Annotated in this window: 49 protein-coding genes and 1 rRNA gene (1 of these 50 running past the window's edge); 40 read left to right on the forward strand and 10 right to left on the reverse strand. The window is 63.0% G+C overall.

All coding sequences use genetic code 11. From position 1 onward, the window contains the following. The first annotated feature begins 27 nt into the window (after positions 1–27). A 5S ribosomal RNA gene (gene rrf, locus CBW66_RS15545) occupies positions 28–140 on the forward strand. Positions 141–402: 262 nt separating this feature from the next. On the opposite strand, the gene CBW66_RS15550 is transcribed toward rrf, so the two are convergent. Then, entirely contained in the window at positions 403–975 is a 573-nt protein-coding gene (locus CBW66_RS15550; RefSeq protein WP_230492334.1) for an acyloxyacyl hydrolase, read from the reverse strand. A 106-nt stretch (positions 976–1,081) separates the two neighbouring features. On the opposite strand from CBW66_RS15550, the gene CBW66_RS15555 reads away from it, so the two are divergent. Continuing rightward, a complete protein-coding gene (locus CBW66_RS15555; protein WP_276206267.1) occupies positions 1,082–1,966 on the forward strand; it encodes an NAD(P)-dependent oxidoreductase in 885 nt (294 codons plus the stop codon). 1 nt (position 1,967) lies between these two features. On the opposite strand, the gene CBW66_RS15560 is transcribed toward CBW66_RS15555, so the two are convergent. After that, the gene (locus CBW66_RS15560; RefSeq protein ID WP_086138637.1) at positions 1,968–3,161 is read right to left on the reverse strand and encodes a M20 aminoacylase family protein; all 1,194 of its coding nucleotides are present in this window, start codon (positions 3,159–3,161) and stop codon (positions 1,968–1,970) included. 206 nt (positions 3,162–3,367) lie between these two features. Here CBW66_RS15560 and CBW66_RS15565 point away from each other — a divergent pair, with 206 nt between their 5' ends. The 4 genes from CBW66_RS15565 to CBW66_RS15580 all read left to right on the forward strand — a co-directional run bounded on the left by CBW66_RS15565 (position 3,368) and on the right by CBW66_RS15580 (position 10,190). Beyond that, positions 3,368–5,443, forward strand: a complete 2,076-nt coding sequence (locus CBW66_RS15565; protein WP_086138638.1) for a molybdopterin-dependent oxidoreductase — start codon at positions 3,368–3,370, stop codon at positions 5,441–5,443. A gap of 1 nt (position 5,444) precedes the next feature. Next, complete coding sequence (locus CBW66_RS15570) at positions 5,445–6,494, forward strand: aminopeptidase (protein ID WP_086138639.1); 1,050 nt, start codon at positions 5,445–5,447, stop codon at positions 6,492–6,494. A gap of 276 nt (positions 6,495–6,770) precedes the next feature. Next, the gene (locus tag CBW66_RS15575; RefSeq protein WP_086138640.1) at positions 6,771–8,453 is read left to right on the forward strand and encodes a long-chain fatty acid--CoA ligase; all 1,683 of its coding nucleotides are present in this window, start codon (positions 6,771–6,773) and stop codon (positions 8,451–8,453) included. Between the two features lie 54 nt (positions 8,454–8,507). Further along, positions 8,508–10,190, forward strand: coding sequence for a long-chain-fatty-acid--CoA ligase (locus CBW66_RS15580; RefSeq protein ID WP_086138641.1), 1,683 nt, complete (start codon positions 8,508–8,510; stop codon positions 10,188–10,190). Here CBW66_RS15580 and CBW66_RS15585 read toward each other — a convergent pair. Then, positions 10,187–11,359, reverse strand: coding sequence for an acyltransferase family protein (locus CBW66_RS15585; protein WP_086138724.1), 1,173 nt, complete (start codon positions 11,357–11,359; stop codon positions 10,187–10,189). The genes CBW66_RS15580 and CBW66_RS15585 overlap by 4 nt on opposite strands. A gap of 157 nt (positions 11,360–11,516) precedes the next feature. On the opposite strand from CBW66_RS15585, the gene CBW66_RS15590 reads away from it, so the two are divergent. Next, positions 11,517–12,383, forward strand: coding sequence for a LytTR family DNA-binding domain-containing protein (locus tag CBW66_RS15590; protein WP_086138642.1), 867 nt, complete (start codon positions 11,517–11,519; stop codon positions 12,381–12,383). Here the strand turns inward: CBW66_RS15590 and CBW66_RS15595 are convergent. Both CBW66_RS15595 and CBW66_RS15600 read right to left on the reverse strand, forming a co-directional pair. Beyond that, complete coding sequence (locus tag CBW66_RS15595; RefSeq protein ID WP_086138643.1) at positions 12,380–13,972, reverse strand: alkaline phosphatase; 1,593 nt, start codon at positions 13,970–13,972, stop codon at positions 12,380–12,382. The two genes, CBW66_RS15590 and CBW66_RS15595, sit on opposite strands and share 4 nt — an antisense overlap. Before the next feature lie 21 nt (positions 13,973–13,993). Continuing rightward, positions 13,994–14,434 (reverse strand): acyl-CoA thioesterase, encoded by a 441-nt coding sequence (locus tag CBW66_RS15600; protein WP_086138644.1) that lies wholly within the window; start codon positions 14,432–14,434, stop codon positions 13,994–13,996. Positions 14,435–14,495: 61 nt separating this feature from the next. On the opposite strand from CBW66_RS15600, the gene CBW66_RS15605 reads away from it, so the two are divergent. From CBW66_RS15605 to CBW66_RS29700, 11 genes are all read left to right on the forward strand, one after another. Then, complete coding sequence (locus CBW66_RS15605) at positions 14,496–16,346, forward strand: ABC transporter ATP-binding protein/permease (protein ID WP_086138725.1); 1,851 nt, start codon at positions 14,496–14,498, stop codon at positions 16,344–16,346. Positions 16,347–16,541: 195 nt separating this feature from the next. Then, positions 16,542–17,498, forward strand: coding sequence for an amino acid ABC transporter substrate-binding protein (locus tag CBW66_RS15610; protein WP_086138645.1), 957 nt, complete (start codon positions 16,542–16,544; stop codon positions 17,496–17,498). A gap of 98 nt (positions 17,499–17,596) precedes the next feature. Next, complete coding sequence (locus CBW66_RS15615; protein WP_086138726.1) at positions 17,597–18,346, forward strand: amino acid ABC transporter permease; 750 nt, start codon at positions 17,597–17,599, stop codon at positions 18,344–18,346. Position 18,347: 1 nt separating this feature from the next. Further along, positions 18,348–19,040, forward strand: a complete 693-nt coding sequence (locus CBW66_RS15620) for an amino acid ABC transporter permease (protein ID WP_086138646.1) — start codon at positions 18,348–18,350, stop codon at positions 19,038–19,040. A gap of 19 nt (positions 19,041–19,059) precedes the next feature. Further along, a complete protein-coding gene (locus CBW66_RS15625; RefSeq protein ID WP_076571831.1) occupies positions 19,060–19,785 on the forward strand; it encodes an amino acid ABC transporter ATP-binding protein in 726 nt (241 codons plus the stop codon). Positions 19,786–19,822: 37 nt separating this feature from the next. Then, positions 19,823–21,271 carry an amidohydrolase family protein gene (locus CBW66_RS15630; RefSeq protein ID WP_230492333.1) on the forward strand — a complete coding sequence of 483 codons (1,449 nt, stop codon included), beginning with the start codon at positions 19,823–19,825 and terminating at the stop codon, positions 21,269–21,271. Positions 21,272–21,420: 149 nt separating this feature from the next. Further along, on the forward strand, positions 21,421–22,473 hold the full coding sequence (gene pyrC / locus CBW66_RS15635) for a dihydroorotase (RefSeq protein ID WP_086138648.1): 1,053 nt from the start codon (positions 21,421–21,423) through the stop codon (positions 22,471–22,473). Positions 22,474–22,479: 6 nt separating this feature from the next. Beyond that, complete coding sequence (locus tag CBW66_RS15640; RefSeq protein ID WP_086138649.1) at positions 22,480–23,298, forward strand: DUF3025 domain-containing protein; 819 nt, start codon at positions 22,480–22,482, stop codon at positions 23,296–23,298. Further along, positions 23,299–24,303 carry a Gfo/Idh/MocA family protein gene (locus CBW66_RS15645; RefSeq protein ID WP_086138650.1) on the forward strand — a complete coding sequence of 335 codons (1,005 nt, stop codon included), beginning with the start codon at positions 23,299–23,301 and terminating at the stop codon, positions 24,301–24,303. Continuing rightward, positions 24,300–25,514: an MFS transporter gene (locus CBW66_RS15650; protein ID WP_086138651.1), complete on the forward strand. Its 1,215-nt coding sequence runs from the start codon at positions 24,300–24,302 to the stop codon at positions 25,512–25,514. The genes CBW66_RS15645 and CBW66_RS15650 overlap by 4 nt, the downstream gene beginning before the upstream one ends. Beyond that, complete coding sequence (locus tag CBW66_RS29700) at positions 25,514–25,639, forward strand: hypothetical protein (RefSeq protein WP_268992786.1); 126 nt, start codon at positions 25,514–25,516, stop codon at positions 25,637–25,639. The genes CBW66_RS15650 and CBW66_RS29700 overlap by 1 nt, the downstream gene beginning before the upstream one ends. 184 nt (positions 25,640–25,823) lie before the next feature. Here CBW66_RS29700 and recG read toward each other — a convergent pair whose 3' ends face one another. Beyond that, the gene (recG, locus tag CBW66_RS15655) at positions 25,824–27,926 is read right to left on the reverse strand and encodes an ATP-dependent DNA helicase RecG (protein ID WP_086138652.1); all 2,103 of its coding nucleotides are present in this window, start codon (positions 27,924–27,926) and stop codon (positions 25,824–25,826) included. A gap of 172 nt (positions 27,927–28,098) precedes the next feature. Between recG and queA the strand changes: the two genes are divergently transcribed. The 9 genes from queA to CBW66_RS29005 all read left to right on the forward strand — a co-directional run bounded on the left by queA (position 28,099) and on the right by CBW66_RS29005 (position 36,505). Continuing rightward, complete coding sequence (queA, locus tag CBW66_RS15660; RefSeq protein ID WP_086138653.1) at positions 28,099–29,154, forward strand: tRNA preQ1(34) S-adenosylmethionine ribosyltransferase-isomerase QueA; 1,056 nt, start codon at positions 28,099–28,101, stop codon at positions 29,152–29,154. 1 nt (position 29,155) lies between these two features. Beyond that, on the forward strand, positions 29,156–30,295 hold the full coding sequence (tgt, locus tag CBW66_RS15665) for a tRNA guanosine(34) transglycosylase Tgt (RefSeq protein ID WP_086138654.1): 1,140 nt from the start codon (positions 29,156–29,158) through the stop codon (positions 30,293–30,295). Positions 30,296–30,491: 196 nt separating this feature from the next. Then, on the forward strand, positions 30,492–30,824 hold the full coding sequence (gene yajC, locus CBW66_RS15670) for a preprotein translocase subunit YajC (protein ID WP_086138655.1): 333 nt from the start codon (positions 30,492–30,494) through the stop codon (positions 30,822–30,824). 97 nt (positions 30,825–30,921) lie between these two features. Continuing rightward, a complete protein-coding gene (gene secD, locus CBW66_RS15675) occupies positions 30,922–32,787 on the forward strand; it encodes a protein translocase subunit SecD (protein WP_086138656.1) in 1,866 nt (621 codons plus the stop codon). A 90-nt stretch (positions 32,788–32,877) separates the two neighbouring features. Further along, positions 32,878–33,900 (forward strand): protein translocase subunit SecF, encoded by a 1,023-nt coding sequence (gene secF / locus CBW66_RS15680; RefSeq protein WP_086138657.1) that lies wholly within the window; start codon positions 32,878–32,880, stop codon positions 33,898–33,900. A 23-nt stretch (positions 33,901–33,923) separates the two neighbouring features. Then, positions 33,924–34,736: a hypothetical protein gene (locus CBW66_RS15685; protein WP_086138658.1), complete on the forward strand. Its 813-nt coding sequence runs from the start codon at positions 33,924–33,926 to the stop codon at positions 34,734–34,736. Continuing rightward, positions 34,733–35,443, forward strand: coding sequence for a YafY family protein (locus tag CBW66_RS15690; protein WP_170932883.1), 711 nt, complete (start codon positions 34,733–34,735; stop codon positions 35,441–35,443). The genes CBW66_RS15685 and CBW66_RS15690 overlap by 4 nt, the downstream gene beginning before the upstream one ends. Positions 35,444–35,517: 74 nt before the next feature. After that, positions 35,518–36,144 carry a glutathione S-transferase family protein gene (locus tag CBW66_RS15695; protein WP_086138659.1) on the forward strand — a complete coding sequence of 209 codons (627 nt, stop codon included), beginning with the start codon at positions 35,518–35,520 and terminating at the stop codon, positions 36,142–36,144. Positions 36,145–36,340: 196 nt separating this feature from the next. Beyond that, entirely contained in the window at positions 36,341–36,505 is a 165-nt protein-coding gene (locus CBW66_RS29005; protein ID WP_170932884.1) for a hypothetical protein, read from the forward strand. On the opposite strand, the gene CBW66_RS15700 is transcribed toward CBW66_RS29005, so the two are convergent. From CBW66_RS15700 to CBW66_RS15710, 3 genes are all read right to left on the reverse strand, one after another. After that, positions 36,502–37,350: an HDOD domain-containing protein gene (locus CBW66_RS15700; RefSeq protein WP_086138660.1), complete on the reverse strand. Its 849-nt coding sequence runs from the start codon at positions 37,348–37,350 to the stop codon at positions 36,502–36,504. The genes CBW66_RS29005 and CBW66_RS15700 overlap by 4 nt on opposite strands. A 197-nt stretch (positions 37,351–37,547) precedes the next feature. Next, entirely contained in the window at positions 37,548–37,832 is a 285-nt protein-coding gene (locus CBW66_RS15705; RefSeq protein WP_070220679.1) for a hypothetical protein, read from the reverse strand. 45 nt (positions 37,833–37,877) lie between these two features. Then, positions 37,878–38,312, reverse strand: coding sequence for a MarR family winged helix-turn-helix transcriptional regulator (locus tag CBW66_RS15710; protein ID WP_170932885.1), 435 nt, complete (start codon positions 38,310–38,312; stop codon positions 37,878–37,880). A 130-nt stretch (positions 38,313–38,442) separates the two neighbouring features. Between CBW66_RS15710 and CBW66_RS15715 the strand changes: the two genes are divergently transcribed. The 10 genes from CBW66_RS15715 to CBW66_RS15760 all read left to right on the forward strand — a co-directional run bounded on the left by CBW66_RS15715 (position 38,443) and on the right by CBW66_RS15760 (position 53,417). Then, complete coding sequence (locus tag CBW66_RS15715; protein WP_086138661.1) at positions 38,443–39,387, forward strand: GlxA family transcriptional regulator; 945 nt, start codon at positions 38,443–38,445, stop codon at positions 39,385–39,387. Positions 39,388–39,527: 140 nt separating this feature from the next. After that, positions 39,528–40,769 (forward strand): acetylornithine/succinylornithine family transaminase, encoded by a 1,242-nt coding sequence (astC, locus tag CBW66_RS15720; protein WP_086153646.1) that lies wholly within the window; start codon positions 39,528–39,530, stop codon positions 40,767–40,769. 94 nt (positions 40,770–40,863) lie between these two features. Beyond that, a complete protein-coding gene (locus tag CBW66_RS15725) occupies positions 40,864–41,895 on the forward strand; it encodes an arginine N-succinyltransferase (RefSeq protein WP_086138663.1) in 1,032 nt (343 codons plus the stop codon). 13 nt (positions 41,896–41,908) lie between these two features. Continuing rightward, positions 41,909–42,961 carry an arginine N-succinyltransferase gene (gene astA, locus CBW66_RS15730; RefSeq protein ID WP_086138664.1) on the forward strand — a complete coding sequence of 351 codons (1,053 nt, stop codon included), beginning with the start codon at positions 41,909–41,911 and terminating at the stop codon, positions 42,959–42,961. Beyond that, complete coding sequence (gene astD, locus CBW66_RS15735) at positions 42,954–44,459, forward strand: succinylglutamate-semialdehyde dehydrogenase (protein ID WP_086138665.1); 1,506 nt, start codon at positions 42,954–42,956, stop codon at positions 44,457–44,459. The genes astA and astD overlap by 8 nt, the downstream gene beginning before the upstream one ends. Positions 44,460–44,468: 9 nt before the next feature. After that, complete coding sequence (astB, locus tag CBW66_RS15740; protein WP_086138666.1) at positions 44,469–45,809, forward strand: N-succinylarginine dihydrolase; 1,341 nt, start codon at positions 44,469–44,471, stop codon at positions 45,807–45,809. A 150-nt stretch (positions 45,810–45,959) separates the two neighbouring features. After that, entirely contained in the window at positions 45,960–50,675 is a 4,716-nt protein-coding gene (locus CBW66_RS15745) for an NAD-glutamate dehydrogenase domain-containing protein (protein WP_086138667.1), read from the forward strand. Next, the gene (locus CBW66_RS15750) at positions 50,675–51,694 is read left to right on the forward strand and encodes a succinylglutamate desuccinylase (RefSeq protein ID WP_086138668.1); all 1,020 of its coding nucleotides are present in this window, start codon (positions 50,675–50,677) and stop codon (positions 51,692–51,694) included. Before CBW66_RS15745 ends, CBW66_RS15750 begins: the two co-directional genes overlap by 1 nt. Positions 51,695–51,839: 145 nt before the next feature. Next, positions 51,840–52,808, forward strand: coding sequence for a DUF2167 domain-containing protein (locus CBW66_RS15755; RefSeq protein ID WP_086138729.1), 969 nt, complete (start codon positions 51,840–51,842; stop codon positions 52,806–52,808). A 99-nt stretch (positions 52,809–52,907) separates the two neighbouring features. Beyond that, the gene (locus CBW66_RS15760) at positions 52,908–53,417 is read left to right on the forward strand and encodes a DUF1993 family protein (RefSeq protein ID WP_086138669.1); all 510 of its coding nucleotides are present in this window, start codon (positions 52,908–52,910) and stop codon (positions 53,415–53,417) included. A gap of 18 nt (positions 53,418–53,435) precedes the next feature. On the opposite strand, the gene CBW66_RS15765 is transcribed toward CBW66_RS15760, so the two are convergent. Continuing rightward, positions 53,436–53,987, reverse strand: coding sequence for a glycine zipper 2TM domain-containing protein (locus tag CBW66_RS15765; protein WP_086138670.1), 552 nt, complete (start codon positions 53,985–53,987; stop codon positions 53,436–53,438). A gap of 163 nt (positions 53,988–54,150) precedes the next feature. Here CBW66_RS15765 and CBW66_RS15770 point away from each other — a divergent pair, with 163 nt between their 5' ends. The 3 genes from CBW66_RS15770 to CBW66_RS15780 all read left to right on the forward strand — a co-directional run. Further along, the gene (locus CBW66_RS15770; protein WP_086138671.1) at positions 54,151–55,263 is read left to right on the forward strand and encodes an NADH:flavin oxidoreductase/NADH oxidase; all 1,113 of its coding nucleotides are present in this window, start codon (positions 54,151–54,153) and stop codon (positions 55,261–55,263) included. A gap of 153 nt (positions 55,264–55,416) precedes the next feature. Continuing rightward, on the forward strand, positions 55,417–57,000 hold the full coding sequence (locus tag CBW66_RS15775) for an ABC-F family ATP-binding cassette domain-containing protein (RefSeq protein WP_086138672.1): 1,584 nt from the start codon (positions 55,417–55,419) through the stop codon (positions 56,998–57,000). A 254-nt stretch (positions 57,001–57,254) separates the two neighbouring features. Next, a protein-coding gene (locus CBW66_RS15780) for a RidA family protein (protein ID WP_086138673.1) crosses the window boundary here: on the forward strand, positions 57,255–57,671 show its 5' portion. Its footprint extends 42 nt past the window's final position; 417 of the gene's 459 nt are visible here — the first part of the coding sequence; the start codon lies at positions 57,255–57,257; its stop codon lies beyond the right edge, outside the window.

Genomic DNA, 57,671 nt, shown 5'->3' on the forward strand with positions numbered 1-57,671 from the left:
TGAGGACAAACGCCAGTACAAGTTATGCCTGATGACCATAGCAAGTTGGTCCCACCCCTTCCCATCCCGAACAGGACCGTGAAACAACTTTGCGCCGATGATAGTGCTGCAACCAGTGTGAAAGTAGGTTATCGTCAGGCTTGTTATTCGCAGTAAGAGAAAAACCCGATCAGCAATGGTCGGGTTTTTTTTCGTCTGGGGGTTTTGTGGTGCTTGTTTGGCGCCGCTGGTGGTGTCGGATTACGCGCGCAGCGCTAAGCCGACCTACGCCGACCCCCGCGAGCGACAGCGCAAGCCCCTGCGTTTGCGGCATGGAGGGTCTGACCCCGGCTATTGCAATGCGAATCAAGCGACGAAAAAAAAGGCAGCGCTGCGCGCTGCCTTTGTCATTTATCAAACCAATTAAAAGTGATAAGCGACTTTGACGTTCATGTAATTGACGCCGCTGTTCGGTTTCTTGTAGCCGCCGTTCGAGAAATGCTGGATTTTCGCAGCGACTTCCCATTTGTTATTGAAGACATACCCGATGCCGATATGGTCGCCGAACTGGAAGTGGGTCGACAGGCGGTTATCGTCGTTATCGTACAGCTTGGACAGCATGTGCACGCCAATGCCGCCTTCCGCGTAGAAGCCCAGCTTATTCGTGTTTTCAAAGCGGAAGACAGGGGTAAAGCCCAGGTCCCACAGTTTTTGATGCTGGCCAGGGACGTTGCGATAGCTCTTGCCATCCCAACCGCCGATGCTGGCATCCCAGTAACCGCTCAGCTGCGTGCCATTCGATACAAACCAGGCCTTATCCCAGTTCGAGGTCACGCCAGCACGCAACATCTGTACTTTGACGCCCTTGGCATATTCGCCGTAGACGGAGTCGATCAGTTTGCCGTCCGCGGCAAAGCCGGCGTTGGCCGCCATCAGCGCGGTAACGGCGGCGATGGATTTGAGGAGATTCTTCTTGAAGAACATAGAGGCTTTCATCGTAAAATTGGCCGTTAGGCTTGTCTTGTTTGTACAGGCACCTTGTTTTGCATGCCGCTCTCGCCACTTGTTGATCTCAGGGGTTCAATTGACATTCTCTACAAAAATCGCATTTCTTGGTATCGGTCTGATGGGGGATCCGATGGTCCGGTGCCTGCTACGCGCTGGATATTCTGTCACAATTTGGAATCGCACGCACAGCAAGGCCGAAGTCCTGCGTGCGGCAGGGGCGCAGCCGGCCTTTTCCGTGGCTGAGGCTGTCAATGGCGCGGACGTGGTCATCTCGATGCTGGAAGCCGGTCCCATCGTGGCGCAGGTGCTGCAAGAGGCGTTGCCGTCCTTGCCCGCTGGCGCGATCTGGATCGATATGAGTTCCACGAAGCAGTCGGAAGCCCAGCAATTTCATGCCACTTTACATGCTGCAGGTCATGGTTTCATCGACGCACCCGTATCGGGCGGCGTCGGCGGGGCGCAGGCCGGTACCCTGGCCATCATGGCTGGCGCCAGCGCTGGCGATTACGCCCGTGTTGAAGTGATTCTGGCGGCCATGGGGCGCCCGACTCTGGTGGGGCCGGCCGGCAGCGGCCAAGTGGCCAAGCTGTGCAATCAGCTGATCGTCGGCGCGACATTGACTATCGTGGCGGAAGCCTTGCTGCTGGCCCAGGCGGCCGGCGCCGATGCGAGCGCCGTACGCGCTGCTATTCGTGGTGGTTTTGCCGAGAGCAAGATTTTGGAGGTGCATGGCCAGCGCATGTTGGAGCGCAACTTTGTTGCCGGCGGCCAGGTGAAAAGCCAGATCAAGGACATGCACAACATCCTCGCGGCGGCCGAGACCGCCCGCGTCACCTTGCCGGTGACGCAACTGGTGACGCAGCGCTATGAAACCCTTGCCACCAGCCACCCGACGGCGGACCACGCGGCCGCCTTGCTGGCCCTGGAAGCGTTGAATCCGGGCCAGCGCCTGGGCACTGGTCCAGATCAACTGAGCTGAATCAAGCGATGGGCAGGCTCGCTTCGGCCAGCTTGACCCAAAAACTGGCGCCGATGGGCAACAGATTGTCGTTGAAGTCATAGCTGCCATTGTGCAAGACGCACGGCCCCAGTCCGTGGCCGCCATCGCGGTGCTCGCCATCGCCATTGCCGATGAAGATGTAGCAGCCGGCCTTTTCTTGCAGGAAAAAGGCGAAATCTTCCGCGCCCATGGTCGGTTCGACATTTGCGTTGACCTTGTCCGCGCCCACCACGCTTTTCATCACGTCGACGGCAAACGCCGTTTCCTTCGCATGGTTGACCAGCGGCGGATAGTTGCGCTTGAAGTGGAACTCGACTTCCGCGCCAAAGGCGGCGGCCGTGTGCACGGCGATGTCGCGCATGCGTTCTTCGATCAGGTCCAGCACAGGCGTGGTAAAGGTGCGCACGGTGCCGACCAGGCTCGCGTCATCGGGAATCACATTGGTGGCGCTGCCCGCATGGATTTGCGTGATCGACAGTACGGCCGTGTCGAGCGGACTCTTGTTGCGCGTGATGACGGTTTGCCAGCTTTGGGCGATTTGCACGGCCACCATCACGGGGTCGATGCCTTTGTGAGGCTGGGCCGCATGCGCGCCCTTGCCTTTGACGGTGACGTGGAATTCATTGCTGGACGCCATCATTGGACCCTCCACCACGCTCAGGGTACCCGTTTCCGCGCCTGGCCAGTTGTGCATGCCGTAGATGGCATCCATGGGAAAGCGGGTAAACAAGCCATCCGCTATCATTTCGCGCGCGCCGGCACCGCCTTCCTCGGCCGGCTGGAAGACGAGGTAAACGGTGCCGTCGAAGTTGCGGTGTTGCGCCAGGTAATGGGCCGCGCCGAGCAGCATGGCCGTATGGCCGTCGTGGCCGCAGGCGTGCATCTTGCCCGGGTGGCGCGAGGCATGCTCGAAGGTATTCATTTCCTGCATGGGCAAGGCATCCATGTCGGCGCGCAAGCCGATGGCGCGTGTGGAAGTACCATTTTTGATGATGCCGACCACGCCAGTACGGCCCAGACCGCGCACCACGGGAATGCCCCATTCCGTCAGCTTGGCGGCGACCACGTCCGAGGTGCGCTGTTCTTCGTAGCACAGCTCGGGATGCGCATGCAGGTCGCGGCGGATACCTTGCAGCTCGGATTGAAACGCCAAGATCGGATCAACTAGTTTCATGGGACTCTCCTGTGGATGCTGGCACGCAGCAATGTATGGCGCGCCGGACCGCGCTTGTTTGATCAAAAACAGGCGCGGCTAATAGTGCATTGTAGCCCTTGTTTGCCGGGTAAATCCAGCGCACGGACGTGCTTGCCACGGCGCCAACAGCAAGCGAGCGGAATGGTTTACAGTATCGCCTTCCCCCAACGTTTTTGGATTGCCCCATGACCACCACCCAAGTGCGCGCCGCCTGCCCGCTCGACTGCCCCGATACCTGCGCCTTGCTCGTCACGGTGACCGATGGCGTGGCCACCGCCGTCAAGGGCGATCCGGACCACCCGACCACGGCGGGCGTGCTGTGCACCAAGGTGTCGCGTTTCACGGAACGCACCTACCATGCGGACCGGCTGCTGCATCCGCTGCGCCGCGTGGGCAAGAAAGGCGAAGGCAAGTTCGAGCGCATCAGCTGGGAAGAGGCATTGCAAACCATCGCGGACCGCTTGAAACCGATCGCCGCGCGCGATCCGCAGGCGATCTTGCCGTACAGTTACTGCGGCACCATGGGCCTGGTGCAGGGCGAGTCGATGTCCTCGCGTTTCTTCAACCAGCTGGGCGCCTCCTTGCTGGACCGCACCATCTGCGCCTCGGCCGGCGCCACCGGCTACCGCTACACGGTGGGCGCCAGCATTGGCACGGACCTGGAACAATTCCAGAACGCGAAATTGATCATCATCTGGGGCGGCAACCCGATCGCCTCGAACCTGCATTTCTGGATGCGCGCGCAGGAAGCCAAGCGCAACGGCGCCACCCTGATCGCCATCGACCCCTACCGTTCGCTGACGGCCGAGAAATGCCACCAGCACGTCGCCTTGCTGCCGGGCACCGACGCGGCCCTGGCGCTGGGCTTGATGCATGTGTTGATCAGCGAAGACTTGGTCGACCATGACTATATTGCGCAATACACGATCGGCTATCCCGAACTTCAACAGCGGGCGCTGGAATGGCCGCCCGAGCGCGTAGCCGAGGTCTGCGGCATCACGGCCACGGAAGTGGTGGAACTGGCGCGCCTGTACGGCCGGGCATGCCGTTCTGGCGAGGGCGCCGCCATCCGTGCCAACTATGGCGTGCAGCGCGTGCATGGCGGCGGCATGGCCGTGCGCAACATTGCCTGCCTGCCCGCGCTGACGGGCGCCTGGCGCCATCCGGCTGGCGGCATGCAGCTGTCGAGCTCGGGTTCCTTCCCCGTCAACCGCAAGGCCTTGCAGCGCCCGGATCTATTGAAAGGCACGCCGCGCACCATCAACATGAGCACCATCGGCGACGATTTGCTGAAAGCCGCTTCGCCCGAGTTCGGCCCGCAAGTCGAAGCCGTGATCGTCTACAACTCGAATCCGCTGGCCGTGGCGCCCGATTCCTCGAAAGTGGCGCAGGGTTTTGCCCGCGAGGATTTGTTTACGGTCGTGCTCGAGCACTTCCAGACCGATACCGTCGATTACGCCGACATCGTGCTGCCCGCCACCACGCAGCTGGAACACATCGATGCGCATTCCACCTACGGCCACCTGTACATGATGGCGAACAACGCGGCCGTGGCGCCGCTGGGTGAAGCGAAGGCGAATACGGAAATCTTCCGCTTGCTGGCCCAATCCATGGGCTTTGATGACCCGTGCTTCCAGGAAAGCGACGATGCGCTGGCGGCCAAGGCCTTCGACAACACGGATGCGCGCGCCGTGCATTTCGACTGGGAATCGCTGAAGCGCAGGGGCTGGCAAAAGCTGGCCATGGCCGCAGCGCCCTTCGCCGAAGGTGGTTTCCCCACGCCATCGGGCAAATGCGAGTTCTATTCCAGCGCCATGGCGCAGGCGGGTCTCGATCCCTTGCCCACGTATATCGCACCGCACGAATCGCCAGCCAGCAATCCCGCGCTGGCGGCGCGCTTCCCGCTGGCCATGATTTCGCCGCCGGCACGCAATTTCCTCAATTCCACCTTTGTGAACGTGAAAAGCCTGCGCGCGGCCGAGGGCGAGCCGCACCTGGACATCCACCCGGACGACTGCGCCGCGCGCGGCATCGCGGCCGGCGACATGGTGCGCATCTTTAATGACCGCGGCAGCTTTGTCGCCAAGGCCAGGGTCACGGACAAGGCGAGGAAAGGCTTGGTGGTGGGCTTGTCTGTGTGGTGGAAGAAACTCGCCAGCGACGGCAAGAACGCCAATGAAGTGACCAGCCAGCGCTTGACGGACATGGGCCGCGCGCCGACCTTCTACGACACGCTGGTCGAAGTGGAAAAGGTTGCCTGACATGGCAAGCTGGCCGGCCCGCTTGCTTGTCGGCCTGCTGTGCCTGCCGCTGGGCGGCTGCACGCAATTGCGCTACTACACGCAGGCGGCGCAGGGGCAATATGCGCTGTGGTCCGGCGCGCGTCCCATCGGTGACTGGCTCGATGATCCGGCCACCGAGCCGCGCCTGAAAGTGCGCCTGGCCAAGGCGCAGCAGATCCGCCGCTTTGCCGTCAGCGAACTGGATTTGCCCGACAATGGCAGCTACAAGAACTACGCCGCCCTGCGGCGCCCCTTCGTGCTGTGGAACGTGGTGGCCACGCCGGAATTGTCGCTGCAGCCGCTGCAATGGTGTTTTCCCATCGCCGGCTGCGTCAATTACCGCGGCTATTACAGCAAGGACGAGGCGCTGGCGTATGCCGACGAACTGCGCGCCCAGCATTACGACGTGCAGGTGGGCGGCGTGCCCGCGTATTCCACCCTGGGCTGGTTCGACGACCCGCTGCTGTCGACCTTTATCAACTACAACGATGCGGAACTGGCGCGCCTGATTTTCCATGAACTGGCGCACCAGGTGGTGTACGTGCCCGGCGATTCGGCCTTCAACGAATCGTTTGCCAGCGCCGTGGAAGAGGCGGGCGTGCAGCGCTGGCTGGCGCGCGAGGGCAATGACGCGATGCGCGCGGCCTACGCCCAGTACGCGGCGCGGCGCCAGGATTTCCTCGCCTTGCTGCTGCACTACCGGGGCGAGCTGGAAGCCGTGTATGCGAGCGACGCCAGCGATGCGGACAAGCGCGCGCGCAAGGCGCAGGTGTTTGCGGCATTGCAAGACGCATATCAGGTGCTGAAGAAAAACTGGGGTGGTTTTGCCGGTTACGACCGCTGGTTCGAGCAGCCCTTGAGCAATGCGCACCTGGCTTCCGTGTCTACCTACAATGAATTTTTGCCTGCCTTCAAAAAATTGCTGGAAGAAAAAAAGAACTTTCGTGCTTTTTATGCTGCAGTGCACACAATGGCCCAGATCAAGAAGCCTGAGCGCAGGCGTGCGCTGGAACAATTGTCCAGCCCCTGACCCGTAAAGATTGTCCAGTACGCCGAGGCGGACGATCCTGCAACAGTGTATTTGTCATGCTGCGTTGCAGCATAAAATACCCCTAGAGTTGCCGCTCGAATACTGTTGAAAGCGCTTGCATGGAAGCGCGGCGCCCGATAGCATCGCATTAGTAGCATAGAGCAATTGCTCGTCAGAATGCTCAAACTGACTGCCGGACAACAGAATCCGCAGCAATGATCCGCGCCGGCAGGGTGCGCCGGCTCCCCCACGATTATTCGAGACAAGAGGCACAGGATGGAAAAAATTTGGCTGAAGTCGTATCCTCCCGGCGTCCCCGCCGACATCGATCCTGATCAATATCGTTCGCTGGTGCATTTGCTGGAAGAAGCGTTTCAAAAATATGCGGATCGCAATGCCTATGTCTGCATGGACAAATTTCTCACCTATGCCGAACTCGATACCTATTCGCGCCAGCTGGGGGCCTTTCTACAAAGCCGTGGGCTGAAGAAGGGGGCCAGGGTGGCCCTGATGATGCCGAACGTACTCCAGTATCCGGTCGCGATCGCGGCCGTGCTGCGCGCCGGCTACACGGTGGTTAACGTCAACCCTTTATATACGCCGCGCGAACTCGAGCACCAGCTCAACGATTCGGGCAGCGAAGCGATCATCGTGCTGGAAAATTTTGCCCATACGGTCGAGCAAGTATTGAGCAAGACGGCCGTCAAGCACATCGTCGTCGCCAGCATGGGCGAAATGCTCGGTGGCTTGAAGGGCATGATCGTCAATTTTGTCGTGCGCAACGTCAAGAAGATGGTGCCCGCGTATTCCTTGCCGAACGCCATGCGTTTCAAGCAGGCGCTGGCGCTGGGCAGCCGCATGAAGCTCACGCCCGTCGAGCTGAGTATCAACGATCCCGCTTTTCTGCAATATACGGGTGGCACGACGGGCGTGTCGAAAGGCGCGACCCTGAGCCACCGCAATGTGATCGCCAATGTGCTGCAAAGCGAAGCGTGGTCGGGCGCGGCGCTCGACCAGAACAGCCGCGAACAGATGATCGTCGTCTGCGCCTTGCCGCTGTACCATATCTTTGCCCTGACAGCGTGCGCGATGTGGGGCACGCGCGTGGGCGCCCTGAATATCCTGATCCCGAATCCGCGCGATATCCCGGGCCTGATCAAGGAGTTGGGCAAGTACAAATTCAACCTGCTGCCGGCGGTCAATACGCTGTATAACGCGCTGGTCAATCACCCCGATTTCGCCAAGCTCGATTTTTCGGGCCTGAAGATCGCCAATGGCGGCGGCATGGCGGTGCAGCAAGCCGTCAACGACAAGTGGCTGCAGGTGACGGGCGTGTCCATCATCGAAGGTTATGGCTTGTCGGAAACGTCGCCTGTGGCCACCTGCAACCGCGCCGACAGCACGGCGTTTTCCGGCACCATCGGCTTGCCGATTCCATCGACGGAGGTCGCCATTCTCGACGATGACGGCAAGGAAGTGCCGCTGGGCCAGACGGGCGAGATCGCCATCCGTGGCCCGCAAGTGATGAGCGGCTACTGGAACCGTCCCGATGAAACGGCGAAGGTCATGACACCGGATGGTTATTTCAAGTCGGGCGACGTGGGCATCATGGATGAGCGCGGCTACGTGAAGATTGTCGACCGCAAGAAAGACATGATCCTCGTTTCCGGCTTCAATGTGTATCCGAACGAAGTCGAAGCCGTCATCGCGGCCCATCCGGGCGTGCTTGAGTGCGCTTGCGTGGGCGTGCCCGACGAACACTCGGGCGAGGCCGTGAAAATATTTGTCGTGCGCAAGGACCCCAACCTGACCCAGGCCGCGCTGGCCGCGTATTGCAAGGAGCAGTTCACGGGCTACAAGCGGCCGAAATACATCGAGTTCCGCGATGAACTGCCGAAGACCAACGTCGGCAAGATTTTGCGTCGCGCCCTGCGCGATGAAACGAAGATAGCAGCATAAACAGTGTGGATGCGCCAGGAGGCGCATCCCTTTTACAGATAAAGATGAGGCGAGATGGACAAGATTTGGTTGAAGTCGTACCCGGACAGCGTGCCCGCAGAGATTGATTGCACGCAATACCGCTCCGTCACGCATTTGCTGGAAGAGTCGTTCCAGAAATATGCGGACCGCAACGCTTTCGTGTGCATGGATAAATTCCTCACCTACCGCGAGCTCGACCAGTTGTCGCTGCAGATGGGCGCCTGGCTGCAAAGCAAGGGCCTGAAGACGGGCGCGCGCGTGGCGATCATGCTGCCGAACGTGCTGCAATATCCGGTGGCGATGGCCGCGATCCTGCGCGCCGGCTATACGGTGGTCAACGTCAATCCGCTGTACACGCCGCGCGAACTGCAGCACCAGCTGGTCGATTCGGGCAGCGAAGCGATCATCGTGCTGGAAAACTTCGCCACGACGGTTGAGCAGGTGTTGCCGCATACCCAGGTCAAGCATGTGATCGTCGCCAGCATGGGCGACCTGCTGGGCGGCTTGAAGGGCACCATCGTCAATTTCGTCGTGCGCAAGATCCAGAAAATGGTACCGGCGTTCTCCTTGCCGAACGCCATCAGTTTCAACAAGGTGCTGGCCGAGGGTGCACGCTTGAGCCTGACGCCGGTGCAGCAGGGACATGACGATATCGTCTTCCTGCAATACACAGGCGGCACGACGGGCGTGTCGAAAGGCGCGATGCTGTTGCACCGTAACGTGATCGCCAACGTGCTGCAAAACGAGGCGTGGATGGCGCCCGTGATGACCAAGGAAATGCGCGCCACCTCGATGGGATTCATGTGCGCCTTGCCCCTGTATCACATCTACTCGCTGACGGTCAGCGCCCTGATGGGCATGCGCCTGGGTGGCATGAGCGTGCTGATTCCGAATCCGCGCGACATCCCTGGTTTTGTCAAGGAATTGAGCAAGCACAAGATCGTCGTCTTCCCGGCCGTCAATACCTTGTACAACGCGCTGCTGAATAATGCGGACTTCGCCAAGCTCGATTTCTCCAGCTACAAAGTGTGCAATGGCGGCGGCATGGCCCTGCAACGCAACGTGGCAGAACGCTGGCTGAAACTGACGGGATGCCCGTTGATCGAAGGTTATGGCATGTCGGAAACGTCACCCGTGGTGACGGGCAACCGCGTCGACATCACGGAATTTACGGGCACCATCGGCTTGCCTTTCCCGTCGACGGAAGTGGCTATTCTGAATGATGACGGCGTGGAAGTGCCGCTGGGCGAGCCGGGCGAAATTGCCGTGCGCGGTCCGCAAGTGATGGCGGGATATTGGCAGCGTCCGGACGAGACGGCCAAGTCGATGACGGCCGACGGCTACTTCAAGACGGGCGATGTGGGCGTCATGGACGAGCGCGGCTACGTCAAAATCGTGGACCGCAAGAAAGACATGATCATCGTCTCCGGCTTCAATGTGTATCCGAACGAAGTGGAAGACGTGGTCGCGTCGTGTCCGGGTGTGCTCGAATGCGCCTGCATCGGCGTGCCGGACGCCAACGCGGGTGAAGCCGTGAAAGTGTTTGTCGTGCGCAAGGACCCGAACCTGACGGTGGAACAGATCCGCGAGCATTGCAAGCATGAATTGACGGCCTACAAGAAACCGAAATACATCGAGTTCCGCGATGAATTGCCGAAGACGAATGTCGGCAAGATCTTGCGCCGTCAATTGCGCGACGAAAAGAAGGTAGCTTAATTCGCCACCAGGGCTGTGTCCGCCGCGACGGCTTGCCGTGGCCTGGCGGGCAGGCCGAAGCAGGGGCGCAGCCAGTTCACTTTGCTGATCAGCAGCGACGTTCCCAGCCAGCAGATCGCCACCGTGCCAGCCAGTACCAGCAGCGGTTCGAGCACGGGGCCCAGCTTCAGCGGCACCAGCCAGTAAGCCAGCACGATAATCGCGCTCTGGTGCAGTATGTACCAGGGAAACACGGCCTGGCGCGCCCATGGCAGCCAGGCAAAAGGTTTATTCAGCAAGGTGTGCGACCAGCCCAGGATGGCGCAGATGGCCAGCCACATGTACAGGTTGCGCATGGGCCAGGAACCCAGCGAGGCCCAGGTCAGCAGGTTTTCCGAATATACGAGGTCAAAGCCCAGATACACGGCAAACGTGCAGGGCGCCAACAGCAGCGTATGCCAGCGCAAGCGCGCCAATTCTTGCCACACTCCCTTGTCGTTGCCCAGCCACCAGCCATACAGATACATGGTGAAATAAATGGCGTGCGCGTACCAGTCTTTCACCAGCGCATGGGTTTCCGGATAACGCAGTTTCAGGAATGCGGTTGCCGCCAGCGCGGGCAGGGCCGGCAGGATCAACAGGCGCCAGCCGCGCAGTCCCGTCAACAGCGGCCTGGCCCTGGCCAGCAGTGGTTGCAGCGCCACCAGCACGATGGTGTACAGCAACAGATACACCAGATACCACAGATGGTTCCAGGTAAAACTGGTTTTCCAGCCCGTAAAGGCGCCGGCCGGCCAGGCATAGCCGCCAAAGTAATGGAGCAGAAATGCTCCATAGCCGGGTTCGACCAGGCCGTTGCTGACCCCCTCGCAATATGGCTGCACGGGTATCACCACCAGCACGCCAAACAGCAGGGGTAGCAGCAGGCGCTTGATACGCCGCAGTAAGAAAGTTCCCCTGGACGTTTGCGTCATCATGGCGCACGACGCGCCGGAAATGAGGAACACGATTTCCATGCGCCACCGGTTGATAAAGACCATGGGAAAGTTCAATGTTTCCGTCAAGTAGCTGCTCTTCATGTGGAAGGCGGCACCGTCCAAGTACAGCATGGCTGTGTGGTAGACGATCAGCAGGCTGAAGACAAGAAAGCGCAAGGCGTCGATATCGTAACGGCGGGAATGGATGCTCATGGTCGCGGGTCCGTTGGTGAAGGAAGAGCCCAGCATAGGCAGGTCGCATGGGGCGATCCAGTAAAAAGTGATCAATTGCGGGCTGTTTGTGACGAGTGGTGACGCTGGGACGGCTTTGGGACCTTACAATCATGCAACTAATTCACCGTCCGACACCATGCGCCTGTCTTCCACCGATTTATTGCAAATATATCAACGCTGGCGCCAGATCGCCGAGCCAGCTTTCTGGATCGTCCTGTATCTGCTGCAAACGTCGCTCAACTCCTGGATTAGCTGGACCGACCGCCAACGTGCCGGGCTCACTACGCCATTCTGGGAAGTGGCCGTGTGGGAGTGGAGCAGCAACCTGGTGCTGCTGGCGCTGGTGCCGGCGGTGATCCTGGCTAACCAACTGCGGCCCTTGCACCTGGTGTTCCAGCGCCAGAACCTGCGCTGGCACCTGATCGCCTCGCTGGTCTACAGCCTCGTGCATGTGCTGGCCATGGTGGCCTTGCGCAAGCTGGCGTACTGGAGCGCCGGCAGCGATTATGATTTCGGTAACTGGTGGCGCGAATTGCCTTATGAATATGTCAAGGATGTGCGTACTTACTTCTCCATTTTATTGTTCACGGGCTTTTACCAGTTGCTGCTGATGCGCTGGCAAGGCGAGGCGACCTTGCTGGGCGAACCCGACGCAGGGCCGGCCGTGGAGCCGGTGCAGCAGCCGGAGCGTTTCCTGGTGCGCAAGTTGGGCAAGGATTTTCTGCTGCCGGCTGCCGATATCGAGTGGATACAGGCCTGGGGCAACTATGTGAACCTGCATGTGCGCGGCCACGATTATCCGCTGCGCTCGACCATGGCCGCCATCGAGCGCCGCCTCGATAGTAAACGCTTCCTGCGCGTGCACCGCAGCTATATCGTCAACCTCGACTTCGTGCAGGCCATTGCACCGCTGGAATCGGGCGATGCGCGCGCCGTGCTGTCCACGGGCGGCGAAGTGCCCGTCAGCCGGCGTTACCGCGACGCCTTGAAAAGCGTAGCCTAGGTGCGTTGCAGGCCCGCCTTGCCGTCCTGCACGGTGAAGCTGGCCAGTGTCGCGATGGTGGACGCGCTGTCGCGCACATTGTCCAGCCCCTGGAACAGAGTCGTCATTTTCTCAGGCGTGATCTCCAGCAACATATAGCCGCGCTTGTCGCTGCGTCCGTAGCGGATGTGCGGATTCATCGCCACATACTGGTCCGTGCGCGCCTGCGGGCGGGAACTCGAGGTGATCGAGGTGCCGCAAAACTCAGTCGCCAGCACGGGATTATCCTTGCCGGTGGGCCGCATGGCGTTGCGGCTCAGTTCCGTCGCATAAAAGGTGTGTACGTCGCCCGACAGTACCAGCGGGTTGCTGGCCTTGCTGCTGCGCAAGGCGTCGAGCAGGTGCTGGCGCGCCATGGGATAGCCATCCCAGCCATCGGTCCAGACGCGCTCGTCGCCGGGCCGCACGATGGGCACCTGGCTCGATTGCGCCATCAGGGTTTGCTGGGCCAGGATATTCCAGCGCGCCGGGGAATCATCGAGACCGGCTTGCAGCCAGCGCTGCTGTTCTTCGCCCAGCATCGTGCGCTGCGGTTTCAGCAAGTCGGGACAGTGGCGCGTGGTGACGGAATTGGAGCCGCCACGGCCCGGTTTGGCGCACGCGTGGTAGGCGCGGTATTGCCGGTCGTCCAGCACGTGGAAGCGCGCCAGCCGGCCCCAGTCATAGCGCTGGTAGATGCGCATGTCGACAAAGCCGCGTCGTCCCAGCGGCAGCAGGCGCAGCGGCATGTGTTCATAAAACGCCTGGTAGGCGGCCGCGCGGCGTTGCAAGAAAGTGGGTGTGAGCAACTCGTCGCGGTCGTTGCCGTAATCGTTGGCCACCTCATGATCGTCCCAGGTGACGATCCACGGCGCGGCCAGGTGCGCGCCCTGCAAGTCGCGGTCGCTCTTGTATTGCGCATAGCGGGCGCGGTACTCGTCCAGGGTAAAACTTTCATGCGTGCGCACGGCGCGGCCTGGATGCTGCAGCTGGTACGGCCCCCATTCATAGATGTAATCGCCAAGAAAGGCCACCAGGTCGGGCGCGGCCGCGGCGATGTGCCGGTGCGCCGCATACGCGCCGAATTCCCAGTGCTGGCACGAGGCGACGGCCAGTTTCAGCGAGGCAGGCATGGCGCCGGGCTCGGGCGCAGTGCGCGTGCGGCCCACGGGGCTGACGGCGTCGCCCAGCATGAAGCGGTACCAGTACCAGCGTCCGGGTGCCAGGCCGCCCACATCGACGTGCACGCTGTGCGCGAGGGAGGGCATGGCCGTGGCCTGGCCTTTGGCCACGATGCGCCGGAAAGCTTCATCGTCGGCCACTTCCCAGCGCACGTTCAGGGCGATGGCGGGCGTGGCGGCGGACTGCAGCGGGTCATGGCAGATGCGCGTCCAGAGCACGACGGCGTCGGGTAACGGCGAGCCGGAAGCGACGCCGAGCGCAAAAGGATAGCCGGTGCCGTTCAGGCGCGTGGCGGCGCTGGCGCTGGAACCGGACAGCACGCTGCCGGCGGACGCCAGCGCCATGAGGCGCGCAGCGCTGAGCAAGAAGATGCGGCGCTGCTCATCCATGGTGTGGAATGATTACGACAATCAGGACGCCAACAAGGTCTCGATCGGCGGCACCTTGCGCGGCTTGCGGTCGGAGTCCGTCGCCACGTAGATCAGGGTCGCTTCCGTGACTTTCACGATGCAGGCCTGCAGGCGGTTGCGCTCCGCATACACCTCGACATTGACGGTGATCGAGGTATTGCCGACCTTGACGATGTCGGCGTAGAAGGAGAGCAGATCGCCGACGAAGACGGGATTTTTGAAGACGAAGGAGTTGACGGCGATGGTGGCGACGCGGCCGTTGGCGCGCCGCGTGGCCGGCAGCGAGCCGGCGATATCGACCTGCGCCATGATCCAGCCGCCGAAGACGTCGCCGTACACATTGGCGTCCGACGGCGCGGGCATCATGCGCAGTTCGGGCATTTTCCCGGCGGGCAGGCCGGAGGCGAGGCAGTTGTCGGGGCGGGCGGGGGAGGTGCTCATCTTTTATTCTCATGAAAGGCTACAATTGCTGCGATTGAACCATAAAAAGCCGACCTTCGCCATGCGCCGTTCCCAGACTCCCCCGCCGCCCCGCTCGCCAGCTTCCGCCAGCCACAGCGATTTCGCCACCATCAAGACCTTGCTGCCGTATCTCTGGGTCTACAAATGGCGAGTATTGCTGGCGCTGCTATGCCTGGTGGGCGCCAAGCTCGCCAACGTGGGCGTGCCCCTGATCCTGAAAAAACTCGTCGACGCCATGACGATCACGGCGGCCCATCCGCAAGCGCTGCTGGTATTGCCGGTGGGCTTGCTGGTGGCATATGGTTTGCTGCGTCTGTCGACCACTTTGTTTACGGAATTGCGCGAATTCCTGTTTGCCAGGGTCACGCAGCGCGCCGTGCGCACCATCGCGCTGCAAGTGTTCCGCCACCTGCATGCCTTGTCCCTGCGTTTCCATTTGAACCGGCAGACGGGCGGCATGACGCGCGATATCGAACGGGGCACGCGCAGCGTGGGTTCGCTCATTTCCTACACCCTGTTCAACATCCTGCCGACCCTGGTGGAAATCACCCTGGTGCTCGGCTACCTGGTCTTGCATTACGACATCTGGTTCACCGTGATCACGGCGGTGGCGCTGGTGTCGTACATCACGTTTACCGTGCTGGTGACGAACTGGCGCACGCATTTCCGCCGCACCATGAACGACCTCGATTCGAAGGCGAATACCAAGGCCATCGATTCGTTGATCAACTATGAAACCGTGAAATATTTCGGCAACGAGGATTATGAAGCGCAGCGCTACGACGAAGGCTTGCAGCGCTATGAATCGGCGGCCGTGAAATCGCAGACCTCGCTGTCCCTGCTCAATACGGGCCAGTCGCTGATCATCGCCACGGCCGTGACATTAATTCTCTGGCGCGCCACGGTGGGCGTGATCGCCGGCACGATGACCCTGGGCGACCTGGTGCTGGTGAACGCCTTCATGATCCAGCTGTATATCCCCCTCAATTTCCTGGGCGTCATTTACCGCGAAATCAAGCAAAGCCTGGCCGACATGGAGCGATTGTTTTCCCTGCTGAACGAGAACCGCGAAATCGCCGATACGCCGGACGCCAAGCCGCTCGTCACGCGGGGCGCGGCCGTGCGTTTCGAGCACGTGGATTTCAGCTATGAAGCCAAGCGGCAAATCCTGTTCGACGTGGATTTCCAGATTCCTGCCGGCACCACGACGGCCGTGGTGGGCCATAGCGGCTCGGGCAAGTCGACCTTGTCGCGCCTGCTGTTCCGCTTCTATGAAGTCGATGGGGGCGGCATCACCATCGATGGCCAGGACTTGCGCGCCGTCACGCAGGATTCCCTGCGCGCCGCCATCGGCATCGTGCCGCAGGATACGGTGCTGTTCAATGACAGCATCGAATACAACATCGCCTATGGCAAGCCGGGCGCCAGCAAGGAAGCCATCGTGGCGGCGGCCAAAGCCGCATCGATCCATGATTTTATTGAAAGCTTGCCAGATGGTTACAGCTCCATGGTGGGCGAGCGGGGCTTGAAACTGTCGGGCGGCGAAAAGCAGCGTGTGGCGATTGCCCGTACCTTGCTGAAAGACCCGGCCATCCTGATCTTCGATGAAGCCACGTCGGCACTCGACTCCAAGGCCGAACAGGCGATCCAGTCGCAGCTGAAAGAGATTGCCAAAAACCGCACCACTTTGGTGATTGCGCACCGTCTGTCGACGGTAGCCGACGCCCAGCAAATCCTCGTGCTCGACCATGGCCGCATCGTCGAGCGGGGCACGCATCCGCAATTGCTGGCGCTCGATGGCCTGTACGCGCAGATGTGGCAACGCCAGCAGGCGCATAGGGACGATGAGGCGGAAGAGGACGAGTTGGCGGGGCTGGCGCCAGCAAAATAAATCGGGAATGGGGAATCAGTAGGAAAAATGCTACAGCCGGGCTCCTTCCGGCGTGCGTATGGCGCCTATTTGAGGGCAATCGCAGAAAACGGCTGGTCGGGCGCTGAAAATGAAATAAAATTAATTCCATTGGTGGCGTCTGCACCACAGTTGTTTCGTTCGGAATCGATCCCGTTTGTCCGCCCAGGAGAATTTATGAAATTGACCAAAATCATCGCCACGCTGCTCAGCGTCGGCGTCATCAGCAGCATGTCGCCAGTCCAGGCTCAGGAATTGACCGGCACCTTGGCCAAGATCAAGAAAGCCGGTTCCGTCACCCTCGGCGTGCGCGACGGCTCCGTGCCCTTCTCCTATCTCGATGACAAGCAGCAATACCAAGGTTATTCGATCGACCTGTGCATGAAAGTCGTCACGGCCCTGCAAAAGCACCTGGGCCTGAGCGAACTGAAAGTGGTGATGAGCCCGGTCACCTCGGCCAACCGCATCCCGCTGATGGCCAACGGCACCATCGACCTCGAATGCGGCTCGACGACGAACAATCTGGAGCGCCAGCAGCAGGTGGCATTCGCCCCGACCATGTTCGTCATCGGCAACCGCGTGCTGTCGAAAAAATCCTCGAACATCAAGACCCTGGAAGACTTGCGCGGCAAGACCCTGGTCGCCACGGCCGGCACGTCGACCATCAAACAGATGACGATTTTGAACAAGGAAAAGAACCTGGGCATGACGATTGCCGTCGGCAAGGATCATCCCGAGTCGTTCCTGATGCTGGAAACGGGCCGCGCGGTGGCCGAAGCCAACGACGACATTTTGCTGGCGTCGCAAGTGGCCAACTCGAAGAACCCGAACGACTACGAAATCACCAAGGAAGCGCTGTCGGTCGAGCCGTACGGCATCATGCTGCGCAAGGGCGACCCGGCCTTCAAGAAAGTGGTCGACGATGCGCTGATCCGCCTGTACAAGAGCGACGACATCAACCGCATCTATGCGAAATGGTTTACCTCGCCGATCCCGCCGAAAAACATCAACCTGAAATTCCCCATGCCGCCGCAATTGAAGGCCGTGTTTGCCAATCCGACCGACTCCGGTGACCCGGCTGCGTATGCGGCCGTGCCTGAAGCGCAGAAGACGTCGGACAAGCGGAAAAAGTAAAGATTGCGTAACAAACCGGGAGGCGCAAGCCTCCCGATTTATTTGCGGGACGGGTGGCCGGCTGGCCGCTGTCCTCGAGCTGCATGCGAAGGATGATCATGAATTACAACTGGAATTGGCGCATCTTCTGGGAGATTTCTCCCGATGGCGTGGGCACGTATATGGACACCTTGTGGTCCGGCCTGGTCTGGACCCTGGCCACGGCCGGTGCGGCCTGGATCATGGCATTGATATTGGGCCTGGTGGTCGGCACCATCCGCACCTTGCCGAACAAATGGCTGGTGGGCGTGGCCAATGCCTACGTTGAACTGTTCCGCAACGTGCCGCTGCTGGTGCAGATGTTCCTCTGGTATTTCGTCATGCCGGAACTGCTGCCGCCTGACCTGGGCACCTGGGTCAAGTCGCTGCCGAACGCACCGTTCGTCACGGCCGTGCTGTGCCTGGGCTTTTTCACCTCCTCGCGCGTGGCCGTGCAGGTGACGACGGGCATTGAGGCGCTGCCGCGCGGGCAGAAACTGGCCGGCACGGCACTGGGCCTGACCCTGCCGCAAACCTACCGTTTCATTTTGCTGCCGATGGCCGCGCGCGTCATCCTGCCGCCGCTGACCAGCGAATTTTTGAACATCATCAAGAACAGTTCCGTGGCGCTGACCATCGGCCTGATCGAACTGACGGCCAGCGCGCGCGCCATCCAGGAGTTTTCCTTCCAGGTATTCGAGGCGTTTTCGGCCGCCACCATCATCTACATCGTCGTCAACCTGCTGGTCGTGGTGCTGATGCACCTGATCGAGAAAAAGGTCGCCATCCCCGGCTTCATCGTCGCCGGCGCCAAGACGGGAGGGCACTGATATGTTCGGTAATTTCGACTTCGACGTCATTTCGCGCTCGTGGGTTTACCTGTTCCAGACCGGCATGGTGTTTACCCTGAAACTGACGGCGCTGGCCATGGTGGGCGGCATCGTGCTGGGTACCCTGCTGGCGCTGATGCGCCTGTCCGGCAACCGCCTCATCTCGGGCGTGGCGTCGAGCTACGTCAACCTGATACGCTCGATCCCGCTGGTGCTGGTGATCTTCTGGTTCTACTTCCTGGTGCCGTATATCGCCGCCTGGATCATCGGCGCCAACGAACCTGTGAAAGTGGGCGCGTTTTCTTCCGCGCTGATCACCTTCATCATGTTCGAGGCGGCCTACTATTGCGAGATCATGCGCAGCGGCATACAGTCGATTCCGCGCGGCCAGGTGTGGGCGGGACAGGCTCTGGGCATGAACTACCGGCAAACCATGGGCAATATCGTGCTGCCGCAAGCGTTCCGCAACATGATCCCCGTGCTGCTGACGCAAACCATCGTGCTGTTCCAGGACGTGTCGCTCGTGTACGTGCTGTCGATTCCCGATTTTGTCGGCGCCGCATCAAAGATCGCGCAGCGCGACGGCCGCCTGGTGGAGATGTACGTGTTTGTCGCCGTCGTGTATTTCGTGCTGTGCTATGCCTTGTCGTTCCTGGTAAAACGCCTGCAGAAACGCGTCGCCATCATTCGCTAACCGTAAAAGAAAGAACAAGATGATTGAACTCAATAACGTCAGCAAATGGTATGGCCAGTTCCAGGTACTGACCGATTGCACCACCAATGTCGCCAAGGGCGACGTGATGGTCATTTGCGGCCCGTCCGGCTCCGGCAAGTCGACCCTGATCAAGACCGTCAACGGCCTGGAACCGATCCAGCAGGGGCAGATCATCGTCGACGGCATCACCGTCAACGATCCGAAAACGAATCTGTCGAAACTGCGCGCGCGCATCGGCATGGTGTTCCAGAATTTTGAGCTGTTCCCGCATCTGTCGATCCGCGAAAACCTGACCATCGGCCAGATCAAGGTGCTGGGCCGCAGCGCCGACGAAGCCAATGCCAAGGGCTTGAAATACCTGGACCGCGTGGGCCTGCTGTCGCAGCAGGACAAGTTCCCCGGCCAGCTGTCGGGCGGCCAGCAGCAGCGCGTGGCGATCGCCCGCGCGCTGTCGATGGACCCGATCGCCATGCTGTTCGACGAGCCGACATCGGCGCTCGACCCGGAGATGATCAACGAAGTGCTCGACGTGATGGTGGGCCTGGCGCAGGAAGGCATGACGATGATGGTCGTCACGCACGAAATGGGTTTTGCCCGGCGCGTGGCGAACCGCATCGTCTTCATGGACCAGGGCAAGATCATCGAGGATTGCAGCAAGGATGACTTCTTCAATACGACGCGCTCGGACCGCGCGCGCGATTTCCTCGCCAAGATCATCCATTAATTTTCCATCACTTTGACGTTGAGTACGAATGCCTGACATGAAACACATCACCGGCGCCATGCTGGCGCTGGGCCTGCTGGCTCATGCCCATGCGGCCGACAAGATCGCCGTCGACATCGCCCTGCGCGACGCCAGCGTGATCGACGTGGCCGCCGGCCGCGCCGTCAAGGGCCAGACCGTGCTGCTCAAGGGCGACAGCATCGTCGCCGTCGTCGATGACGCGCAGCTGCGCAGCTACGCGCCGAAGCGCACCATCCGCCTGCCCGGCAAATATCTGATGCCGGGTCTGTGGGATACGCACGTGCATTTCGGCGGCGGCCCCGAGCTGATCGACGAGAACAAGCAACTGCTGCCCTTGTACCTGGCGCATGGCATCACCACGGTGCGCGACTGTTCGGGCGACTTGCCCGACACGGTGCTGGCATGGCGCCGGCAGATCAACGCGGGCCAGCTGCAAGGTCCGACCATCTTCACCTCCGGCGCCAAGCTCGAAGGCATCAAGCCGCTGTGGAAGGGCACCATCGAAGTGGGCACGCCGCAGGAAGTCACGCGCGCGCTCGATGGCCTGCAGGCGCAGCAAGTGGACTTCGTGAAGATCACGGAAAACACCCTGAAGCCGGAGCTGTACCTGGAAGCCTTGCACCAGGCGCGCGAACGGGGCATGCGCACCTCGGGCCATATCCCGGTGCAGCTGACATTGGCGCAGATGGCCGATGCTGGCCTGGGCACGATCGAACATCAATCGTATCTGCTGCGCGCCACCACGCCGCGCGAACAGGAACTGACGGCCATGGTGGCCGCCGGCGCGATGACGGGCAAGGAAGCCATGCGCGAAAGCCTGCAAAGCTACGACGAGCCGACGGCGCGCAAGGCCTTCAGCTACCTGGCCGCGCGCGGCACGGCCATCGTGCCCACCCTGTGGGGTTCGCGCGTGACGGCTTACCTGGACCGAGAAGACCATACGCACGATCCTGCCCTGCAGTACATCGGCAAGGGCTTGCGCGCCACCTACGACTGGCGCGTGCAGCGCGCCGCCAAGGATGGACCGGAAGCGATCGCCCAGCGCCACGCGCAGTTCGAGCAATCGGCAAAGCTGCTGCCGATTCTGCGGCAGCAGGGCGTGAGCATCATCGCCGGCACCGATGCGGGTTTCTTGAACTCCTTCGACTATCCGGGCCAGGCCCTGCACGATGAAATCGGCCTGTACGTGCAGTACGGCCTGACGCCGCAGCAAGCCTTGCAGTCGGCCGTCATCAACGGCCCCCGATTCCTGGGCAAGCTGGAGCGCTACGGCAGCGTGGCGGCTGGCAAGGCGGCCGATTTGCTGGTGCTTGACGCGAACCCGCTGCAGGACATCGGCGCCACGCGCCAGATCCGCCTGGTGGTCAGCCGTGGCCGCGTGTACGACCGCGCCGCGCTGGACCGGATGCTGGCCGAGATCCGCGCCTGGGTGGCGCAGCAGGAAACGGTGCCGGCCAAGTCCTGATGCTCTTCGTTCTTTTAGTTAAAACGGCCGGGTGATACCGGCCGTTTTGCCGTCTGCCAGCCAGCATGCGCGGGCTCTCCCGGCGGGCGGGACGGTCCTGCGGCTGGTAAAATGGCGCTATCCGCAATGACCGCCTGAGAGCAGCCGCCATGTCCACACTCGATCACACCCCAGATTCCATCACCATCACCCGTCCAGACGACTGGCATTTGCACCTGCGCGACGGCGCCGTCATGGCCAGCGTCCTGCCGCACAGTGCACGCCAGTTCGGCCGCGCCATCGTCATGCCGAACCTCAAACCCCCGGTCACCACCACGGCCGATGCCGCGGCCTACCGCGAGCGCATCCTGGCCGCCGTGCCGGAAGGCGTGAACTTCGATCCGCTGATGGTGCTGTACCTGACGAACAACACCTCGCCCGATGAAATCCGCCGCGCGCAGGACAGCGGCATCGTGCAGGCCGTGAAACTCTATCCGGCCGGCGCCACCACCAATTCCGACCTGGGCGTGACGGATTTGAAGAATTGCTACAAGGTGCTCGAAGTGATGCAGGAAGTGGGCATGCCCTTCCTCGTGCACGGCGAAGTGACGGATCCGGAAATCGACATTTTCGACCGCGAAGCCGTCTTCATCGAGCGCGTGATGCGTCCGCTGCGCAGCGCCTTCCCGGCCCTGTCCGTCGTGTTCGAACACATCACCACCAAGGATGCGGCGCAGTACGTGGCCGAAGCGGAAGGCCCGATCGCCGCCACCATCACGGCACACCATCTGCTGTACAACCGCAACGAGATTTTCAAGGGCGGCATCCGCCCCCATTACTACTGCCTGCCCATCCTCAAGCGCGAAGAGCACCGCCTGGCGCTGATGACGGCGGCCGCCAGCGGTGACGAGCGCTTCTTCCTCGGCACCGACTCGGCGCCGCACGCGCAAGGCGCCAAGGAAATGGCTTGCGGCTGCGCCGGTTGCTACACGGCCCTGCATGCGATGGAAATGTATGCGGAAGCGTTCGAACGGGCCGGCGCGCTCGATAAACTGGAAGCGTTCGCCAGCTTCCACGGCCCCGCCTTCTACGGCGTGCCGCGCAACACGGATACCATCACCCTGCGCCGCGAAAGCTGGACCTTGCCGGCCTCGCTGCCACTGGGCGACAGCCACGTGATTCCGCTCAACGCGGGCGAGCAGATCAACTGGAAAATGGTCTAAGCGTTCATGCTGCCATCGATAGACTGGACCCGCCCCTGGTTTGCCACGGTGCTGCCGGCGCGACGGCAGCTGGACCTGCAGCGCGACACGGTGATCGCCGCGCTGAACGGACGGGCGCGGATGCTGGACTTGCGCAATCCATCCGGCCTGCCGCTGGCCTTCGTGCCGCAGGCGGACCTGCCCGAAGGCGTGGCCTACGAAGAGTTCATCGGCGCCACGGGCGGCGTGCCCACGCGCGACAACCTGCACGATTTTTTCAATGCGCTCGTGTGGCTGACCTTCCCCCGCATCAAGCGGCAATTGAATGCGCTGCAGGCGGCGCAGATCGGCCTGTCCGGCGTCGGCAAATCGCGCGGCCCGGCACGCGACGGCGCGACGATTTTTGACGAAAATTCCGCCTTGCTGGTGCTGCGCGACAGCGACGCGGGACGCGCGCTGGAAACGGCACTGCGCGGGCATGACTGGCGCAGCGCCTTTATCGCGCAGCGCGAGAAATTTGGCGCGGGCGGCGACGCCGAAGTCTGGCTGTTCGGCCACGCGCTGATGGAAAAACTGGTGGCGCCGCGCAAGGCCATCACCGCGCATACGCGCGTGATCTTCGCCGGCGACGCCTACTTTGCGCTCGACGACGCGGCGCGCCGCGCCTGGCTCGACGAGCGGGTGGCGCAGGACCTGGCGCAGCAAGGCCTCACCACGGCCGACTTCACGCCGCTGCCGGTGCTCGGTTTGCCCGGCTGGTGTGAAGGCCAGGACGACGATTTTTACAATGACGCGGCGGTGTTCCGCCCGAAGCGCAAGGTGGCTGGCGCAGAAAGAGATCAATAGATGGAAAATACCGTCCGCTGGGGCATCCTCGGCACCGGCAAGATCGCGCGCGCGATGGCCAATGGCCTGCGCGATGCACCGGGCGCGCAGCTGGTGGCGGTCGCCTCGCGCAGCGGCGCCGGCGCGCAAGCCTTCGGCACCGAATTCGGCATCGAGCGTTGTCACGGCTCCTACCAGGCGCTGGCGGACGATCCCGGCGTGGACGTGATCTACATCGCCACGCCGCACACCCTGCATGCGGAAAATGCCCTGATGTGCCTGGCCGCCGGCAAGCACGTCGTGTGCGAAAAACCGTTCACGATGAACGCGCGCGAAGCGCAGGCCGTGGCCGACCTGGCGCGCGATAAAAAGCTGTTTTTGATGGAAGCCATGTGGAGCCGCTTTCTGCCCGCCGTGCAGGAAGCCAAACGCATCATCGCCAGCGGCGAGATCGGCGTGCTGCGGCAGGTACAGGCCGATATCGGTTTTGTCGCCCACTTCCCGCCCGAGCACCGCATCTTCAATCCCGAACTCGGCGGCGGAGCACTGCTCGACGTGGGCATCTATCCGCTGTCGATGGCGGCCTTCTTCCTCGGCCCGGTATCGCAGGTGCAGGCGCTGGCCGAGATGGGCGCCACCGGCGTCGATGAACAGGTGGTGTTCTCGCTGCTGCACGCGGGCGGAGGCACCTCGTCCTGCGCCTGCAGCCTGCGCGCGCAGACGCCGACGGAAATGACCATTTCCGGCAGCCTGGGCCGCATCCGCCTGCCCAGCCGTTTTTACAAGCCCGACCACCTGATCGTCGAAGCGATGGATGGCACAAGCCGCGTCGTCGCCGCGCCGCATCTGGGCAATGGCTACGCGCACGAGGCGATCGAAGCGATGCGCTGCATCCGCGCCGGCCTGCTGGAAAGCCCCGTCATGCCGCACGCCGACAGCGTGGCGCTGATGCACAACCTCGACACCATGCGCGGCCAGATCGGCCTCGTCTACCAAGCCGACCAGGCGAGAACAGGAACCCCATGACATTGCCCTCATCGCGTCCCAGCCTGAAAACCGTCCTCATCGCCAGCGGCGTCGTCCTGACCCTGGCGATGGGCGTGCGCCACGGCCTGGGCTTCTGGATGCAGCCGATCTCGCAAGCCAACGGCTGGACGCGCGAAACGTATTCGCTGGCGCTGGCCATGCAAAACCTGATGTGGGGCGTCTTCGGTCCGTTCGCCGGCATGGCGGCCGACCGTTTCGGCACCATGCGCGTCGTCATCGTCGGCGCTATTAGCTACATGGCCGGCCTGGTGTGGATGGCGCTCGTGACGCAGCCCACCCTGTTCATTGTCGGTTCCGGCATCTTCATCGGCCTGGCGCTGGCCTGCACGGCTTTTGGCGCCATCAGCGGCATCATCGGCCGCAGCGCGCCGCCCGAGCAGCGCTCGTGGGCCTTCGGCATTTCGTCGGCGGCAGGCTCGTTCGGCCAGTTCCTGATGATGCCGGTGGAGCAGCAGCTGATCTCCGCCGTGGGCTGGCAAAACGCCTTTTATGTGCTGGCCGCGCTGGTGCTGCTGGCGATGATCCCGATGGCCTTCTACCTGCGCGAGCCGCCCGTCTCGCACGCCAGCGGTCCGCAGCAAAGCGTGGGCGCCGCCTTCAGCGAGGCGATTGCCAGCCGTTCGTTCTGGCTGCTGCTGGCCGGGTATTTTGTGTGCGGCTTCCAGCTGGTGTTCATCGGCGTGCACCTGCCGGCCTACCTGAAGGACCAGGGCCTGATGAATCCGAACGTCGCCGTCACGGCGCTGGCCCTGATCGGCCTGTTCAACATCGTCGGCTCCTACTATGCGGGCAAACTCGGCGGCAAGATCGCCAAGCGCTATCTGCTGTCGGCCATCTACGTGACGCGCGCCGTGGTCATCACCGTGTTCCTGCTGGCGCCCTTGTCGGCGTGGTCGGTGTACCTGTTCGCCGCCGGCATGGGCGTGCTGTGGCTGTCGACCGTGCCGCTGACGAACGGCATCATCGCCGGGATCTTCGGCGTCAAGCACCTGTCGATGCTGGCCGGGATGGTGTTCTTCTCGCACCAGGTGGGCAGTTTCCTCGGGGCGTGGCTGGGCGGCTACCTGTACGAGCACCAGGGCAGTTACCACGTCGTGTGGATGATCACCATTGGCCTGGGCTTGCTGGCCGCGCTGATCAACCTGCCCATCGACGAGCGCGCCGTCAAGCGCGTGGCGGTGGCCGCGTAATGGCTCACTGGCGCACATGGCTGTGGCGCCTGGCCGGCGCCGCGCTGCTGGCTCTCGTCTTCCTGGCCTACCTGCGGCCCGATTTCATGCTCGACCTGGCGAACCGCTTCTGGATGTGCATGTAGGCTGCGCGGGCGCAAAGACGTTGGCGAAAAATGGGATTAGCCTCGAAGTCGGATTACGCTACGCCTCGGCGGCCCCGCTAATCCGACCTACCTGACCTACCGTTTGCGTCCGTGTGTCTGTGCATAGGTCGGATTAGCGCGCAGCGCGTAATCCGACAGCACCTAGAAGCCAGCAATACCGGATTTACACCTTCAAAAATTCCTCTTTCCCACCCAGCCAGCGCGCCAGGTGCGCTTCCACGGTGGTGGCGGCGGCCGTTGTGGTGGCGTGCAGCAGGTCGTGTGCCACGTCGCGCGCCTGGTCGACCAGCCATTGGTCCGTTTCCAGGTCGGCGAAGCGCAGCATGGCCTGGCCCGACTGGCGCGCGCCGAGGAATTCCCCGGGACCACGGATTTCCAGGTCGCGGCGGGCGATTTCAAAACCGTCGGTCGTCTCGCGCATGGTCATCAGGCGCTGGCGCGCCACGCCGCCCAGGGGGCCTTGATACAGCAGCAGGCAGACGCTGGCCGCCGAGCCGCGGCCCACGCGGCCGCGCAGCTGGTGCAGCTGCGACAGGCCGAAACGCTCGGCGTGCTCGATCACCATCAGCGAAGCATTCGGCACGTCGACGCCCACCTCGATGACGGTGGTGGCCACCAGCACGTGGATATGGCCGGCGATGAAAGCGTCCATCACTTCCTGCTTTTCCGCCGGCTTCAAGCGGCCGTGCACGAGGCCCACCTGCAGCGCGGGCAGGGCTTCGGCCAGCATCATGTAGGTGTCGGTGGCCGTCTGCAGCTGCAGCGCTTCCGATTCCTCGATCAGCGGGCAGACCCAGTACACCTGCCGGCCTTCCAGCGCGGCCGCGTAGACGCGGGCGATGACTTCGTCGCGCCGGTTCTGGTCGATGGCGCGCGTGACGATGGGGCTGCGGCCGGGCGGCAGCTCGTCGATCACGGACACTTCCAGGTCGGCGTAATACGTCATGGCCAGGGTGCGCGGGATCGGCGTGGCCGACATCATCAGCTGGTGCGGCACGGCCGCGCTGTCGCCCTTGTTGCGCAGGGTCAGGCGCTGGCCCACGCCGAAGCGGTGCTGCTCGTCGACGATCACCAGGCCCAGCTTGGCAAACAGCACGTTATCCTGGATCAGCGCATGCGTGCCGATCACCAGCTGCGCTTCGCCCGATTCGATCAGGGCCAGCGCCGCCGTCTTTTCCTTTTTCTTCAGGCTGCCCGTCAGCCACGCTACCTTCACACCCAGCGGCTCCATCCAGGCGGCGATCTTGCGGAAGTGCTGCTCGGCCAGAATCTCCGTGGGCGCCATCAGCGCGGCCTGGTAGCCGCTGTCGATGGCCTGCGTGGCGGACAACGCCGCCACCACCGTCTTGCCGCTGCCGACGTCGCCTTGCAGCAGGCGCTGCATCGGATACGGCTGGCGCAGGTCGGCGCGGATTTCCTCGAGCACGCGCGCCTGCGCGCCCGTCAGCTTGAAGGGCAGGGCGGCGCCGAAGGCGTTCGACAAGGTGCCGACGACGGGCAAGGAGGCGGCGCCCTTCGAGCGGCGCGCGCGCTGGGCGCGTTTGAGCGACAGCTGCTGCGCCAGCAGTTCATCGAACTTCATGCGCACCCAGGCCGGGTGCGAGCGGTCCATCAGCGCGCTTTCATCGATGTCCTGCGGCGGATAGTGCAGCAGGTGCACGGCGGCGCGGAACGGCGACAGCTGCATCTGGCGCAGCAGTGGCTCCGGCAAGGTGTCTTGCCAGTCGATGCGGCGCATGGCGTCGGCGATCTCGCGCCGCAGCACGTGCTGCGACAGGCCTTCGCCGGACGGGTACACGGGCGTCAGGGCCGTGGGCAGCGGCGCGCCCTCGTTGACCACCTTATACGTCGGGTGCACCATCTCGGCGCCGAAAAAGCCGTGTTTGAGCTCGGCGCGCGCGCGTACCCGCGTGCCCTCGGCCAGCTGCTTGACCTGGCTGCCATAGAAATTCATGAAGCGCAGCAGCAAATTGCCCGTTTCGTCGGCGATCGTCACCAGCAGCTGCTTGCGCGGCTTGAAATTGACCTCGCACTTGGTGACGATCCCCTCGACCTGCCACGACTCGCCGCCGCGCTGGCAGGCGTCGCGTATCGTGTAGACCTTGGTTTCGTCCTCGTAGCGCATCGGCAGGTGCAGCACCAGATCCATATCCGTGCGCAAGCCCAGCTTGGCCAGCCGGCTTTCCGTGCTGACCACCTTTTTGACGGCTTTCGGCTTCGCAGGGGGCTTGGGCGCGGGGGGAAGATCGGGCTTTGGATCAGGCATATGGGAAGTTTTGGTGCCGCTAGCGTAAAATAGAGGGTTGTCCGGCACACCCTGTGCGTACCGCAGTCGTAAATTGTTGCGGCGGATTATTGTAATGCCTGTATAGGCGCACAGTATAGTGCCAGATGTTCCATTGCGCACTCCGAATCATTTTTGACGTACTTTTGAAGCCATGTATTCGCTTTCCGATTTCGATTTTAATTTGCCGCAAGAAAACATTGCGCAAACTCCGTTGGCCGAGCGCAGCGCCTCGCGCCTGTTGCACCTGGACGGCGACGCCCTGGTGGACCGCCAGTTCGCCGATATCGTCGGGCTGTTGCAGGCGGGCGATCTGCTGGTGATGAACGATACGCGCGTGCTGAAAGCGCGCTTCTTTGGCGTCAAGGAAAGCGGCGGCAAGATCGAGGCGCTGGTCGAACGCGTGCTCGACGAGCGCACCGTGCTGGCCCAGGTGCGCGCGTCGAAGTCGCCGCCGCCCGGCTGCCGCATCCGCCTGGCCGACGCTTTCGACGTCACCGTCGGCCAGCGCGCCGGCGAGTTCTTTACCCTGCACTTCGAGGCCGACGTGTTCGAGCTGATCGAGGCGCATGGCCGCCTGCCGCTGCCGCCGTATATCGAGCACGATGCGGATGCATTCGACGAGACGCGCTACCAGACGGTCTTCAACAAGGTGCCCGGCGCTGTCGCCGCGCCGACGGCGGGCCTGCATTTCGACCAGGCCCTGCTCGATCAATTGAAGGCCAAGGGCGTCCACTTTGCCTATGTGACCCTGCACGTGGGCGCCGGCACCTTCCAGCCCGTGCGCACCGAGGTGCTGGCCGAACACAAGATGCATACCGAGTGGTACACCCTGCCGCAGGAAACCGTCGATGCCGTGCGCGCCGCGCAGCAGGCCGGGCGCGACGTCGTCGCTGTCGGCACGACCAGCCTGCGCGCGCTGGAATCGGCTTCGCAAAGCGGCCAGCTGGTGGCGGGCAGCGCCGATACGGCCCTGTTCATCACGCCCGGCTATGCCTTCAAGACGGTGACGCGGCTGATCACCAACTTCCATTTGCCGAAGTCGACCCTGCTGATGCTGGTGTCGGCCTTTGCCGGCTACGAGCCGATCCGCAGCGCCTACGCGCATGCGATCGCGCAGAACTACCGTTTCTTCAGCTATGGCGACGCGATGCTGCTCACCACGCAATCACGCGCTGCGCTGAACCTTGATACTCCCGTGAAAGACTGACATGCTGGAATTTACATTACTCAAGACCGACACGAGCGGCCTGACCAAGGCGCGCCGCGGCACCTTGAAACTCAACCATGGTGTCGTGCAGACGCCGATCTTCATGCCAGTGGGCACTTACGGCTCGGTGAAAGCCATGTCGCCGCTGGAACTCAACGAGATCGATGCGCAGATCATTCTGGGCAATACGTTTCATTTGTGGTTGCGTCCAGGCAACACCGTCATGGAAAAATTCGGCGGCTTGCATGGCTTCATGGGCTGGAACAAGCCGATCCTGACGGATTCGGGCGGTTTCCAGGTGTTTTCGCTGGGTGCCATGCGCAAGATCACGGAAGAGGGCGTGCATTTCAATTCGCCCATCAACGGCGATAAATTGTTCCTCTCGCCGGAAGTGTCGATGCAGGTGCAGCGCGTCTTGAATTCCGACATCGTGATGCAGTTCGACGAATGCACGCCGTACGAGATTGCCGGCCGTCCGGCCACCATCGAGGAAGCGGCCAAGTCGATGCGCATGTCCTTGCGCTGGGCGCAGCGCTCGAAGGACGAGTTCCACCGCGGCGAAAACCCGAATGCGCTGTTCGGCATCGTGCAGGGCGGCATGTTCGAAATGCTGCGCGACGAGTCGCTGGCCAAGTTGGAAGAGATCGATTTCCCCGGCATCGCCATCGGCGGCCTGTCCGTCGGCGAGCCGAAGGAAGACATGATGCGCATGCTGGCCCACGTGGGCCCGCGCCTGCCGGCCAACAAGCCGCATTACCTGATGGGCGTGGGCACGCCGGAAGACCTGGTGGCGGGCGTGTCGAACGGCATCGACATGTTCGACTGCGTCATGCCGACGCGTAACGCCCGCAATGGCTGGCTGTTCACGCGTTTTGGCGACATCAAGATCAAGAACGCCAAGTACAAGGAAGACCAGGCGCCGCTCGACGACACTTGCAGCTGCTACGCCTGCCGCAATTTCTCGCGCGCCTATCTGCACCATTTGCACCGCTCCAAGGAAATCCTCGGCGCGCGCCTGAACACCATCCACAACCTGCATTACTACCTGGACCTGATGCGCCAGATGCGCGAGGCGCTCGATGAAGACCGTTTCCACGCGTTTACGCTGCAATTCCATGCCGAACGCGCACGCGGAACTTAAGAAAAGCTTAGCTTGAGGCCCGGCGGCGGCATGGCCGGAAGTTTTGTGTATTGGTGCTTGGACTGGGGCGAGAAAGCATTGCATAATGCCTTTTTAGCCCCATTTGAAGCTGCCATGCCTGCAATTGGAGGCTTGGCGGATTGCCAATGCTAGAATACAGCGCTATTTTTTCAAACTGATTAGAACTGGAGTCACCGTGTTTTTCATTTCCAACGCTTATGCGCAAGCCCCAACCGAAGCCCTGGGCCTCGGCGGCAACCTGACCAGCTTCCTGCCGCTGGTATTGATGTTCGTGGTCATGTATTTCCTGATGATCCGCCCACAGCAAAAACGCGCCAAAGAACAACGGGCGATGATGGACGCGCTGGCCAAGGGTGACGAAGTCGTCACCGCCGGCGGCATGCTGGGCCGTGTTTCCAAGGTAGTGGACGCTTACGTCACCATCGAAGTGGCGACCGGCACCGAAATCACGGTGCAAAAGAGCTCCATCACCACCTTGCTGCCTAAAGGCACCCTGAAGGCGCTGTAATTCCTCGCTGTCATTGCGCCTGCAATGATAAACCCGGGGCGGCTATCGGCCGCCCCGCGCGACGCCTCCGACGCTCAACACTGAACGCTGAATCACTATGAATCGCTATCCTGCCTGGAAATACATCATCATCGTCGTCGCCTTATTGCTGGGCGCACTCTACACGGCGCCCAACTATTTCGGTGAGTCACCGGCGCTGCAAGTAACCAGCGGCAAGTCGACTGTCAAAGTGACGGGCGAGCTGATGACGCAAGTCGAGCAAATATTGACGAAAGAAAACGTCAAGTCGGAAGGTGTCACCATGGATGGCGCCGGCAACCTCGCCTCCGTGCGCGTGCGTTTCGCCGATCCCGATACCCAGTTCAAGGCGAAACTGGTGCTGGAAAAGGATCTCAATCCCGATGCCAGCGATCCTGCGTTCATCGTGACGGTCAACCTGCAAGCCAATACCCCCGTCTGGATGCAAAAATTGCATGCCTTGCCCATGTTCCTGGGCCTCGATTTGCGCGGCGGCGTGCACTTCCTGATGCAGGTCGATGCGAAAGCCGTACTGAACAAGAAAGTCCAGGGCGTCCAGTCCGCCGCGCGCAGCGTGTTGCGCGACAAGAATATCCGTCACGCCGGCATCGAGCGCGTGGGCGACAGCGTGCAAATCAACTTCCGCGACGCGGAAACGCGCCTGAAGGCAAAAAATGTCCTGTCCGACCAGATGACGGAACTGGCGTTCGCCGATGCGGGCGACGGCAGCGATTTGAAACTGAACGTCACCCTGAAACCGGCGGCCCTGAAAGCGACCATCGACGAAGGCGTGAAACAGAATATCTCCACCCTGTCCAAGCGCGTCAACGAGCTGGGCGTGGCCGAGCCGCTGATCCAGCAGCAAGGTCCTGACCGCATCGTGGTGCAATTGCCTGGCGTGCAGGACGTGGCCCGCGCGAAAGCCATCATCGGCCGCACGGCCACCCTGGAAGTGCGCCTGGTTGATGAAAGCATCGTGCCTGGCACCGAACTGTCGAGCGCCATTCCGTTCAACTCGGAACTGTTTACTGTCGGCAAAGGCGTGCCTGTCGTGCTGGCGAAAGACGTGATCCTGACGGGCGACTATATTTCCAGCGCCACGGCAAGCTTCGACCAGAACCAGCAAGCGGCCGTGTCGATCGACCTGAACGGCGACGGCGGACGCAAGATGCGCGAAGCGACGCGCGAACGCGTGGGCAAGCGCATGGCCATCGTGCTGTTTGAGAAGGGCAAGCCGGAAGTGCTGTCGGTCGCCACCATCCAGCAGGAACTTGGTTCGCGCTTCCAGATCACCGGCATGGGCGGCGCGGAAAACGCGAATGAACTGGCGCTGCTGCTGCGCTCGGGCGCCCTGTCCGCACCGATGACCGTCATCGAAGAACGCACGATCGGACCGCAACTGGGCGCGGAAAACATCGCCAAGGGCTTCCACTCGACCTTGTATGGCTTCATCGCCATCGCCGTCTTCATGATCGCCTACTACATGCTGTTCGGCGCCTTCAGTGTGCTGGCCCTGGCCACCAACCTGCTGTTGCTGGTCGGCTTGCTGTCGATGATCCAGGTGACCCTCACCTTGCCGGGTATCGCCGCGATCGCGCTGGCGCTGGGCATGGCGATTGACGCCAACGTGCTGATCAATGAACGTATCCGCGAAGAGCTGCGCGCCGGCAATACGCCGCAAGCGGCGATCGCCGCCGGTTTCGACCGCGCCTGGGCCACGATTCTGGACTCGAACGTGACCACCCTGATCGTCGGCCTGGCGCTGCTGGCCTTCGGCAGCGGTCCCGTGCGCGGCTTCGCCGTCGTGCATTGCCTCGGTATCCTGACCTCGATGTTCTCCTCCGTGTTCGTCTCGCGCGGCGTGGTCAACCTCTGGTATGGCCGCAAGAAAAAGCTGACGACCTTGTCGATCGGCACGGTGTGGGTGCCGGGCACCAGCAAATAAGCGACGGCCCCGACTCACCCCATAGCGTCAACAGCGATCGCGTCCGGCGGCCCAGCCGCCGGATGCACAGAATAGAACTCAGAGGATTTCATGGAATTTTTCCGGATCAAAAAAGATATTCCCTTCATGCGCCATGCGTTGATTTTCAACGTGATTTCGGCCGTGACCTTCCTTGCCGCCGTCTTCTTCCTGGTGCACAAGGGCTTGCACCTGTCCGTCGAATTCAAGGGCGGCACCTTGATGGAGGTCAAATACCCGAAAGCGGCCAACCTTGAAGGCATACGCGGCACCCTGATCGCCATGGGCTACGAAGAACCGGGCGTGACCAGCTTCGACACGGCGCGCGACGTGATGATCCGCCTGCCGGTGGAAAAGGGCGTCAGCGCCGCGAACACCTCGCAGCGCGTCTTCGAAGCGCTGTGCAAGGCCGAGCAAGGCACGACCAAGGCCATCGACACCGTCACCGCCAAAGGCGAACATGTGCTCAAGAGCGCCTGCATGGACACCGCCGGCAGCGAAGCGGTCGTCTTGCAGAAAGTCGAATTCGTCGGCCCGCAAGTGGGCGAGGAACTGGCGCAGAACGGCTTGAACGCGCTGGTGGTGGTGATTATCGGCGTGATGATCTACCTGGCCATCCGCTTCGAATGGAAATACGCCGTGTCGGCCATTATCGCCAACTTGCACGACGTGGTGATCATCCTGGGCTTCTTCGCCTTCTTCGAATGGGAATTCTCGCTGACGGTGCTGGCGGCGATCCTGGCGGTGCTCGGCTATTCCGTCAACGAGTCGGTGGTGATCTTTGACCGTATCCGCGAAAACTTCCGCAAGCAGCGCAAGGCGACCGTGCATGAAGTGATCGACAGCGCGATCACCAGCACCATTTCGCGTACCATCATCACCCACGGTTCGACCCAGATGATGGTGCTGTCGATGCTGGTCTTCGGCGGCCAGACCCTGCACCACTTCGCGCTGGCGCTGACCATCGGTATCTGCTTCGGTATTTATTCGTCCGTGTTCGTCGCGGCCTCGATCGCCATGTGGCTGGGCGTCAAGCGCGAAGACTTGATCAAGCCGATCAAGGAAAAAGACGAAACCGACGGCGCCGTGGTGTAAGCGCGGGGATTTTTGCAGGTCGAATGAAGAACGATCACCGTTTGCGGTGGTCGTTTTTTTTATGGTGGATGATGATGAAGCTGAAGCTGGAGCGTCTGATAGTGATGGGCATCATGGCAGGCATCGGCACCTTGGCCGGTGCCGCGCAATTGAGCCGTGCGGACAGCGGCGCCATCGCCCTGCGCGGCCCGATTGCCGAGGGCGACGTGGACAGGCTGCGGCTGCTGGCCACGCCGGGTACGACGCTGTTGCGCGTCAATAGCGATGCAGGCGAGCCGCTGGCGGCCATGCAGCTGGGCCGCTATCTGCGCCGGCAGCAGTGGGATGTTGCCGTTGACACCGTGTGCGCGGGCAGCTGCGCCCTGTATGTCTTCCCGGCCGCGCGGCACAAGCGTATTCCGGCCGATGCCGTGCTGGCGCTGCAGGAATCGGCCTTCCTGCGCGCGCAGGCGAGCCCGGCGCAATTGCGCCGCACCCTGGCCGACGCGGGCGTGGCGGCCGAGGACCTGGAGCGCGAAACGGTGGCGCTGGCGGCCCAGTTGACGGAGACGGCGGCGATGGAAGCGGCGTTTGCCGCCGAGCTGGATATTGCTCCCGCCTTTTACCGCGATTTTGCGCAAGTGGCGGCGCAGGCCGACGGCGTGCGTCAGCGCTTTCCCGACCAGGAGGCAGTCGTCCACTGGTGGCCGGGGGCGGCACGGCTGCAGCGCTGCTACGGCATCGCCGGCGTGGACGAGGGGCCGCGCGCGGTTCGCCTGGCGCCCGACGGCTATCTGTACGTGCCGGCCCTGTCGGCCCTCGTCATGGGCGACCAGGCCTTGCAGGACTGTCCATGAGCCGCAGCGGCCGCTTGTTCCTGCTGATGGACGCCATGCGCGCCAGGCGCGTGCCCGTCACGGCGGCCCAGCTGGCGCAGCAGCTCGGTGTTTCCGAGCGCACGATCTACCGCGATATCCAGACCCTGGCCGAACTGGGCGCACCGTTGCAGGGCGAAGCGGGCATCGGCTACGTGCTGCGCCGCGGCGCCTTTTTGCCGCCGCTGATGTTCGGGCCCGATGAATTGGAAGCGCTGGTGCTGGGCGCGCGCTGGGTGCGCCGGCAGGGCGACGCGGGCCTGGCGCAGGCGGCCAGCAATGCCCTGGCCAAGATCGCGGCCGCCTCGCCGCGCGATTTGCGCGACAGCATGGCCGGGACCAGCCTGTGGGTGCCGCTGGGCCGCCCCGCCGATGGCACGCAGCCGGACGACCCGGCCGACCGTTACGTGCAGCCCGTGCGCGAGGCGATCCGCTACGAACAGAAACTCACGCTTGCCTATCAGGATGAGCACGCCAGCGCCACCTCGCGCACGGTGTGGCCGTTCGCCCTGGCCTTTTTCGAAGGCAAGCGCCTGCTGGCCGCCTGGTGCGAGCTGCGCGGCGATTACCGGCATTTCCGCATCGACCGCATCGCCGGCGTGCAGCAGCACGAGGAGCGCTATCCCACGCGCCGCCATGTGCTGCTGGATGCCTGGCGCAAGGCGCATGATATTGATCCCGAATCCTGATATTCGCTCCTGACAAAAACTGTCAGTGACGGCGACTACGATGGTGGCTTCTTCACTCACCGGAGCCATTTATCATGCGCCTGTATCACCACCCCATGTCCTCGAATGCCCGCCGTGCCCTGATGACGGCGATCCACCTCGGCCTGTCTCTGGAGCTGGCCGAAGTCGACCTGATGAATGCGGACGACCGCCGCCGCCTGGCCGAACTGAACCCGAACGGCAAGGTGCCCGTGCTGGCCGATGGCGCTTTCCTGCTGTGGGAATCGTGCGCCATCATGCAATACCTGGCCGAGCAGGTGCCGGGCCAGACGATTTATCCGCAGGCGCCGCAAGCGCGCGCCGACGTCAACCGCTGGTTGTTCTGGGCCGCGCAGCACTTCGCGCCCGCCATCAGCGTGCTGGCCTGGGAGCGCGCCTGGAAAGGCATGACTGGCAATGGTCCGGCGGACCCGCTGGAAGAGGCGCGCGGCGAGCGCGACCTGCATGAATGCGCCGTCGTGCTGGACGCGCACCTGGCGCAGCGCAGCTGGATCCATGGAGACGATGTGACCCTGGCCGACTTTGCCGTGGCCGCGCCGCTGATGTACAGCGAGGCCGTGCGATTGCCGCTGGCGCAGTACCGGCATATCGCGGCGTGGTTTGCCCGCGTGCGGCAGCTGCGCGCCTGGCAGGAAACGGAGGTGGAACTGTTGCCGGGATAATCTGCGCGCTAAGTGTGCCAGCGCACGGAGCTGGCGCGGCGCAGCGCATAAGATAGGGCTGTCTCTTTCAGGACATCCCTAGCTTTGGACTTTACCCGCTTTCGAGCGGGTTTTTTTTGTTCGGGGAATGAAAATGGGCTTGATAATCTGATAACCGCTGCACAGATGGGCACCTCCCACTTCCAGCAGGTACGCCATGTTCATGCCACGCCATCCGAAACCCCTGTTGAGTACCAAGGCGGTTGCCACGCAGGTCGTCCAGCAAAAGCAAGGGACGCAGCCCATGGACAAGCATGTGCTGATCGTCGAAACGGTCAAGTCGGCGGCACCGCCGCCAGCGGGCAAGAAGCCTGCAGGTTAGTGCACGAGTACCTTCAGCAGCGACTGTACTTCATCGTCCGATTCTTCCATGATGCTCGACAAGGTCGCATCGTCGCCGATCAGGCAATCGATGCTGCGCGCGGCGCGCGCTGCCCGTACGGCAATGGCGGCCGGGCTTTCGTTGAGAGGCGACGAGACGGGCGCCAGATCATTCGCCAGCAGCAGGGTGTCGCCCAATGATTCGGGCGGGATGGCGCGCAAGCCCTCCCACAGGGCATCGATGGCGCCCCGCACCGCTTCCGGCACCTTCAGCTTGGCCAGCACGCCATGGCCGATGGCTTGTTCGCCATGTTCGACCCAGTCCTCCGGTTCGCCATCGAGGATGCCGGGGAATTCGGCCGCGCGCGACAGCAGATAAAAGCCGCCCACTTCATGCATGATGCCGGCAAACAGGGCCGTATCGGGATCCACCTTGGTGACGCGGCGGGCCAGCACCTGCGACAGGGCCGCCACATGGGCCGTATGTTCCCATAGCTGGTTGGCCTTCGCCTGCAGCGCGGGATCGGTGATGGTGCTGCCCAGCTGGCGCACGATCAGCGATGCCACCACCGACTGCAAGGTACGCACGCCGAGCCGCTGCACGGCGTTGCGCACGCTGGTGATTTCATTGCCGGAGCGGTTGAACGCCACGGAATTGGCGATGGCCACCGTGCGCGCGGCCAGCAGCGGGTCTGCCTGCACCAGCTTGGCGGCGGCCTCGATATGGCAGTCGGGATCGGACAGCGCCTCTTGCAGCTTGAGCGAAGCGTCCACATTGGCAGGAAAGGTCAGCTCGCCACGAGCGGCTTGTGCGGCGATGCTTTTAAAGGCGTCGAGTCTGTTCATTGAAAAAATTATACTCGCAATATTTCCGTGCGGAACTTTTTAACCATGATCTTTTCGCAAACAGCTTAGCAAAAGGCAAGCAAAGCCCCGTAAACGGAAAAAAGGCATGCCTATATTGTTGACATGCCTTTTTTTAACGACAGCGATCGTCACAGCGCTGGACAGGACCATCGCGCAGCAGGTCCTGTTCAGCGCTACTACAGAGCTTCGCTGAAGATCGCGTCGCAGCCTTCCACCAGCTCGTCGCTGTCTTCCAGCTCATCGGTCAAGCCCAGGTCGAACAGTTCTTCGACGGCGTTCATGAAGCTGTTGTGCTTGGTGGCGCCGATCAGGCGGTAGATTTCGCCGTCTTCGTTGCGCACGCCGATGATCAGTTTTTCCTGGCGCACCAGTTCCGGCGTGCTGGCGTTGAGCAGCAGGTTGCCGATGATGTGTTTATCGAAATGTGCGGGCTTTTTGCCTTCGAGCAGTGTGGTTTTCAACTTGGTTTCCTTTGTCTTGTTTGAATGTCTGTGCTTGGTGAATGGTCAGCCGTGGCCGTTGGCGATCGCGTGTTTCAAGCCTGCCAGGGTAGTTTCCAACCGCATGAAATCGTCTTCGGTATAGCCGTCGAACAGCTGTTGGCCCCGCTTGGTCAGCTTGGGGAACACGTCATGGAACACCTGTTCGCCCTCGCAGCTCAGGCGCACATAATAGGAGCGCTTGTCGCGTGGACAACGTTCGCGTATCACCAGCCCCTTTTGTTCCAGCCGCTCCACCACGCCCGTCAAAGTCCCCTTGGTAATCAGGGTTTTCTGGCCCAGTTCCTTGTAGGACATGCCGCGGGTGTTGCCGAGCGTGGCAATGATGTCGAATTGCGCATGCGTCAAGCCGTACTGGCGCACGAAGTCGCTAGAAAACCGCTCGAAGCCTTGCATGCATTCGGCCAGCAGCCGGATACTTTTTAAATATCGTTCACCCATGGCAGTGATTATATCCTTCCGCTCCGCTTTTTTCCGCCGCGCCAGGATGCGCCCTTGCAGGAGGGGCGCGATGGGGCGGAAGTCCGGTATCATGTGGGCAACTCAGCCCTTGCCCCGATCCCGCCCGCCGATGTCCTTCGCTAATCTTTCCCGTATCGGCCTCGACAAACCGCTGCGCTTGCTGCTGGTGCATGCCGGCGATGCCGAGTCGATCACCTGGGCCGGCCTGGTGCAGCCGTTGCGCCTGTGCGCGCGGGCGCTGGGGCCGCAGGCGTTCCAGCTGGACGTGCGCACGCCGGAACAGGCGGCCGCGCAGGGCGGCAACTGGCATATCGCGCTGCTGGTGGCCGATGAAACGCAAGCGCCGCTGCGCGCCGAGCTGTGCCGGACCGTGATCGAGCGCTGCCGCTCGGCGCCGTTCTGGGGCGGCGTGGGGGCGGCCGTGCTGTGGCTGGCCGACGCGGGCGTCATGGATGGCGTGCGCATCGCCTTGCCCTGGGCCTTGTATGCCGATGCGGAGGCGAAGGCGGAACGGGCCATCCTGACGCCGCATTTGTTCGACATCGACGGCCCGCACATCACCTGCTGCGGCGGCGCGGCCAGCATCGACTTTTCGCTGACCCTGATCGAAACCATCTTTGGCGCCGACGTGCAGGCGCTCGTCAAGGAAGCCTTGTGCGTGGACAAGGTGCGCGGCAAGGAAGAGCGCCAGCGCGTGGCCTTGCAGGCGCGCTTCGGCGTGCTGCAGCCGAAGCTTTCCGAAGCGGTGACCTTGATGGAAGCCAATATCGAGGAGCCGCTGTCGACCGACGACATCGCCAGCCTGGTGGGCCTGTCGCGGCGCCAGCTCGAGCGCTTGTTCAAGCAATACCTGGGCAGCCTGCCGTCGCGCTACTACCTGGAGCTGCGCCTGCAGCGCTCACGGCAACTATTGCTTGATACACATTATTCCATCGTGCAAGTTGGCCTGATGTGCGGCTTTTCCTCCGGTTCGCACTTTTCCACGGCGTTTGGCACCCTGTTTGGCAATACGCCGCGCGAAGAGCGGCAAAGAAAGCTGATGCCGCCAGTTTGATTAAAGCAAGCCCGGCTGTGATGAATTGTGAAAATCCTTGTCGCAGATTCAAAAGAGTTTTAGCATCCCGCTTTTTATAATGCAGTACACACGTAGCTGTCGTAGCTGCGGAGTACCTAACATATTGATGGGGAAATGCTATGAATGCCAAGCTTGATTCGACCGTAACGGCTCGTCCAGTCACCCGGGAAACCTTTKACCAGGTCCTCGTTCCTACCTACSCCCCYGCAGCCATGGTGCCCGTGCGCGGTTCCGGACTGGACCTGTGGGACCAGTCGGGCAAGCATTACCTCGATTTCACCTCCGGCATCGCCGTCAACAGCCTGGGCCACTGCCATCCGGCCCTGGTCGACGTGCTGACCAAGCAAATCAATAATTTGTGGCATTTGGGCAACGGCTACACGAACGAGCCCGTGCTGCGTCTGGCGCTGGCCCTGACGGAAGCGACCTTTGCTGACCGCGCCTTCTTCTGCAACTCGGGCGCGGAAGCCAACGAAGCGGCCCTGAAACTGGCGCGCAAGTACGCGCACACCAAGTTCGGCGCGCACAAGTCGCGCATCATCTCGTGCTTCAGCTCCTTCCACGGCCGCACCCTGTTCACGGTCTCCGTCGGCGGCCAGGCCAAGTACACGGAAGGCTTCGAGCCGCTGCCGCCATCGATCGACCACATCGCCTACAACGACATCGAAGCGGCACGTGCCGCCATCGGCGATGACGTGTGCGCCGTGATCGTCGAGCCGGTGCAGGGCGAAGGCGGCGTGGTGCCAGGCAATCCCGAGTTCCTCAAGGAACTGCGCGCCCTGTGCGACAAGACCGGCGCCCTCTTGATTTTCGACGAAGTCCAGAGCGGCATGGGCCGCACTGGCGCGTTGTTCGCCTATATGGGCTACGGCGTCACGCCGGACATCCTGACGGCCGCCAAGGCGCTGGGCAACGGCTACCCGATCGGCGCCATGCTGACCACGAACGAACTGGCGCAGACGCTGGCCGTCGGCACCCACGGCACCACCTATGGCGGCAACCCGCTGGCCGCCACCGTGGCCCTGACTGTGCTCGACACGATCAACACGCCAGCGTTCCTGGCACGCGTGAAAGAAGCGAGCGTCAGCACCATCGCCATGCTGCAAGGCTTGATCACGGATTACCCGCAAGTGTTCTCCGTGGTGCGCGGCAGCGGTTTGCTGCTGGGCCTGGTCGTCAGCGAGGCCTGGAAGGGCCGCGCGAAAGACATCCAGAAAGCGGCCGAAGCGCAAGGCTTGATGGTGCTGATCGCCGGCATGGACGTGGTGCGCCTGGCGCCGGCCCTGATCGTCTCGGACGAGCAGATCGCCGAAGCGGGCCGCTTGCTGCGCGCCGCCATCGACGGCTTGCTGAAAGCCTGAGGCTAGCCTCGCTCCCTGTTTGATCACCGGCCCGCCGCTTTGCTGCGGGCCGGCTTGGTTCTACCCCAGCATTGTCAGCATTGAAGGAGTACCCATGTATGTTGTCCGTCCGGTAGAAATTGCGGATATTGCAGCCCTAGAAGCGCTGGCCGCGGTAACCATGCCGGGTGTCCATACCCTGCCGAAGACGCGCGAAAAGATCGCCGCCTCCGTCGAGCGCTCCATCGCCTCGTTTGCCGCCCATGTCGACATCCCCAGCGAAGAGTCGTACCTCTTCGTGCTTGAATCCCTGCTCGACAAGAGCATTGCCGGCACGGCCGCCATCTTCGCCTCGGCCGGCTCGAACGGCACCTATTTTTCCTTCCGCAACGACGTCATCCAACAAGTCTCGCGCGACCTGAACATCAGCCACAGCGTGCATGCGCTGACCCTGTGTTCCGAACTGACGGCGTACTCGCAGCTGTCCGGCTTCTTTGTGCGCAACATGGAGCAGGCGGGCCTGGAAGCGGCCCTGCTGTCGCGCGCGCGGCTGCTGTTCGCCGTGCTGGCGCCGCACCGCTTCGGCGACCGCTTCTTCGTGCCGCTGGCCGGCATCACGGACGCCAACGGCCAGTCGCCATTCTGGGATGCGTTGGGCCGCAAGTTCTTCCAGATGGATTTCCTCGATGCCGAAAAAGTCATCGGTGGCGCCCGCAACCGTACCCTGATCGTCGAACTGATGCCGCACTACCCCGTGTACGTGCCGCTGCTGCCCGGCGACGCGCAGGCGGCCATGGGTCAGATCCACCCGAGCGGCGAACTGGCGTTCAATCTGCTGACGGAAGAAGGCTTTGAAGCCGACGATTACATCGACATCTTCGACGGCGGCCCGATCCTGCAGGCGCACAAGCATGCGCTGCGCTCGTTTACGGGTTCGCTCACGCGCCGCGTCGTCGCAGGCGTCACGCCCAGCCGCACGGGCCTGAAAGTGCACTATGCGGTCGCTTCCGGCGCCGAGCGCAATTTCCGCGCCGTCACCTTCACCTGCGATGCGCTCGAAGCGCAGGACAGCATCGGCTTGCCGGCCGAGCTGCTCGAGGCGCTGGCCGTGGCCGAAGGCGACAGCGTCATTTGCGTGCGTATCTAAGGGAGTCCATTTTATGCTAGTAGTACGCGCCATCAACGCCAATGACCTCGATGCCCTGTATGGCCTGGCCAGCCAGGTCGGCACGGGCATGACCACCCTCAAGCCGGACATGAAAATGCTGGGCGACCGCCTGGCGATTGCCTGCGCCTCGTTCGCCGAAACCATCGCGCCCGAAAAGCGCGACTACATGTTCGTCATGGAGGATACCGACACGGGCCGCCTGGCCGGCGTATGCGCCATCAAGGGCGCCGTGGGCCTGGAAGAACCATTCTATAACTACCGCATCGGCACCCTGGTCCATTCCAGCCGCGAACTCGACGTGTTTACGCGCATGGAAACCCTGTACCTGTCGAACGACCTGACGGGCAGCACGGAACTGTGTTCGCTGTTTTTGCATCCCGACTACCGCAGCGGCAACAACGGCAAGCTGCTGTCGAAAAGCCGTTTTTTGTTCATCGCCCAGTTCCCGCACCTGTTTACGGAAAAGCTGATCGCCGAAATGCGCGGCTACCAGGCGCCGGACGGCAGTTCGCCGTTCTATGAGGGACTCGGCCGCCACTTCTTCAAGATGGATTTCCACCATGTCGACGATTTGACGAGCCTGGGAAAAAAATCCTTCATCGCCGAACTGATGCCGCGCCAGCCCATGTACGTGGCCTACCTGCCCGACGAGGCGCAGGAAGTCATCGGCAAGGTGCATCTGAGCACGGCGCCCGCGCGCCGTTTGCTGGAACAGGAAGGCTTGCACTTCGAAGGCTATGTCGACATTTTCGACGCCGGTCCCGTGCTGCAGGCGCGCGTCTCCGAACTGCGGGCCATGCGCGACAGCATGCCGGCCGTGCTCGATGCCGAGGCGGCAGCGGAAGCGTGCGGCGATGTGGCCCAGGCCGAGCCTTACCTGGTGTCGAACACCGACCTGAAAGATTTCCGCATGATTGTCACCAGCGCCAATCCGCACAGCGGCAAGATCGCGCTGGACGACGCTGAACTGCATCTGCTGCGCTGCCATCACGGCGACACCGTGCGCACCTTGTCACTCAACCCGAGGAAGCATCCCCATGTCTAAATCGTCCAGCCTTAATGTGTTTAATTCGTCTACCGCAGCATCGAACTTCATCAACGGCGCCTGGCTGCCGGGCACGGGTCGCGAACTCGTTACCATCGATCCGTCGAACGGCAAGCAGACCTGGGCCAGCCTGGAAGCGACCGAGAGTGAGGTCGAACAGGCTTGCCAGGCCGCCCGCGCCGCCTTTGACGCGTGGGCCGACATGCCCGTCGAAGAACGCATCGCCATCTGCGTGCGCTTCCGCGACCTGCTGAAGGAGCATGCCGAAGCGCTGGCGCTCTTGATCTCGGAAGAAGTGGGTAAACCCTTGTGGGAGTCGCGCACGGAAGTGGCCACCATGGCCAACAAGATCGATATCTCGGTGCAGTCCTACCACGCGCGCACGGGCATCACGCAAGGCAAGATCGCCGACGGCGACGCCGTGCTGCGGCACCGCCCGCATGGCGTGTTCGGCGTCTTCGGCCCGTACAATTTCCCTGGCCACCTGCCGAACGGCCACATCGTGCCGGCGCTGATCGCCGGTAACACCATCGTCTTCAAGCCCAGCGAATATGCGCCGCGCACGGCCGTCAAGACTGTGCAGCTGTGGCAGCAGGCCGGCTTGCCGGACGGCGTCGTCAACCTCGTCAACGGCGGGCGCGACACGGGCGTGGCCCTGGGCGCCAATGCGCACCTCGACGGCGTGCTGTTTACGGGTTCCTGCCAGACCGGCATCAGCCTGCACCGCCAGTTCGGCGGCCAGCCGGGCAAGATGCTGGCGCTGGAAATGGGCGGCAACAATGCGCTCGTCGTATGGGATGTGAAAGACGTGGACGCGGCCGTGCACCACGCGATCTTCTCCGCCTTCGTCTCGGCCGGCCAGCGCTGCACGTGTGCGCGCCGCCTGGTGGTGCAGGATAACGCCGCCGGTGTTGCCTTCATTGCGCGCCTGGTGGAAGTGGCGGCGAAACTGGGCATCGGCGCGTCCGACGCCCAGCCGCAGCCGTTCATGGGCCCTGTCGTCTCGAGCGCCGTGGCCGCGCGCCTGGTGCAGGCGCAGGCGGACATGGTGACCAGGGGCGGCACCACCTTGCTGCAGATGCGCCAGTTGAATCCCGAGGCGGGCTTTGTCACGGCCGGCATCGTCGACGTCACCAACGCCACCGGCATCCCCGACGAAGAATGGTTCGGCCCGCTGCTGCAAGTGATCCGCGTGGCCGATTTCGATGCAGCCCTGAAGGTCGCCAACGCCACCGAATTCGGCCTGGCTGCCGCGCTGCTGTCGGACGATCCGGCCCTGTGGCAAACCTTCCAGACGCGCGCGCGCGCCGGCATCGTCAACTGGAACCGCCCGACCACGGGCGCGGCCAGCACGGCGCCATTCGGCGGCATCGGCAAGTCGGGCAACCACCGTCCGAGCGCCTATTACGCGGCCGATTACTGCGCCTATCCGGTCGCGTCGATCGAGAACAGCGTATTGGAACTGCCGGCCAAGCTGTCACCCGGCCTGAATTTTTAAGGAAATCCCATGCACAGCACGCGCGAATACAATTTTGACGGCCTGGTCGGGCCATCGCATAACTACGCCGGACTTTCGTTCGGCAACGTGGCCTCGTTCAGCAATGTGAAAAGCGCTTCGAATCCGAAGCAGGCCGCCTTGCAGGGCCTGGCCAAGATGCGCGCCCTGGCCGCGCGCGGCTTTGCGCAAGCCTTGCTGCCGCCGCAGGACCGGCCCAATTTCCGCCTGCTGCGCTCCATCGGTTTTACGGGCACGGACGCCGAGGTGCTGGCGCGTGCCTACCAGGAGTCGCCCGTCATCCTGGCCTGCGCGTACTCCGCCTCGCCCATGTGGACGGCGAATGCCGCCACGGTCAGCCCGTCGGCCGATACGCAGGATGGCCGCGTGCATTTCACGGCCGCCAATTTGAATAACAAGCTGCACCGCGCCTTCGAGCACGCGCAGTCGGCGCGCAGCCTGCGCGCCATTTTCAGCGACGACCAGCACTTCGCCGTGCACGACGCGCTGCCGTCGACGCCCGCCTTCGGCGACGAGGGCGCGGCCAACCACACGCGCCTGGGCGCGAACCACGGCGCGCCGTCCGTTGAATTGTTCGTGTATGGCCGCGTGGAGTTCGACCCATCCGCGCCGTCGCCGAAGCGCTACCCGGCGCGCCAGACCCTGGAAGCGTCGCAAGCCGTGGCGCGCCTGCATGGCCTGGACGTGAAGCGCACCGTGCACGTGCAGCAGAATCCGGAAGTGATCGACCAGGGCGTGTTCCATAACGACGTCATCGCCGTCGGCAATGGCAATGTGCTGTTCTATCACGAGCAGGCGTTTGCCGATGAAGAGAACAGTCTGTCGCAGCTGCGCCGCGCCGTCGCCGCCGCGGGGGCCGACTTGCAGGCATTGCGCGTGGACACGGGCCAGGTGCCGATCGCGGACGCTGTGAGCAGCTATCTGTTCAACAGCCAGTTGCTGACGAAAGAGGGCGGCAAGATGGCGCTGGTGATCCCGCAGGAATGCCAGGAAAACCGCGCGGTGTCGCGCTACCTTGACGGCCTGGTGGCCAGCGGTGGACCCATCGATGAACTGATCCATTTCGACCTGCGCCAGAGCATGCGCAACGGCGGCGGGCCCGCCTGCCTGCGTTTGCGCGTGGCCCTGACGGAAACCGAGGCGCGCGCCATGCACCAGGGCGTGATCATGACGGAAACGCTGTACCATCGGCTGGTGCAGTGGGTGGAAAAGCACTACCGCGACCATCTGGAGCCAAGCGACCTGGCCGATCCGCAGCTGGCGCTGGAAGTGCATGCGGCGCTTGAAGAATTGACGATCATCCTCAACTTACCTGGATTGTACGACTTGTAGGCGATAGAAAAACAAACAGAAAAAATCCGAGACAGACTATCCGTAGCACAGAATTGGACGGGCGACCCCCGTCTCTTGACACCGCTGCCGCCCAGCCACAAGCCCGAACGACAGCGTTGGACATTCACATTACCGTAATGGAGATGCAAGATGAATCACACGCCACAAGATTTGCGTACACAAACGCTGGAGTTGATTAACGCGGCTGGCAGCGCGGGCAAGGCGGCAGCGCCTGTCGTGCAGCTGGTGCAGGCATGGCTCGACTCGCTCGACGCCGAAGACCTGGCCGATATCGCGCCCGGCAGCCTGGCGCCCGTGCTGGTCGACGGTTTTACCCAGGCGGCCAAGCGCGCGGGCAGCGGCTGCCAGATCGCCACCCTGCGTTATGCGGATGGCCGTGGCGGCATGGCGAGCGCCTTGCTGATCCTGAACGAAGACATGCCTTACCTGGTCGACTCCATCGTCATGGCCATGCGCCGCCAGCACCTGGCCGTGCGCGGCGTGATGAATACCGTGCTGCCCGTGCGCCGCGCTCTTGATGGCAGCGTCGAAGCGGTGCGCCAGGCTGGCGACCCGCTCGAATCGTATGTGCTGGTGCTGCTCGACGAAGAGCTGGCGCCGCAAGCCCAGGCCGCGCTGGTCGCCGCCCTGGAGGCGGTCGCGCGCGACGCCTTTGTTGTGCGCCGCGACAGCGCCGCCATGAGCGAGCGCCTGGCCGCTGTCGCCACGGCGGCCGCGCAGCATGGCGAAGAAGGCGCGGAAGTGGCCGCCTTCCTGGAATGGGCGCGCAGCGGCGGCTTCGAAGTGTTCGGCTACGCCTACTACCGCGTCAAGCCCGGTGTGCGCGAACTGGAACGCGACATTCCCAGCCGCGTCGGCGTGCTGCAGGATACGGCCCACCCGGTCTACGGCACCTGCCTGGCGAATATCCCGGGCGACTTCGACACCTTGGCCAAGCGCGACTCTGCGCTGTCCATCGTCAAGGCCGACGTGGCCGGTACGTTGCACCGCGACCAGCAGCTGGACTTCATCGGCGTGCGCGACATGGATGCGCAAGGCGCGATCCTGGGCGAGCATTGCTTCGTCGGCCTGTTTACGCGCGCCGGCAACTCCACCCCGCTGGCGGCGCTGCCGTTTGCGCGCGGCCGCGTGGCCAAGGTACTGAGCCTGGCCGGCGTGCGCCAGCAAGGCTTCCGCGCCGAGAAATTCCGCGAAATCCTCGAATCGCTGCCGCGCACGGAAGCGCTGGAAGCGGACCTCGACTGGCTGGCGCAAGTGTGCGGCGCCGTCGTCTCGCTGTACAAGCAGCCGCGCACCAAGGTCTTCGCGCGCCGCGACGTGTATGCGCGCCACCTGAACGTGCTGGTCTACCTGCCGCGCGAGCGCTATAGCGCCAGCGTCGCAGCTAGCCTGGCCAAAGCCCTGCAGGCGAGTTCCGGCGCCACCCACGTCAGCACGCAAACCCTGGTGGCCGACGGCCCCCTGGCGCGCGTCTACCTGATCGCCCACGCCGCCCGCTACCCGCTGGACCTGGAAACGGATATCGAACAGCCGCTGCTGGGCGTGCTCGATGGCTGGCATAACGGCTTTGCCGCCGTGGCCGACGCCGTGCCCGACGTGGCCCTGCGCACCAGCCTGCGCAAACTCTGCGCCACCCTGCCGCTCGATTACGTGGCCGCCACCGCGCCGGCCGTCGCCTTCCGCGACCTCGATACCATCCTGCGCAACACCGACGCTTCGCACGTTGCCGTGCGCATCGAGACGGGCGCCGTTACCACGATTCGCCTGTACTCGGCCAACAAAGTGCCGCCGCTGTCGACCATTTTGCCGGCCCTGCACAATGCGGGCGTGGCCATCGACCGCGAACAGGCATACTCGATTTCGCTGTCCGACCGCACGCGCTATTTCGTCACCAGCCTGACGGTCGATGCCGCCAGCGCGGCGAAACTGGCGCAGCCATCCGTCGTCGCCGTGGCGCAGGAATTGTTTGCCGCCCTGTTCAACGACACGGCCGAAGACGGCCGCCTGAATGGCCTGGTCATCGAAGGCGGCCTGTCGACGCGCGAAGTGCAGCTGGTGCGCGCCTACACCAGCTACTGGCGCCAGACGGGCAGCCGCTTCTCGGTGCGCTACATTGCCGAAAGCCTGCGCAAGCAGCCGGCCCAGGTCAAGGCCCTGGTCGAGGCATTCCTGCAGCGCTTCGAGCCATCGCTGTCCGACGCGCAGCATGCGGCCGCCCTGGAGGCAATCGCCACCATCAAGGCGGGCCTGCCCTCCGTGAACCACGCCGATACCGAGGAAATTCTCGGCGCGCTGGCCGACCTGATGGCGGCCACCCTGCGTACCAGCTACTTCCAGAACAACCAGCAAGGCGACAAGATCATCTTCAAGTTCGACACCAGCAGCCTGGCGCTGGTGCCGGAACCGCGTCCTTACCGCGAGATTTTCGTCTTCTCGCGCCGCTTCGAAGGCGTGCATCTGCGCGGCGGTCCTGTCGCCCGCGGCGGCTTGCGCTGGTCGGACCGCATGGAAGACTACCGCACCGAAGTGCTGGGCCTCGTCAAGGCGCAGATGGTCAAGAACGCCGTCATCGTGCCGGCCGGCGCGAAGGGCGGTTTTGTCTGCAAGATGATGCCGAAGGACGCCGTGCGTGAAACCATCGCGGCCGAAGGCGAAGCCGTCTACCGCCTGTTCATTTCCAGCCTGCTGGAAGTGACGGACAACCGCTCGCTGGGCAATATCGTCCCGCCGGTCGACACCGTGTGCTTCGACGACGCCGACCCCTACCTGGTGGTCGCTGCCGACAAGGGCACGGCCACGTTCTCGGACATCGCCAACGGCATCGCCGTGCAGCGCGGTTTCTGGCTGGGCGACGCGTTCGCCTCGGGCGGCTCGAACGGCTACGACCACAAGAAACTGGGCATCACCGCCAAGGGCGCATTCGAAGCCGTGAAGCGCCACTTCTATGAAATGGACCACGACCTGAACACCACCCCGATCACCATGGTCGGCGTGGGCGACATGTCGGGCGACGTGTTCGGCAATGGCGTATTGCTGTCGCGCCAGCTCAAACTGGTGGCCGCCTTCGACCACCGCCACATCTTCCTCGATCCGACACCGGACGTCGCCGTCTCGTTCGACGAACGCGCGCGCCTGTTCGCCTTGCCGCGTTCTTCGTGGGACGACTACAACAAGGACTTGATCTCGGCAGGCGGCGGCGTGTATCCGCGCACCGCCCGCACGATCGAACTGTCGCCGCAGATCCGCGCCGCGCTTGATATCGCCGAGACCTCGCTGGCGCCGGAAGAACTGATGCACCGCATCCTCAAATCCCCGGTGGACCTGTTCTACAACGGCGGCATCGGCACCTATATCAAGGCCTCGACCGAGACGCACGCACAGGTGAAGGACCGCGCGAATGACCATATCCGCGTCAACGGCAATGAGCTGCGCGTCAAGGTCGTGGCCGAAGGCGGCAACCTGGGTGCGACGCAAGCGGGCCGCATCGAATTCGCGCTGGCCGGTGGCCGCATCTTCACCGATGCGATCGACAATTCGGCCGGCGTCGATTGCTCGGACCATGAAGTGAACGTGAAAATCTGGCTGGATGTGGAAGTCAATGCGGGCAAGCTGACGGAAGCGGAACGCAACCGCGAGCTGTATGCGATGACGGACGACGTCGAGCGCCTGGTCTTGCGCGACAACACGCAGCAGACGCATTTGCTGGTGCGCGAGTTGCAGGCGCAAAGCGAGAGCGCCGTGCAGGATGGCTATGCCGCGTTGATCGCCAGCCTGGAAGAAGAGGGCGCCCTGTCGCGCGAGCTGGAGCAATTGCCATCGGTGGCTGAACTGGCGCGCAGGAAGAGCGACGGCCGCGGCCTGACCACGCCGGAACTGGCGGTGGTGATCGCCAACGTGAAGAATCGTTTCAAGCGCATCCTGTCCGCCTTGCCGCTGACGGACGAAACGTGGGCCGAGCCGGTCCTGAAACCGTACTTCCCATCCTTGCTGGTGGAAACCCGTTCGGCGCTCGACCACCCGCTGGCCAACGCCATCCTGGCGACCGTGCTGGCCAATGAAGTGATCAACCGCTGCGGCCCGCTGATGATCCGCAACCTGGCGGCGGAACATGGCGTGGACGAATCGACCGTGATCCTGGCCTGGGGCCAGGCCTGGGTGGCGCTGAACCTGGCGCCCGTGTTCGACGCGCTCGACGCGGATGCCTTGACGGTGCCGCGCGACGTATCGATCAAGGTCGACGCGCAAACACGCGTGCTGCAGCAAACGATGATCGCCGGCGTGCTGTCGGTACCGGCCGAGCAGTTGCGCGGCGCCGGCCTGGCCGAGCTGACCCGTTTGTTTGGCGCGGAATCGAAGCGCGAGCTGCTCAAAGCCGTCGGCATCAAGTCGGAAGCGGCGCAGGTAGCCGGCTTGAAGCCGGCCTTCGTGCTGGCGTGGGACGCGATCGACGCGCTGGAAGTCGTCGCCGGCTTCCTGTTCCCGGCCCTGTCGGTGCCGCGTCCTGCCTCGATGGACCTGGCAGCCTTCCTGCAAGTGGGCCTGGCCCTGCGCAGCCAGGCGGGCATCGACACGCTGGAGCGTGGCCTGAAGCTGGCCGCGCAAGGCAAGTCGCAGGAACAGTTGCGCAACTATGCGCAGCAGGCCCTGCGCCGCACGCAACAGCGTCTGCTGACGCAGGTGCTGGCGCGCGCCGAGCAAGGCAATGCGGGCCAGGCCGTCGATGCGGTGACGGGCGCGCTGGGCTTGTCGGCCTATGTGGCGGCGACGGAACTGGAGCAAGCCATGCTGGACGTGTGGACGCTCTCCGAGGCAGTCAATAAAGTGACAGTGGAAGCGGCGGTGTAATGACGCAAGAAGTACGACAAGTTGGGCAGGGCGCTGGCGGCTTGCCGCCGGCCGTGCAGGCGCTGGCGCAGGCCGATTTCAGCGGCGTGGCGCAGCTGTTCGCCAACGCCGGTTTCACGGTGGCCTTGCCTGCGCCCGGCATGCTGCAAGTCGTCAAGCCGCAGGCCGATGCGGGCCGCGCCAGCGTGGCCGTCTCGGTGGGCGTGCATGGCGACGAGACGGGGCCGATCGAAGTGCTGGCGCATCTGCTCGACGCGCTGTCGCGCGACGCGTCGGCACTGGCCGTCGACCTGCTCGTTTGCGTGGGCAATGTCGATGCGATCCGGGCCGGCAAGCGTTTCATCGACGCCGACCTCAATCGCATGTTCCGTCCCGTGCGGGGCAGCCTGGCGCAGGCGGCGGAAAGCGCGCGCGCCGATGAAATGATCGCCGCGACCAAAGCGTTCTTTGACGCGGCCGGTCCCGTGCGCTGGCATCTGGATTTGCACACGGCCATCCGGCCTTCCGTGTACCCGACGTTTGCCATCGTGCCGGACCTGGTGGCCGACGACGCCAAGGCGCAGCTGATAGCCTGGCTGGGTCAGGCGGCCATCGGCGCCATCATCATGAACCCGCAGTCGGCCGGCACCTACAGTTATTATTCGGCCGAGCATTGCGGTGCGGCCGCCAGCACGGTGGAACTGGGCCGCGTGGGTACCCTGGGGCAGAATGATTTATCGCTGTTCGATGACGTGTCGCGGGCGCTGGACGGCCTGTTGCGCGGCATGCCTGCCCAGCCCGTCAAGGCGCCGCCGCACGTGTTCAAGGTGGCGCAGGAAATCATCAAGCACAGTGATGAATTCCGCATGGCTTTTGATCGCGGCACGCAGAATTTCACGTCCTTGCCGCAGCACGCCGTGATCGCCAGCGATGGCGACCACGTCTATACGGTGCAGCACGCGGAAGAGCTGGTGGTGTTCCCGAACCCGGATGTGCGGGTGGGCTTGCGTGCCGGATTGATGGTAGTGCGCGTGGCGTGATCGTCGAGCGATCACGCGGTATCAGGCGCCAGCCGGGGAAACCCGATTGGCGCTTTTTTCATAAAAAATGCCGCACAGAAATAATTATCCATTAGGCAATCAATTGATTTAAAATATTTACCCTTTGCAATTTTTTGGACCGATCATGTTGAAACGCCTGCTGACAGCCCTGCTGTGCCTGACCCTTTCCGGCCTCACGGCTGCCGCCCCCGCCGACGAGAAGGCAGCCGCACCGGAAATGACGGCCGAGCAATTTCTCGCCCAGCTGCACCTGCAGCGCGGCAAGATCACCTTGCCTGGCGGCATCGCCACCCTGGATTTGCCCGCCAACTTCCGTTATCTGTCGCCGGCCGATGCCGAGCGCGTGCTGGTCGATGCCTGGGGCAATCCACCGGGCATGGAATCGCTGGGCATGATCGTGCCTGCCAAGACCAGCGTGCTCGAGCGCGACAGCTGGGGCGTGGTGGTGACGTATGAAAAGGAGGGGCATATCAAGGATGACGATGCGGACAGCATCAAATATGACGAATTGCTCAAGGACATGCAGGCGTCCGTGCTGGAAAATAATGCGGAGCGCAAGAAGCAGGGTTATCCGGGCATCCATTTGATGGGCTGGGCGGAAAAACCCAGCTATGCCAAGGATACGCACAAGCTGTACTGGGCCAAGGACTTGATGGTCGATGGCGGCGAACACTCGCTGAACTACAACGTGCGCGTGCTGGGCCGCGAAGGCGTGCTGAACCTGAACGCGATCGCCAGCATGCAGCAGATCGCCACGATCAAGAAAGAGATGCAGCAAGTGACGGCGTTCACGGAATTTACCGACGGTAACCGCTACGCGGATTTCGACAGCAAGACGGACAAGGTGGCCGAGTACGGCCTGGCGGCGCTGGTGGCCGGTGGCGTGGCCAGCAAGCTGGGCCTGTTCGGAAAATTGCTGGCGCTGCTGCTGGCTTTCAAGAAAGTGCTGATCCTGGCCGTCGTGGGCGCCGGTGCGGCCATCGTCAGGTTTTTCGGCGGCAAGCGCAAGGAAAAGCCGCAGCCACTGCCGCAGCAGGAGCCCGCTGAACAGCCTGCTCATGCGCCCGATGGCAAGGTGAATCTGGAAAAGTAGGATGAACTGAGCCGCTCCGTGCGCCGGCGCACACGGGCGCGCTGTCCGAAAACAGCGCCTCGGGTACACTGGCTCATCGTTCACTATCAGGAGTCCGCCATGTCCGTGTCCATGTATCAGGCCACCATCCCCGTCTTCATCCGCGGCTTGCGGGTCGTCTCGGCCCTGCTGGAAAAAGCGCAAGCCCACGTGGAGGAAGATGGCATCGTGCCCGAGATTTTACTGGGCGCGCAGCTGGCGCCCGACATGCTGGACTTGACGGCGCAGGTGCAGCGCGCCAGCGATACGTCGAAGATGTCGGTCGAGCGCCTGAGCGGCGTGCCCGCACCGAAGTTCGAGGATAACGAAGCGTCGTTTGAACAGTTACAGGAACGCATCGCCAACACCATCGCCTATATCGACAGCGTCAACGCGGGCCAGATGGCGGGCAGCGCGCAGAAGGAAGTCGTGCTGAACTGGACTGACGAAGGGAAGAAATTCTCGGGCGACAATTACCTGCTCAGCTTTGCCTTGCCGAATTTCTATTTCCACGTTTCCATGGTCCACGCCATCCTGCGCAACAATGGCGTGGCCGTGGGCAAGCTCGATTATCTGGGCCCGTACGACTGAGACCGATTCTGAGACTAATTATTGCTGCGGTTGCTGCTGCACCTGGTTCTGCACCGCATTGCCCAGCATGCCGCCGCCGATCACGCCGGCCACCGTCGCCAGCGCCTTGCCGCGGCCGCCACCGACCTGATTGCCGATCAAGCCGCCGATGACGGCGCCCGTGCCGATGCCCACGTAGTTCGGTTGTGCCGGTGCCGGCTGCTGCTGGCGGACCGGTTCGCGGTAGGCGGTGTCGCGGTAGCCATCGTTGTTGTCACGGTAGGCAGGACGCGCCTGCGCCACTTGCGTGTGGTGCACGACGCGCTTCTGCTCGACGGGCGCCGGGGCTGGTGCCGGGGCGGCTTGCGCGACGACAGGCGCGGCCACCGGTGCAGTCACGGGCGCCGCCAGGGCTGCCGCATTCGTCGGCGTCATGGCGGCCACGTCTGCTGGCATGGCAGGCACGTTCGCGCGCGAATTGGGCAGGATGCCGGCGATGGACGCCGCGCCCACCAGGCACAGGACCGTCACGGAAATGGCGGCGCCGGCCATCAAGGGGTGGATGCGGCTGGCGGTAGTCGTCGTGTTCATGTGTTCTCCTGGGGGCAATGTGTTGCGCTGTTGTTGATGTGGCCAGATTAGCGGCCGCGCCTGCCCAAGGCTAGCCCTTGCGCTGTATCAAACGTAAGCAGGTGTAAGCCGCACTTTTCAAAGCACAGTAGAATCGGTGCTTCCCCTTTTCCGAAAGTCCGCCATGAGCCAGCTATTCACGCCATATGCACTGGGGCCGCTGCGCGTGGCCAACCGCATCGCCATCGCGCCCATGTGCCAGTACTCGGCCGACAACGGCAATGCCACCGACTGGCACATGATCCACCTGGGCCATTTGGCCCTGTCCGGCGCGGGACTGCTGATGACGGAAGCGACGGCCGTCTCGCCCGAGGGACGCATCTCGGCGGATGACCTGGGCCTGTGGTCGGACGCGAATCAAGCGGCGCTGGCCAAGGTGGTGCAGGCGATCCGCCGCCATGCGCCGATTCCCTTGGTGGTGCAGCTGGGCCATGCGGGACGCAAGGCGTCGAGCCGCGCACCGTGGCAGGGCGGCGCCTGCGTACACCTGGCCGAGGGCGGCTGGCAAACGGTGGCGCCATCGGCCATCGCCCACGCGCCTGGTGAAACAGTGCCGCTCGCCCTCGACGAGATGGGTTTGCTGCAAATCAAGGGCGCGTTTGTGGCCGCCGCCCAGCGCGTGCATGCGCTCGGCATCGAGGGCATCGAATTGCATGCGGCGCACGGCTATCTGCTGCACCAGTTTTTGTCGCCGCTGGCCAACCAGCGTACCGATGCCTACGGCGGCAGCCTGGAGAACCGCATGCGCTTTCCGCTGGAAGTCTATGAAGCCGTGCGCGCCGCCGTGCCCGCCAGCATGGCCGTGGGCGTGCGCATTTCCGCCACCGACTGGGTCGAGGGCGGCTGGGAAATCGAACAAAGCGTGCGTTTCGCGCAGGAACTCAAGCAGTTGGGTGCCGATTTCATCCACGTCTCCAGCGGCGGTATTTCGCCACAGCAGCAGATTCCCGTGGGACCCGGCTATCAGGTGGCTTTTGCCGAACGCATCAAGCGCGACAGCGGCTTGCCCACCATCAGCGTGGGCCTGATCACGGAAGCGCAGCAGGCGGAAGACATCATCGCGCACGGCCAGTCCGACATGGTGGCGCTGGCGCGCGCCATCCTGTTCGATCCCCGCTGGCCCTGGCATGCGGCGGCCCAGCTGGGCGCGCAAGTGCCGGCGCCGCCGCAGTACTGGCGCTCGCAGCCGCGCGAATACAAGAACCTGTTCGGCGACACGACCCTGGGCCAGCGCTAACGTGCCCCGTCTGCTACACTGACGCTTCTTTTCCATTTCTCCAGGACGCTTCGACATGCGCCATTGATACTGCCGTGCTGTGCACGGCCTCGCCCATCCCGCCAGCGCGCCATTGCGCCGCGCGGGTTCGCCAGCCTTGCTCAAGGAGTATCCATGCCCGCATTACTACAACTCGACCGTCTTTCCTTTGCGTTGCCCGATGGCCGCGCCCTGTTTTCCGATTTGCAATTTTCCTTTGCCCCGCAACGTATCGGCCTCGTCGGCGATAACGGCGTGGGCAAGAGCGTGCTCGCGCGCCTGCTGGCAGGCAGGGCGCAGCCGTCTTCCGGGGCCGTGCGCTGCGACGGCAGCATGCATTACGTGGCGCAGGAACTCGATCCGGAGCGCTATCCCACCGTGGCGGCGCTCGCCGGCATGGACGACTTGCTGGCGGCGCTGGCGCGCATCGCCGCCGGCAGCATCGACGAAGCCGATTACACCCTGGTGGGCGAACGCTGGGATGCCCACGCCCGCCTGCGCCAGGCGCTCGATGCGCTCGATTTGCGCCAGCTGGATGCCGATACGCCGACGGCCAGCCTGAGCGGCGGCGAACGCCAGCGCATCGCGCTGCAAGGCGCCTGGCTGTCGCAGGCGGACTGGCTGGTGCTCGATGAACCGAGCAACCACCTTGACGCCCATCAGCGCGCCCGCCTGGTGGCGCAGTTGGCGCGCTGGCCCGGCGGCTTGCTGCTGATCAGCCATGACCGTGGCTTGCTCGAGCACGTCGATGCAATCGTGGAACTGTCGCCGCAGGGCTTGCGCAGCTATGGCGGCAATTACGCGCTGTATGCGCAGCAGCGCGCGCTGGAGCAGGCCGGTTTCGCTGCCGCCCTGCAGGCGGAAAAGGCCGGCGCCAAACGTGAGCAGCGCGAGGCGCAGCAGCACGCCGAGCGCCAGCAGCGCCGAGTCGGACGCGGCGAGAGGGAAGGGCGCGAAGGCAATCAGAGCAAGCTGCTGCTGGGCGCGAGAAAGGACAACAGCCAGGATAGCCAGGGCAAGCTGCGCGTGCGCGCGCAAGAGGCGCAGCAGGCGCGCCAGCAAAGGGTGATGGACGCCAGCGCCCGCTGCGTACCAGAGACCGAACGGCTGCTGCTGGCGCCCGGTAGCCCGGTGCCCAACGGGAAACTGATCCTGGAGCTGCGTGATCTGGTCTTGCCGCATGGACAGGCGCACGCCATCAAGCTGGTGCTGAGCGGGCCGCGCCGCCTGGCCGTGACGGGCGACAATGGCAGCGGCAAGTCGACTCTGCTGCGCGTGATCGCCGGGCAGCTGGCGCCCGCCAGCGGCGAGCTGCGCTGCCATGCGCAGGTTGCCTGGCTGGATCAGCATGCGGGACTGCAGGACGGCGAGTGCAGCGCCGTGCAGCGCTTGCAGGCACGCAACAGCATCGTGCCGGAAGGCGAGCTGCGCACGCGGCTGGCACTGCTGGGCATCGCTGGCGCGCGCGCCACCATGCCCAGCCGTTTGCTCAGCGGCGGCGAGCGCATGAAGGTGGCGCTGGCGGCCGAGCTGTATGCGCAGGCGCCGCCGCAACTGCTGCTGTTAGATGAACCCGACAATCATCTGGACCTGGCCAGCCTGCAGGCGCTGGAGCAGATGCTGCGGCAATATCAGGGGGCGTTACTTGTGGTTTCGCACGACCAGGCATTTTTGAAGGCGATAAACCTTGACCCGGAGGGCTTGACATTGCAAAAATGACAATTTAATGAAAAAAGTCACGCTCGATGCCTGTAGAGCATGCTTCATGAACCGATGCTGAATTTTGTTTGATTGTCGGTATAATCCACTGAATAACCGGGCCTATTTGTGAACTAAAACTGCTGGTTCACCAATATGATGACGTTTAATCTGGCACTGTTGTCGGTCACTACCGCGCTGCCAGGGCGTCATCCTGCGTGCCCTGCCGTGCATGAATTCTGGTTTCGCTTATATTGTTTTCTTGGAGAAATAGCATGTCGTTTTACGAAAAACTCAAAGCCCTCAACATTGAACTGCCAGTCGTTGCCGCGCCAGCTGCCGCCTACGTGATGCATGCCCGCACGGGCAATACCGTCTTCCTGTCCGGCCACCTGGCCAAGAAGGATGGCAAGGTCTGGGTCGGCCAGCTGGGCAAGGACGTCAGCACGGAAGAAGGCAAGACCGCTGCGCGCGGCATCGCCATCGAACTGATCGCCACTCTGCAAGACGCCTGCGGCGGCGACTTGAACAAGGTCAAGCGCATCGTCAAGGTCATGAGCCTGGTCAATTCCACCTCCGACTTCACGGAACAGCACCTGGTGACCAATGGCGCCTCGGAACTGTTCGTTGAAGTCTTTGGCGACAGCGGCAAGCACGCCCGCTCCGCCTTTGGCGTGGCGCAAATCCCGCTG

The sequence above is a fragment of the Janthinobacterium sp. GW456P genome (assembly GCF_002127655.1).
Classification (GTDB): Bacteria; Pseudomonadota; Gammaproteobacteria; order Burkholderiales; family Burkholderiaceae_D; genus Janthinobacterium.

Excerpts from the sequence above, each read along its gene's own strand:
- CBW66_RS15710 (WP_170932885.1), bottom strand. The coding sequence starts at position 38,312 with ATGGGTGAACGATATTTAAAAAGTATCCGGCTGCTGGCCGAATGCATG.
- CBW66_RS15775 (WP_086138672.1), top strand. The coding sequence starts at position 55,417 with ATGCCCGCATTACTACAACTCGACCGTCTTTCCTTTGCGTTGCCCGAT.
- CBW66_RS15750 (WP_086138668.1), top strand. The coding sequence starts at position 50,675 with ATGACGCAAGAAGTACGACAAGTTGGGCAGGGCGCTGGCGGCTTGCCG.
- CBW66_RS15715 (WP_086138661.1), top strand. The coding sequence starts at position 38,443 with ATGTCCTTCGCTAATCTTTCCCGTATCGGCCTCGACAAACCGCTGCGC.
- CBW66_RS15620 (WP_086138646.1), top strand. The coding sequence starts at position 18,348 with ATGTTCGGTAATTTCGACTTCGACGTCATTTCGCGCTCGTGGGTTTAC.
- CBW66_RS15690 (WP_170932883.1), top strand. The coding sequence starts at position 34,733 with ATGAGCCGCAGCGGCCGCTTGTTCCTGCTGATGGACGCCATGCGCGCC.
- recG (WP_086138652.1), bottom strand. The coding sequence starts at position 27,926 with ATGCCTGATCCAAAGCCCGATCTTCCCCCCGCGCCCAAGCCCCCTGCG.
- CBW66_RS15625 (WP_076571831.1), top strand. The coding sequence starts at position 19,060 with ATGATTGAACTCAATAACGTCAGCAAATGGTATGGCCAGTTCCAGGTA.
- CBW66_RS29700 (WP_268992786.1), top strand. The coding sequence starts at position 25,514 with ATGGCTCACTGGCGCACATGGCTGTGGCGCCTGGCCGGCGCCGCGCTG.
- CBW66_RS15755 (WP_086138729.1), top strand. The coding sequence starts at position 51,840 with ATGTTGAAACGCCTGCTGACAGCCCTGCTGTGCCTGACCCTTTCCGGC.
- CBW66_RS15600 (WP_086138644.1), bottom strand. The coding sequence starts at position 14,434 with ATGAGCACCTCCCCCGCCCGCCCCGACAACTGCCTCGCCTCCGGCCTG.
- CBW66_RS15605 (WP_086138725.1), top strand. The coding sequence starts at position 14,496 with ATGCGCCGTTCCCAGACTCCCCCGCCGCCCCGCTCGCCAGCTTCCGCC.
- CBW66_RS15695 (WP_086138659.1), top strand. The coding sequence starts at position 35,518 with ATGCGCCTGTATCACCACCCCATGTCCTCGAATGCCCGCCGTGCCCTG.
- queA (WP_086138653.1), top strand. The coding sequence starts at position 28,099 with ATGTATTCGCTTTCCGATTTCGATTTTAATTTGCCGCAAGAAAACATT.
- CBW66_RS15575 (WP_086138640.1), top strand. The coding sequence starts at position 6,771 with ATGGAAAAAATTTGGCTGAAGTCGTATCCTCCCGGCGTCCCCGCCGAC.
- CBW66_RS15565 (WP_086138638.1), top strand. The coding sequence starts at position 3,368 with ATGACCACCACCCAAGTGCGCGCCGCCTGCCCGCTCGACTGCCCCGAT.
- CBW66_RS15585 (WP_086138724.1), bottom strand. The coding sequence starts at position 11,359 with ATGAGCATCCATTCCCGCCGTTACGATATCGACGCCTTGCGCTTTCTT.
- CBW66_RS15630 (WP_230492333.1), top strand. The coding sequence starts at position 19,823 with ATGAAACACATCACCGGCGCCATGCTGGCGCTGGGCCTGCTGGCTCAT.
- CBW66_RS15700 (WP_086138660.1), bottom strand. The coding sequence starts at position 37,350 with ATGAACAGACTCGACGCCTTTAAAAGCATCGCCGCACAAGCCGCTCGT.
- astB (WP_086138666.1), top strand. The coding sequence starts at position 44,469 with ATGCACAGCACGCGCGAATACAATTTTGACGGCCTGGTCGGGCCATCG.
- secD (WP_086138656.1), top strand. The coding sequence starts at position 30,922 with ATGAATCGCTATCCTGCCTGGAAATACATCATCATCGTCGTCGCCTTA.
- CBW66_RS15580 (WP_086138641.1), top strand. The coding sequence starts at position 8,508 with ATGGACAAGATTTGGTTGAAGTCGTACCCGGACAGCGTGCCCGCAGAG.
- CBW66_RS15645 (WP_086138650.1), top strand. The coding sequence starts at position 23,299 with ATGGAAAATACCGTCCGCTGGGGCATCCTCGGCACCGGCAAGATCGCG.
- CBW66_RS15590 (WP_086138642.1), top strand. The coding sequence starts at position 11,517 with ATGCGCCTGTCTTCCACCGATTTATTGCAAATATATCAACGCTGGCGC.
- CBW66_RS15725 (WP_086138663.1), top strand. The coding sequence starts at position 40,864 with ATGTATGTTGTCCGTCCGGTAGAAATTGCGGATATTGCAGCCCTAGAA.
- secF (WP_086138657.1), top strand. The coding sequence starts at position 32,878 with ATGGAATTTTTCCGGATCAAAAAAGATATTCCCTTCATGCGCCATGCG.
- CBW66_RS15685 (WP_086138658.1), top strand. The coding sequence starts at position 33,924 with ATGAAGAACGATCACCGTTTGCGGTGGTCGTTTTTTTTATGGTGGATG.
- CBW66_RS15745 (WP_086138667.1), top strand. The coding sequence starts at position 45,960 with ATGAATCACACGCCACAAGATTTGCGTACACAAACGCTGGAGTTGATT.
- CBW66_RS15770 (WP_086138671.1), top strand. The coding sequence starts at position 54,151 with ATGAGCCAGCTATTCACGCCATATGCACTGGGGCCGCTGCGCGTGGCC.
- CBW66_RS15650 (WP_086138651.1), top strand. The coding sequence starts at position 24,300 with ATGACATTGCCCTCATCGCGTCCCAGCCTGAAAACCGTCCTCATCGCC.
- CBW66_RS15560 (WP_086138637.1), bottom strand. The coding sequence starts at position 3,161 with ATGAAACTAGTTGATCCGATCTTGGCGTTTCAATCCGAGCTGCAAGGT.
- CBW66_RS15615 (WP_086138726.1), top strand. The coding sequence starts at position 17,597 with ATGAATTACAACTGGAATTGGCGCATCTTCTGGGAGATTTCTCCCGAT.
- CBW66_RS15760 (WP_086138669.1), top strand. The coding sequence starts at position 52,908 with ATGTCCGTGTCCATGTATCAGGCCACCATCCCCGTCTTCATCCGCGGC.
- CBW66_RS15550 (WP_230492334.1), bottom strand. The coding sequence starts at position 975 with ATGAAAGCCTCTATGTTCTTCAAGAAGAATCTCCTCAAATCCATCGCC.
- pyrC (WP_086138648.1), top strand. The coding sequence starts at position 21,421 with ATGTCCACACTCGATCACACCCCAGATTCCATCACCATCACCCGTCCA.
- CBW66_RS15595 (WP_086138643.1), bottom strand. The coding sequence starts at position 13,972 with ATGGATGAGCAGCGCCGCATCTTCTTGCTCAGCGCTGCGCGCCTCATG.
- CBW66_RS29005 (WP_170932884.1), top strand. The coding sequence starts at position 36,341 with ATGTTCATGCCACGCCATCCGAAACCCCTGTTGAGTACCAAGGCGGTT.
- CBW66_RS15570 (WP_086138639.1), top strand. The coding sequence starts at position 5,445 with ATGGCAAGCTGGCCGGCCCGCTTGCTTGTCGGCCTGCTGTGCCTGCCG.
- astA (WP_086138664.1), top strand. The coding sequence starts at position 41,909 with ATGCTAGTAGTACGCGCCATCAACGCCAATGACCTCGATGCCCTGTAT.
- CBW66_RS15610 (WP_086138645.1), top strand. The coding sequence starts at position 16,542 with ATGAAATTGACCAAAATCATCGCCACGCTGCTCAGCGTCGGCGTCATC.
- astD (WP_086138665.1), top strand. The coding sequence starts at position 42,954 with ATGTCTAAATCGTCCAGCCTTAATGTGTTTAATTCGTCTACCGCAGCA.
- tgt (WP_086138654.1), top strand. The coding sequence starts at position 29,156 with ATGCTGGAATTTACATTACTCAAGACCGACACGAGCGGCCTGACCAAG.
- CBW66_RS15640 (WP_086138649.1), top strand. The coding sequence starts at position 22,480 with ATGCTGCCATCGATAGACTGGACCCGCCCCTGGTTTGCCACGGTGCTG.
- CBW66_RS15765 (WP_086138670.1), bottom strand. The coding sequence starts at position 53,987 with ATGAACACGACGACTACCGCCAGCCGCATCCACCCCTTGATGGCCGGC.